56 protein-coding genes and 1 riboswitch (2 of these 57 cut by a window edge) are annotated in these 56,717 nt (G+C 70.1%); of the genes, 32 read left to right on the top strand and 24 right to left on the bottom strand.

The genetic code is table 11. The features are described from left to right. The 4 genes from HNP44_RS19870 to HNP44_RS19855 form a co-directional block, all read left to right on the top strand. A protein-coding gene (locus tag HNP44_RS19870; RefSeq protein WP_259144345.1) for a D-arabinono-1,4-lactone oxidase crosses the window boundary here: on the top strand, positions 1-1,245 show its 3' portion. 93 nt of this gene lie to the left of the window's left edge; only the last 1,245 of its 1,338 coding nucleotides appear in the window; its start codon lies beyond the left edge, outside the window; it ends in the stop codon at positions 1,243-1,245. Positions 1,246-1,265: 20 nt separating this feature from the next. After that, a complete protein-coding gene (locus tag HNP44_RS19865; protein ID WP_259144347.1) occupies positions 1,266-2,516 on the top strand; it encodes a uracil-xanthine permease family protein in 1,251 nt (416 codons plus the stop codon). 10 nt (positions 2,517-2,526) lie between these two features. After that, entirely contained in the window at positions 2,527-3,627 is a 1,101-nt protein-coding gene (gene gcvT / locus HNP44_RS19860) for a glycine cleavage system aminomethyltransferase GcvT (RefSeq protein WP_259144348.1), read from the top strand. 87 nt (positions 3,628-3,714) lie between these two features. Beyond that, entirely contained in the window at positions 3,715-4,818 is a 1,104-nt protein-coding gene (locus HNP44_RS19855; protein ID WP_259144351.1) for a branched-chain amino acid aminotransferase, read from the top strand. 53 nt (positions 4,819-4,871) lie between these two features. On the opposite strand, the gene HNP44_RS19850 is transcribed toward HNP44_RS19855, so the two are convergent. From HNP44_RS19850 to HNP44_RS19840, 3 genes are all read right to left on the bottom strand, one after another. After that, a complete protein-coding gene (locus HNP44_RS19850; protein WP_259144352.1) occupies positions 4,872-5,543 on the bottom strand; it encodes an SMI1/KNR4 family protein in 672 nt (223 codons plus the stop codon). 139 nt (positions 5,544-5,682) lie between these two features. Further along, the gene (locus HNP44_RS19845; protein ID WP_259144354.1) at positions 5,683-6,117 is read right to left on the bottom strand and encodes a DUF7832 domain-containing protein; all 435 of its coding nucleotides are present in this window, start codon (positions 6,115-6,117) and stop codon (positions 5,683-5,685) included. 49 nt (positions 6,118-6,166) lie between these two features. Continuing rightward, positions 6,167-7,303 (bottom strand): oxygenase MpaB family protein, encoded by a 1,137-nt coding sequence (locus HNP44_RS19840; protein WP_259144355.1) that lies wholly within the window; start codon positions 7,301-7,303, stop codon positions 6,167-6,169. A gap of 211 nt (positions 7,304-7,514) precedes the next feature. Here HNP44_RS19840 and HNP44_RS19835 point away from each other — a divergent pair, with 211 nt between their 5' ends. Beyond that, positions 7,515-8,372 carry an alpha/beta fold hydrolase gene (locus HNP44_RS19835; protein ID WP_259144356.1) on the top strand — a complete coding sequence of 286 codons (858 nt, stop codon included), beginning with the start codon at positions 7,515-7,517 and terminating at the stop codon, positions 8,370-8,372. A 22-nt stretch (positions 8,373-8,394) separates the two neighbouring features. Next, positions 8,395-8,970, top strand: coding sequence for a TetR/AcrR family transcriptional regulator (locus HNP44_RS19830; protein ID WP_259144357.1), 576 nt, complete (start codon positions 8,395-8,397; stop codon positions 8,968-8,970). A gap of 11 nt (positions 8,971-8,981) precedes the next feature. Here the strand turns inward: HNP44_RS19830 and HNP44_RS19825 are convergent, their stop codons facing one another. The 4 genes from HNP44_RS19825 to HNP44_RS19810 are packed head-to-tail and all read right to left on the bottom strand — an operon-like array spanning position 8,982 to position 12,585. Further along, positions 8,982-9,416: a DUF7832 domain-containing protein gene (locus tag HNP44_RS19825; RefSeq protein ID WP_259144358.1), complete on the bottom strand. Its 435-nt coding sequence runs from the start codon at positions 9,414-9,416 to the stop codon at positions 8,982-8,984. A gap of 48 nt (positions 9,417-9,464) precedes the next feature. Beyond that, on the bottom strand, positions 9,465-10,220 hold the full coding sequence (locus HNP44_RS19820) for an adenosylcobinamide-GDP ribazoletransferase (RefSeq protein ID WP_259144359.1): 756 nt from the start codon (positions 10,218-10,220) through the stop codon (positions 9,465-9,467). Between the two features lies 1 nt (position 10,221). Further along, positions 10,222-11,895: a nicotinate-nucleotide--dimethylbenzimidazole phosphoribosyltransferase gene (gene cobT, locus HNP44_RS19815; protein ID WP_259144360.1), complete on the bottom strand. Its 1,674-nt coding sequence runs from the start codon at positions 11,893-11,895 to the stop codon at positions 10,222-10,224. A 3-nt stretch (positions 11,896-11,898) separates the two neighbouring features. Further along, complete coding sequence (locus tag HNP44_RS19810) at positions 11,899-12,585, bottom strand: DUF3043 domain-containing protein (RefSeq protein WP_259144361.1); 687 nt, start codon at positions 12,583-12,585, stop codon at positions 11,899-11,901. Positions 12,586-12,706: 121 nt separating this feature from the next. On the opposite strand from HNP44_RS19810, the gene HNP44_RS19805 reads away from it, so the two are divergent. From HNP44_RS19805 to trhA, 3 genes are all read left to right on the top strand, one after another. Continuing rightward, entirely contained in the window at positions 12,707-13,057 is a 351-nt protein-coding gene (locus HNP44_RS19805; RefSeq protein ID WP_224648092.1) for a HesB/IscA family protein, read from the top strand. Positions 13,058-13,146: 89 nt separating this feature from the next. Next, positions 13,147-14,136 (top strand): carbohydrate kinase family protein, encoded by a 990-nt coding sequence (locus HNP44_RS19800; RefSeq protein ID WP_259144362.1) that lies wholly within the window; start codon positions 13,147-13,149, stop codon positions 14,134-14,136. A 46-nt stretch (positions 14,137-14,182) separates the two neighbouring features. Next, positions 14,183-14,839, top strand: coding sequence for a PAQR family membrane homeostasis protein TrhA (gene trhA / locus HNP44_RS19795; protein WP_259144363.1), 657 nt, complete (start codon positions 14,183-14,185; stop codon positions 14,837-14,839). A gap of 4 nt (positions 14,840-14,843) precedes the next feature. Here the strand turns inward: trhA and asnB are convergent, their stop codons facing one another. After that, complete coding sequence (asnB, locus tag HNP44_RS19790) at positions 14,844-16,808, bottom strand: asparagine synthase (glutamine-hydrolyzing) (RefSeq protein WP_259144366.1); 1,965 nt, start codon at positions 16,806-16,808, stop codon at positions 14,844-14,846. A 231-nt stretch (positions 16,809-17,039) separates the two neighbouring features. Here asnB and ctaC point away from each other — a divergent pair, with 231 nt between their 5' ends. The 3 genes from ctaC to HNP44_RS19775 all read left to right on the top strand — a co-directional run bounded on the left by ctaC (position 17,040) and on the right by HNP44_RS19775 (position 19,418). Then, on the top strand, positions 17,040-18,146 hold the full coding sequence (ctaC, locus tag HNP44_RS19785) for an aa3-type cytochrome oxidase subunit II (protein WP_259144368.1): 1,107 nt from the start codon (positions 17,040-17,042) through the stop codon (positions 18,144-18,146). 3 nt (positions 18,147-18,149) lie between these two features. Beyond that, positions 18,150-18,581 (top strand): cytochrome c oxidase subunit 4, encoded by a 432-nt coding sequence (locus HNP44_RS19780; RefSeq protein WP_068521058.1) that lies wholly within the window; start codon positions 18,150-18,152, stop codon positions 18,579-18,581. Between the two features lie 114 nt (positions 18,582-18,695). After that, complete coding sequence (locus HNP44_RS19775; protein ID WP_259144372.1) at positions 18,696-19,418, top strand: hypothetical protein; 723 nt, start codon at positions 18,696-18,698, stop codon at positions 19,416-19,418. 355 nt (positions 19,419-19,773) lie between these two features. On the opposite strand, the gene qcrB is transcribed toward HNP44_RS19775, so the two are convergent. The 4 genes from qcrB to ctaE are packed head-to-tail and all read right to left on the bottom strand — an operon-like array spanning position 19,774 to position 24,150. Further along, positions 19,774-21,399 carry a cytochrome bc1 complex cytochrome b subunit gene (gene qcrB / locus HNP44_RS19770; RefSeq protein ID WP_259144374.1) on the bottom strand — a complete coding sequence of 542 codons (1,626 nt, stop codon included), beginning with the start codon at positions 21,397-21,399 and terminating at the stop codon, positions 19,774-19,776. Continuing rightward, positions 21,399-22,580 (bottom strand): cytochrome bc1 complex Rieske iron-sulfur subunit, encoded by a 1,182-nt coding sequence (gene qcrA / locus HNP44_RS19765; RefSeq protein WP_259144376.1) that lies wholly within the window; start codon positions 22,578-22,580, stop codon positions 21,399-21,401. The genes qcrB and qcrA overlap by 1 nt, the downstream gene beginning before the upstream one ends. Beyond that, on the bottom strand, positions 22,577-23,497 hold the full coding sequence (gene qcrC, locus HNP44_RS19760; RefSeq protein ID WP_259144377.1) for a cytochrome bc1 complex diheme cytochrome c subunit: 921 nt from the start codon (positions 23,495-23,497) through the stop codon (positions 22,577-22,579). Before qcrC ends, qcrA begins: the two co-directional genes overlap by 4 nt. A gap of 38 nt (positions 23,498-23,535) precedes the next feature. Continuing rightward, positions 23,536-24,150 (bottom strand): aa3-type cytochrome oxidase subunit III, encoded by a 615-nt coding sequence (gene ctaE, locus HNP44_RS19755; protein ID WP_259144378.1) that lies wholly within the window; start codon positions 24,148-24,150, stop codon positions 23,536-23,538. A gap of 266 nt (positions 24,151-24,416) precedes the next feature. Between ctaE and HNP44_RS19750 the strand changes: the two genes are divergently transcribed. From HNP44_RS19750 to HNP44_RS19730, 5 genes are all read left to right on the top strand, one after another. Then, the gene (locus HNP44_RS19750; RefSeq protein WP_259144379.1) at positions 24,417-24,746 is read left to right on the top strand and encodes a hypothetical protein; all 330 of its coding nucleotides are present in this window, start codon (positions 24,417-24,419) and stop codon (positions 24,744-24,746) included. A gap of 23 nt (positions 24,747-24,769) precedes the next feature. Continuing rightward, positions 24,770-25,816, top strand: a complete 1,047-nt coding sequence (gene trpD / locus HNP44_RS19745) for an anthranilate phosphoribosyltransferase (protein ID WP_259144380.1) — start codon at positions 24,770-24,772, stop codon at positions 25,814-25,816. Beyond that, positions 25,813-26,280 carry an aminoacyl-tRNA deacylase gene (locus HNP44_RS19740; RefSeq protein ID WP_259144381.1) on the top strand — a complete coding sequence of 156 codons (468 nt, stop codon included), beginning with the start codon at positions 25,813-25,815 and terminating at the stop codon, positions 26,278-26,280. The genes trpD and HNP44_RS19740 overlap by 4 nt, the downstream gene beginning before the upstream one ends. Before the next feature lie 69 nt (positions 26,281-26,349). After that, positions 26,350-27,201, top strand: coding sequence for an HpcH/HpaI aldolase/citrate lyase family protein (locus HNP44_RS19735; RefSeq protein ID WP_259144382.1), 852 nt, complete (start codon positions 26,350-26,352; stop codon positions 27,199-27,201). Positions 27,202-27,223: 22 nt separating this feature from the next. Further along, on the top strand, positions 27,224-28,141 hold the full coding sequence (locus tag HNP44_RS19730; RefSeq protein WP_259144383.1) for a hypothetical protein: 918 nt from the start codon (positions 27,224-27,226) through the stop codon (positions 28,139-28,141). Between the two features lie 4 nt (positions 28,142-28,145). Here HNP44_RS19730 and HNP44_RS19725 read toward each other — a convergent pair whose 3' ends face one another. Then, entirely contained in the window at positions 28,146-28,421 is a 276-nt protein-coding gene (locus tag HNP44_RS19725) for an Lrp/AsnC family transcriptional regulator (RefSeq protein ID WP_068521033.1), read from the bottom strand. 27 nt (positions 28,422-28,448) lie between these two features. Further along, complete coding sequence (locus tag HNP44_RS19720; protein WP_259144384.1) at positions 28,449-30,275, bottom strand: DEDD exonuclease domain-containing protein; 1,827 nt, start codon at positions 30,273-30,275, stop codon at positions 28,449-28,451. 480 nt (positions 30,276-30,755) lie between these two features. Continuing rightward, positions 30,756-30,908, top strand: a riboswitch (cyclic di-AMP (ydaO/yuaA leader). A gap of 14 nt (positions 30,909-30,922) precedes the next feature. On the opposite strand from HNP44_RS19720, the gene HNP44_RS19715 reads away from it, so the two are divergent. From HNP44_RS19715 to HNP44_RS19705, 3 genes are all read left to right on the top strand, one after another. Further along, complete coding sequence (locus HNP44_RS19715) at positions 30,923-31,588, top strand: C40 family peptidase (protein ID WP_259144385.1); 666 nt, start codon at positions 30,923-30,925, stop codon at positions 31,586-31,588. 60 nt (positions 31,589-31,648) lie between these two features. Beyond that, a complete protein-coding gene (locus tag HNP44_RS19710) occupies positions 31,649-32,692 on the top strand; it encodes an NlpC/P60 family protein (RefSeq protein ID WP_259144386.1) in 1,044 nt (347 codons plus the stop codon). A gap of 63 nt (positions 32,693-32,755) precedes the next feature. Continuing rightward, positions 32,756-33,886, top strand: coding sequence for a glycosyltransferase family 4 protein (locus HNP44_RS19705; protein WP_259144387.1), 1,131 nt, complete (start codon positions 32,756-32,758; stop codon positions 33,884-33,886). Between the two features lie 75 nt (positions 33,887-33,961). Here the strand turns inward: HNP44_RS19705 and HNP44_RS19700 are convergent, their stop codons facing one another. After that, a complete protein-coding gene (locus tag HNP44_RS19700; RefSeq protein ID WP_259144388.1) occupies positions 33,962-35,764 on the bottom strand; it encodes an AMP-dependent synthetase/ligase in 1,803 nt (600 codons plus the stop codon). 122 nt (positions 35,765-35,886) lie between these two features. Here HNP44_RS19700 and HNP44_RS19695 point away from each other — a divergent pair, with 122 nt between their 5' ends. The 10 genes from HNP44_RS19695 (at position 35,887) to HNP44_RS19650 (ending at position 44,720) form a co-directional block, all read left to right on the top strand. Next, complete coding sequence (locus HNP44_RS19695; RefSeq protein ID WP_259144389.1) at positions 35,887-36,279, top strand: hypothetical protein; 393 nt, start codon at positions 35,887-35,889, stop codon at positions 36,277-36,279. Further along, on the top strand, positions 36,272-36,736 hold the full coding sequence (locus HNP44_RS19690) for an SRPBCC family protein (RefSeq protein ID WP_259144390.1): 465 nt from the start codon (positions 36,272-36,274) through the stop codon (positions 36,734-36,736). Before HNP44_RS19695 ends, HNP44_RS19690 begins: the two co-directional genes overlap by 8 nt. Continuing rightward, positions 36,736-37,962 carry an ArsA family ATPase gene (locus tag HNP44_RS19685; protein ID WP_259144391.1) on the top strand — a complete coding sequence of 409 codons (1,227 nt, stop codon included), beginning with the start codon at positions 36,736-36,738 and terminating at the stop codon, positions 37,960-37,962. The genes HNP44_RS19690 and HNP44_RS19685 overlap by 1 nt, the downstream gene beginning before the upstream one ends. Continuing rightward, positions 37,955-38,398, top strand: coding sequence for a hypothetical protein (locus HNP44_RS19680; RefSeq protein WP_259144392.1), 444 nt, complete (start codon positions 37,955-37,957; stop codon positions 38,396-38,398). Before HNP44_RS19685 ends, HNP44_RS19680 begins: the two co-directional genes overlap by 8 nt. Further along, positions 38,395-39,345, top strand: coding sequence for an ROK family protein (locus HNP44_RS19675; RefSeq protein ID WP_259144393.1), 951 nt, complete (start codon positions 38,395-38,397; stop codon positions 39,343-39,345). Before HNP44_RS19680 ends, HNP44_RS19675 begins: the two co-directional genes overlap by 4 nt. 72 nt (positions 39,346-39,417) lie before the next feature. Further along, complete coding sequence (locus tag HNP44_RS19670) at positions 39,418-41,214, top strand: ABC transporter substrate-binding protein/permease (RefSeq protein ID WP_374758813.1); 1,797 nt, start codon at positions 39,418-39,420, stop codon at positions 41,212-41,214. A 65-nt stretch (positions 41,215-41,279) separates the two neighbouring features. After that, on the top strand, positions 41,280-42,026 hold the full coding sequence (locus HNP44_RS19665; protein ID WP_310437700.1) for an amino acid ABC transporter ATP-binding protein: 747 nt from the start codon (positions 41,280-41,282) through the stop codon (positions 42,024-42,026). A gap of 71 nt (positions 42,027-42,097) precedes the next feature. After that, positions 42,098-42,808, top strand: a complete 711-nt coding sequence (locus HNP44_RS19660; RefSeq protein ID WP_259144394.1) for a lysophospholipid acyltransferase family protein — start codon at positions 42,098-42,100, stop codon at positions 42,806-42,808. Between the two features lie 11 nt (positions 42,809-42,819). Then, a complete protein-coding gene (locus HNP44_RS19655) occupies positions 42,820-43,296 on the top strand; it encodes a polyadenylate-specific 3'-exoribonuclease AS (protein WP_259144395.1) in 477 nt (158 codons plus the stop codon). 26 nt (positions 43,297-43,322) lie between these two features. Further along, positions 43,323-44,720, top strand: a complete 1,398-nt coding sequence (locus tag HNP44_RS19650; protein WP_259144591.1) for a class II 3-deoxy-7-phosphoheptulonate synthase — start codon at positions 43,323-43,325, stop codon at positions 44,718-44,720. Here the strand turns inward: HNP44_RS19650 and HNP44_RS19645 are convergent, their stop codons facing one another. Further along, complete coding sequence (locus HNP44_RS19645; RefSeq protein WP_259144397.1) at positions 44,721-45,629, bottom strand: hypothetical protein; 909 nt, start codon at positions 45,627-45,629, stop codon at positions 44,721-44,723. It lies immediately after the preceding gene. Between the two features lie 211 nt (positions 45,630-45,840). Between HNP44_RS19645 and HNP44_RS19640 the strand changes: the two genes are divergently transcribed. Next, positions 45,841-47,715, top strand: coding sequence for an acetate--CoA ligase (locus HNP44_RS19640; RefSeq protein WP_259144398.1), 1,875 nt, complete (start codon positions 45,841-45,843; stop codon positions 47,713-47,715). Here HNP44_RS19640 and HNP44_RS19635 read toward each other — a convergent pair whose 3' ends face one another. From HNP44_RS19635 to pknB, 3 genes are read right to left on the bottom strand one after another with little or no spacing between them, the layout of a single operon-like run. After that, a complete protein-coding gene (locus HNP44_RS19635; RefSeq protein ID WP_259144399.1) occupies positions 47,716-48,825 on the bottom strand; it encodes a YdcF family protein in 1,110 nt (369 codons plus the stop codon). Positions 48,826-48,865: 40 nt separating this feature from the next. Continuing rightward, positions 48,866-49,633 carry a GTP pyrophosphokinase gene (locus HNP44_RS19630; RefSeq protein ID WP_374758812.1) on the bottom strand — a complete coding sequence of 256 codons (768 nt, stop codon included), beginning with the start codon at positions 49,631-49,633 and terminating at the stop codon, positions 48,866-48,868. A gap of 16 nt (positions 49,634-49,649) precedes the next feature. Then, positions 49,650-51,776, bottom strand: coding sequence for a Stk1 family PASTA domain-containing Ser/Thr kinase (pknB, locus tag HNP44_RS19625; protein ID WP_445515059.1), 2,127 nt, complete (start codon positions 51,774-51,776; stop codon positions 49,650-49,652). A 178-nt stretch (positions 51,777-51,954) separates the two neighbouring features. Here pknB and HNP44_RS19620 point away from each other — a divergent pair, with 178 nt between their 5' ends. Next, positions 51,955-52,335 (top strand): Rv2175c family DNA-binding protein, encoded by a 381-nt coding sequence (locus HNP44_RS19620; protein ID WP_259144401.1) that lies wholly within the window; start codon positions 51,955-51,957, stop codon positions 52,333-52,335. Positions 52,336-52,503: 168 nt separating this feature from the next. Here HNP44_RS19620 and HNP44_RS19615 read toward each other — a convergent pair whose 3' ends face one another. The 5 genes from HNP44_RS19615 to HNP44_RS19595 form a co-directional block, all read right to left on the bottom strand. Then, positions 52,504-52,911 carry a hypothetical protein gene (locus HNP44_RS19615; RefSeq protein ID WP_259144402.1) on the bottom strand — a complete coding sequence of 136 codons (408 nt, stop codon included), beginning with the start codon at positions 52,909-52,911 and terminating at the stop codon, positions 52,504-52,506. 82 nt (positions 52,912-52,993) lie between these two features. Further along, positions 52,994-54,502 (bottom strand): alpha-(1->6)-mannopyranosyltransferase A, encoded by a 1,509-nt coding sequence (locus HNP44_RS19610; RefSeq protein ID WP_259144403.1) that lies wholly within the window; start codon positions 54,500-54,502, stop codon positions 52,994-52,996. Between the two features lie 27 nt (positions 54,503-54,529). Then, the gene (locus tag HNP44_RS19605; protein ID WP_259144404.1) at positions 54,530-55,318 is read right to left on the bottom strand and encodes an iron ABC transporter ATP-binding protein; all 789 of its coding nucleotides are present in this window, start codon (positions 55,316-55,318) and stop codon (positions 54,530-54,532) included. Then, entirely contained in the window at positions 55,315-56,343 is a 1,029-nt protein-coding gene (locus HNP44_RS19600; protein WP_259144405.1) for an iron chelate uptake ABC transporter family permease subunit, read from the bottom strand. Before HNP44_RS19600 ends, HNP44_RS19605 begins: the two co-directional genes overlap by 4 nt. Next, positions 56,330-56,717: the 3' portion of an ABC transporter permease gene (locus HNP44_RS19595; protein ID WP_259144593.1), read on the bottom strand. The gene runs 578 nt beyond the window's last position; 388 of the gene's 966 nt are visible here — the last part of the coding sequence; the start codon falls outside the window, past its right edge; its stop codon occupies positions 56,330-56,332. Before HNP44_RS19595 ends, HNP44_RS19600 begins: the two co-directional genes overlap by 14 nt.

Here is a 56,717-nt window from a genome sequence, read left to right as displayed (position 1 = left end):
GTCTCGCGGCCCGCGAAGATCGAGGACGTGGTGCGCACCGTCGAACGGGCCCGCGAACGCGGCGGCACCGTCAAGGCGCTGGGCGCGGGGCACTCCTTCACGGCGATCTCCGCCCCGCGCGACGTGGCGCTCGCGCCGGACCACCAGGGCGGGCTCGTCACCGTCGACGTCGACGCCAAGCGGGTGACGCTCCGCGCCGGTACCCGGTTGTACGACGTGCCCGCGCTGTTCGAGCCCTACGGCCTGGCCATGGCTAACCTGGGCGACATCGACCGGCAGACCGTCGCCGGTGCGATCTCGACCGGCACGCACGGCACCGGGCTTGGCTTCGGCGGTATCGCGACCCAGGTGGTCGGGGCCACCCTCGTCTCCGGGACCGGGGAGGTGGTTACCGTCGGCGAGAACGACCCGCGGCTGCAGGCCGTGGCGCTCGGGCTCGGCGCGCTGGGGATCCTGGTCGAGGTCACGCTGCAGTGCGTGGACCGGTTCGTGCTCGAGGCGACCGAGGCACCGCTGTCGCTGGGGGAGACCGTGGACGGCTTCGTCGAGCGGGTGCGCGACGTCGACCACTTCGAGTTCTTCTGGTTCCCGGGGACGGACGGCACGCTCACCAAATCGCAGATCCGCCGGCCCGGGGATCACAAGCGCAAGCCGATCGGCGGGGTGCGGCGGTTCGTCGACGACAAGGTCGTCGGGACCGGCGCGCTGATGGCCGTGTGCGAAATGGGGCGCGCGGTACCGTCGCTGACGCCCCGGCTGGTCTCGCTCGCCACGTCGATGCTCTCCGAGCACACCGAGATCGACTACTCCACCAACGTGCTCACGACCGATCGATCCGTGCGCTTCCGCGAGACGGAATGGGCCGTGCCGCTGGAGAACACGATGCCGGCGTTCGCCGCGCTCAAGGCGGCGACCGAGAAGCACGACTGGAACCTCACCTTCCCGATCGAGGTCCGTGTCGCCGCCGCCGACGACCTGATGCTGTCGACTGCTTCGGGCCGGCAGTCCGGGTACATCGCCGCGCACCGTTACGTCCGGGACAAGCCCAGCGACTACTTCGCCGAGGTCGAGCGGATCATGATCGAGCACGGCGGCCGCCCGCACTGGGGCAAGATGCACACGCGCACCGCCGAGTTCTTCCGCGGCGCTTACCCCCGGTTCGAGGAGTTCCTGGCCGTGCGCGACGAGCTCGACCCGGACCGCGTGTTCGCCAACGACCACCTGGACGCTGTGCTCGGCCGCTGACTCGTGCATGATTTCCCGCCATGAAGATATTCGGCTGGACGCCGACCACTGACGGTGCGGGCGTGGTGGGGCCCGGTGAGCGGCTGAGTTGGCCCAAGACGTTGGGCATCGGCGTGCAGCACGTGGTGGCGATGTTCGGCTCCACGTTCCTGGTGCCGGTGCTCACCGGCTTCCCGCCCGCCACCACCCTGCTCTTCTCGGGCGTGGGCACCCTGCTGTTCCTGCTCATCACCGGCAACCGGCTGCCCAGCTACCTGGGGTCGAGCTTCGCGGTGATCTCGCCGATCACCGCGGCGACCGCCTCACAGGGGATGGGGAGCGCGCTGGGCGGCATCGTCGCCGTGGGCGTGCTGTTGATCCTGGTGGGCGGCGTGGTGCATCTCGTGGGCACGGCGTGGATCGAGAAGCTGATGCCGCCCGTCGTGACGGGCGCGATCGTCGCGCTGATCGGCCTCAACCTGGCGCCCGCGGCGAAGGCGAACTACGAGAAGGCCGCCGTGACGGCCACGATCACGCTGGTCTGCCTCATCCTGTCCCTCGCCCTGTTCAAGGGCATGCTGGGGCGGCTCGCGATCTTCACCTCGGTGTTGATCGGCTACGCGGTCGCGTGGTTCCGCGGCGAGGTCGACTTCTCCAAGGTCTCCGCGGCATCCTGGGTCGGCTTCCCGGAGTTCCACGCCCCGTCGTTCTCCTGGGCCGTGCTGCCCATGTTCCTGCCCGTGGTCCTCGTACTCGTGGCCGAGAACGTCGGGCACGTGCGGTCCGTCGCGCAGATGACGGGGGAGGACTACGACCCGGTGATGGGCCGGGCGCTGGCCTCCGACGGCCTTGCGACGGTGCTCGCCGGCGCGGGCGGCGGCTCCGCCACCACGACCTACGCGGAGAACATCGGCGTCATGGCCGCGACCCGCGTCTACTCGACGGCCGCGTACTGGGTGGCCGGCGTCGCCGCGATCTTGCTGGGCATGTCGCCGAAGGTCGGCGCGGTGATCGCGTCGATCCCGCCGGGCGTGCTGGGTGGCATCACGACGGCGCTGTACGGCCTCGTCGGCATCCTCGGCGTGCGCATCTGGGTGGAGGCGCGCGTCGACTTCAGCAAGCCCATCAACCAGCTCACCGCCGCGGTGCCGCTCATCATCGGCATTGCCGACTTCACCTGGTCCGTCGGCGAGGTCACCTTCACCGGCATCGCACTCGGCTCCGTCGCCGCGATCGTCATCTATCAGGGCATGCGCCTGTTGGGCCGGTCCGGCAGCGCGGCCCTGGACTAGAGTGCCGGACATGAGTGAGACGCTGATCGAGGGACCCCTGAACGCCGTGCACGTCGAGCTGGGAGCGGCGTTCGCGCCCTTCGGCGGCTGGTCGATGCCCGTCAAGTACGCGGGCACCGTCGGCGAGCACACCGCCGTCCGTGAGGCCGTGGGGATCTTCGACGTCAGCCACCTCGGCAAGGCCACCGTCGCCGGGCCCGGCGCCAAGGACTTCGTCAACCGCGTGCTCACCGCCGATCTCGGCAAGATCCACCCGGGCAAGGCGCAGTACACCCTGTGCACCAACGAGTCCGGCGGCGTGATCGACGACCTCATCGTCTACTACGTCTCCGACGACGAGCTCTTTCTCGTGCCCAACGCCGCCAACACGGCCGCGGTCGTCGCGCACCTCGTCGCGCGGGCGCCCGAGGGGATCACCGTCACCGACCAGCACCGCGACTACGCCGTGCTCGCCGTGCAGGGCCCGAAGTCGGCGGAGGTACTGCAGGCCGTCGGGCTGCCCACCGAGATGGAGTACATGGCCTACGAGGACGCCTCACTGAACGGCACCCCGGTGCGCGTCTGCCGCACCGGCTACACCGGCGAGCACGGCTACGAGCTGATCCCCGCCTGGGGTGACGCCGAGACCGTCTTCCGCGCGCTGCTGCCCGAGATCACCTCGCGCGGCGGCCAGCCCGCAGGCCTGGGCGCCCGCGACACCCTCCGTACCGAGATGGGCTACCCGCTGCACGGCCACGAGCTCACCGTCGACATCACCCCGGTCCAGGCCCGCGCCGGCTGGGCCGTCGGCTGGAAGAAGCCCGAGTTCGTCGGCCGCGACGCCCTGCTGGCGGAGAAGGAGGCCGGTCCGGCGCGCAAGCTCTGGGGCCTGCGCGCGACCGGCAAGGGCGTGCTGCGCGCCGACCTCACGGTGCTCTCCGCCGACGGTGTGCCGATCGGCACCACTACGTCGGGCACCTTCAGCCCGAGCCTCAAGACCGGAATCGCCCTGGCGCTCATCGATTCCGCGGCGGGGGTCGAGAAGGGGACGCCGGTGAGCGTGGACGTGCGCGGCCGCGCGATCGAGTGCGAGGTGGTCCTCCCGCCGTTCGTCGAGGCGAACACGAAGTAGTCCCGAGGCGGCCCCGGAAAAATACTCGGGGTTCCTACTGATTGGTACGGCCCGCGCCCGCGCGCGCGGGTCGTAGAATCTTGTCCCATGACAACTGGCACGGCCTTCGCCCTCACCCGCAACGACCACCCCCGCTCTGCGGCTGAGCGCTCTGAGATCCTGGCGAACCCGGGATTCGGCAGGTACTTCACCGACCACATGATCTCGCTCCGCTGGAACGAGGCCGAGGGCTGGCACGCGCCCGAGGTGCTGCCCTACGGCCCCATCCCGATGGAGCCCTCGGCGTCGGTGCTGCACTACGCGCAGGAGATCTTCGAGGGCCTCAAGGCCTACCGCCAGCCCGACGGTTCCGTCGCCACCTTCCGGCCCGAGGCCAACGCCACGCGCTTCCAGCGCTCCGCCGAGCGGCTCGCGATCCCGCCGCTGCCCGAGGACGTCTTCGTGGAGTCGCTCAAGCAGCTCGTCGCCATCGACGGCGAGTGGGTGCCCGCGGCCGGCGGCGAGGAGGCCCTGTACTTCCGGCCGTTCATCTTCGCCGACGAGGAGACCCTCGGCGTCAAGCCGTCGAACAGCTACCGCTTCCTGGTGATCGCCTCGCCCGCCGGCGCCTATTTCGCCGGTGGCGTGAAGCCCGTCTCGGTGTGGCTCTCGCGCGAGTACGTGCGCGCCGCACCCGGTGGCACCGGCTTCGCCAAGTGCGGCGGCAACTACGCCGCGTCGCTCGTTGCGCAGGCCCAGGCCGCGCAGCAGGGCTGTGACCAGGTCGTGTGGCTCGACGCCATCGAGCACGAGGCGATCGAGGAGATGGGTGGCATGAACCTGTTCTTCGTCCTCGGCTCCGGCTCTTCGGCCCGGATCGTCACGCCGGAGCTGTCCGGATCGCTGCTCCCCGGCGTGACCCGCAGCTCGCTGCTCCAGCTCGCCCGCGACGCCGGCTTCGAGACCGAGGAGCGTCGCATCACCGTCGACGAGCTCAAGGAGGGCGTCGCCTCCGGCGCCATCACCGAGGTCTTCGCCTGCGGCACCGCGGCCGTGATCACGCCCGTCGGACGGGTCAAGGGTGCGTCCGAGGACTTCACCATCGGCGACGGCGAGCCCGGCGAGATCACCATGGCGCTGCGCGAGACCCTCACGGGCATCCAGCGCGGCACGGTCCCGGACGCCCACGGCTGGATGACCACCCTGAGCTGACGCTCATCCCGACGTAGGCGGCCCACACCGGATTCCGGTGTGGGCCGCCTGCGTCAGTAGTAGTCGTCAGGCATCGTCAGCATGACGGCGTCGGCGGGGAAGCCCGGTGCGAGTTCTCCGAGGACGGAATCGAAGCGGTCTCCCTCGTCGGTGAGGTAGAGGACGGGCCCCTTCCCGTAGTCGTTGATCTCGACGCCGAATACCTGCCGTTCGCATGAGATGGCGACCGCTTCGATCCACGCTTCGAGACTCGGCGCGTGCACGGGGCGCAGTTCATCGGCGTGGTGGAACTCCAGGACTTGTCCGGCAATGCTGGGATATGGGCTGGTGCCGTCACCTTCAAGCCGGGCCTCTCCTTTCATATCGATGACCAGCTCGGGGCCGCCGTGTTCCATGAGAGGCAGGTAATGCTCGCCCCACCATGCAGACGCGATCCAGCCGATTTCGTCGGCACGGAGTTCACGAAGCATCGTCAGAGTCGCAGTCGCGTTACGCGCAGACGTCAGCTCGTAGTACTTGATCATGTAGGCAGAGCGCGGGTACTGGTTGCGCGGATCGGGGCCGTGCCAGGCGACGAAGTCGCGATACAGCTGGGGGAGCGGTATACCGAAGGTTCGCTCAAGCTCGTCGAGATCCTCCTGCGGCGAGCCTGGGCCGAGCGCGGCGTGGAACTCGGGGTAGTTCGTCGCGAGTGCCGCGTCCAGTCTTGCGATCAGTGGATGCATGGTGGCACCATACCGAGGAGTTCTATGGTCGGCTGGCCACGGCTGCAACATCTTTCGAAGCGTTGTGCGATGGTTTAGGCCTGATTCGTCGCAGAACAGTGTGGAAGGTGCCAGAGCCCAGGACTATTCGATCCAGGCGCTACTGACGTGACCTCCAGCGTGCGTAGAGCGCGTCGATGGTCGGCGCTACGGCGTCGTACAGCTGCCAGGTGTCGGCGACGGCGTACGTGGAGGGGTGCTCGGAGATCTCCGGCACCTTCGCGTACGCGTCCAGGTAGGCGGAGTACGAAGCGTTGGTGAAGGCGTTCCCCTCGTCAGTGAACGCACCGGAGTCGAATTGGCCGACCATGTGTTGTACCAGGTAGGCGCCGGGTGTCAGCTTGCGGTCGTCGAGCAGGTCGAGGTGCGGATCAGGGACCGGCTCGGGTACTCCGTGCCACAGCGTGGTGCCGCTCGCGAGACCGTGCGCCCGCATCCAGGCGTAGAAGATCCCGATGTGCGTTGCGGCGTTGTCCTCGGGAAGGCCGAGCTCGTCGACGGTCTCCTGGTGCCATTCGGCATCGTCGTAGGTCATGACGTGAGGTTCCCGCGCGACGGTTGGCGGTGGCTTGCCGCCCGGTTGATCAGGTGGTGACGTGCTGGGCGGAGTGGCCGATGGCGGCTTCCTCGTTCAGCATGCGCATGAACTTCGCTTGGCTCGCGTCGCCGCGGCGGGCGGCGCGCTCGCGACCGCCGGGGAGCTGGTTGAACACCGATTCGATGAGGTGGTACGGGATCCGGAGGGCCGGGTACCAGGGGAGGGTCGGCGGGACGCCGAGCTCCTTCATGGCGCTCCGCCCCAGGTAGGCGGTCGCGATCGACAGGTGCTGTGAGCGGGCGATCCTGCGGCGCAGGCCGGTGAGCTGCCCGTACTTCCAGAGCATCGGGTCGTCGGCCATCGGCTGCGCGAGTGCCTTGCTGGTCTCGTCCGGGGTCGAGAGCGCCCGCGAGGTCTGGAACAGGATCCGGAGGCTGTCGCGGAAGCCGTGCGGAAGGAAGTCGTCGTGCACGCCCATCAGTCGGCCGACGTACCGCGTCAGGTGCGCGGCCGCGTCGTACTCGCGGGGGCTGGCTACCATGCCGATCCCGGTCCCGGTGGCGACGGGCGCGATGAGCGCGCCGACCAGTGTGGCCGCCATGTCCGTCTGATTGATCGGTAGGCCGTAGGCCTCGTAGTCCCAGTCCGGTAGGGCCATGAGGTGCCGACGCACCATCGAGTGGATGAACCGCACGTGCAACGTGGACCGGTAGCCTGCGCCACCGGGCCGCAGGCCTTCCGGGACGATCACGTCGAGCGCCCACTGCGAGGTCTCGGCGAAGCGCTTGTTCGAGCCCTTCTCCAGCGCGCCCGTGCGCAGCAAGGTCTGGTTGAAGCCGGAGAAGAGGTAGCCGCCCATCAGCGCGACGTCGCGCGCGATGGAGAAGCCGTCCGCGCCGCCGCTGCGCATGAGCTGGCCGCCGAGGAGGATCTTGTCCCAGTCGACCCAGTCCGGGGCGGTCTCCATGTCCTCGAAGAAGGTGCGCAGTTCCGACGGTGCATCGGGAACCGAAGCGATGCCCGCGTTCAGCGCCCGGTCGAACATCGGCTTGCGTGTATCGCGGTCCTGGTAGATCCACTCGACCAGCTCGTCCATCACGGCATCGCCGGCGGTGAGCAGCTCGCCGAACCGCCGGAACTCCGCGTCCGTCGGCTCGGGGAGGCGCAGAGCGCGGCTCACCATCCGGATCCCGGGAGGCACGCGCCGGGGGCGCGCGGGATGTCGCGCCGGAATCGATCGTGCTCCGTTGAGTGTGGTCACATACCTGTGTCTACTCCTGACAACGACTGTTGTCTAGGGCGTGCCCAGGCGCCTCTGGTGCGGTATTGACCTCACAAGTTATGATACATAACCTAAAGGGTATCAACATTCGCTGATTTCTCTGGAGGCATTGATGACAGATGGCAGTGGCGCGACGGTGTTCGCCTCGGTCGGTGACGGCCGGATCGCTTACGACGTGGTCGGAGAAGGGCCTCTGATCGTCCTCTCTCCGGGGCTCGCCGATACCCGGGCGACCTATCGCTTTCTCGCTCCGCGCCTGGTCGATGCCGGATACCGAGTGGCCACCGTCGATCTGCGCGGCCACGGTGACTCGAGTGCCCGATGGTCCTCGTTCACCCGCGCCGACACCGCATCGGATCTGGCGGAGGTGATCACGGATCTCGGAGGTGGTCCGGCGATCGTGGTGGGACAGTCGTTCTCGGGCGGTGCCGCCACGATTCTCGCGGCCGAACGCCCGGATCTCGTCGCGGCCGTCATCGAGATCGCCCCGTTCACGAGGCCGCCGTCGTTGAGCCTCGCCGCATTCCTGCGCGACGGTGCGTACCGCCGAGGCACGTTCCTGCTCGGCGGATTCGGCATCACCGGAAGCCCACGACGGTGGTCGCAGTACCTCGACATGGCGTATCCCACGCGGAAACCGAGCGATTGGGATTCGTGGAAGGCCAGCGTGCTCGCCGGTCTGGAGAAGCCCGATCGGCGCCGTGCGGCTACGAAGATGGTTCTGGCGAACGCGAAGGACGCAGCAGAGGCGCTTCCGCACGTGACCCGACCCACGCTGATCATCATGGGCTCGCAGGACAGTGACTTCGCCGACCCGGTTGCGGAGGCGAAGGGCATCGTGGCCGCCCTGCCCGACTCGATCGGCAGCTACGTGACGATCGACGGGGCAGGGCACTATCCGCACGCGGAATTCCCGGACGAGGTCGCCACGCACATCCTGCGATTCCTCACCGGGCTTCGCCTTGCCTAGGGCGGGACTCAGTTCCGCGCACGTGGTCACCGCTGGTGCCGCCCTCGCCGACGAGGTCGGCATCGACGCGGTGACCTTCGCGCTTCTCGCCGAGCGACTGGGAGTGAAGCCGCCGGCGCTCTACAAACATGTCGACAGCGTCGGCGATCTGCGGCGTCGGATCGCGACACTGGCGATGACCGAACTCGGTGACGAGGTGGGCGTCGCGATCCAAGGACGTTCACGTGCCGCGGCGATGGCGGCCCTCGTGGAGGCGACGCAGTCGTACATCGGCCGGCACCCGGGACGCTACGCGTCGACGACCGGAATCGCGATGGGTGCCGATCCCGACGACCCGTTTCTGCGCGCGGCCACCCGGGTCATGCAATCACTGCGTGCGGTGGTCTCCGGGTACGGGGTGGCGGCAGAGGAACTCGATCACGCGATCCGGACTCTCCGGTGCACCATGCACGGGTTCGCCGTGCTGCAGGCTGTCGATGCCTTCCAGTGGGAGAACGACTCCCGGGAGACCGCGACGTGGATGGTGCGATTCCTGGACGCTGGACTGTCCGGGCTGGGCGGCGCCCAGCGGGGAGATCCGCGGATCGACGCGTTCTGAGCCGCCATCGGCTAACGGGAGCCTCTCCAGAGTGCGTACAGCTCGTCGAGCACAGGCTCGATCGCGTTGTAGAGCCGCCAGCTGTCCTCGACGGCGTACATGTTCTCCGCGTCGACAACCACCGGGATGCGGTCGTAGGCACCGAGGTAGTCGCTGTACTTCGCCTCGACGAACCTCCGACCTTCCGCAGTGAAGGAGCCGGGATCCAATTGGCCGGCAAGATGCCGTTCCAGATAGGCGCCCGGGGTGAGCGCGCGGTCGTCGAGGAGATGGAGCTCAGGATCGGGCACCGGACCGTCGACGCCGTGTTCGAGGTGGGTGCCGCTCGTGAGGCCCCGGGCGCGGGCCCATGCGTAGAACATGCCGATGTGCGTGTTCGCCGCCTCCTCGGGCAGGCCGAGTTCGGCGGTCGTGTCGGAGTGCCATCCCGCGTCGTCGTAGGTCATGTCGGGAGCCTGGCCCGCTGAGCTTGCCGGGCGCTTGGGGACCACTTGTCAGGCGATGCAGAGACCGATCAGTGCGACCACCGCGGCGAGCTCGATGCCGAAACCCAGGACGTCGCCGCTCATTCCGGCGAACCGGCGCACGCAGTGCCGCATCGCGAGGGCCGCGACGAGCAGCGCCATCGCGATGGCGAGCGGCCCCTGCCACGGGCGCCCGGGCACCGCCGGGGCGGCCGCAGCCAGCGCGACCACGGCCCAGAGGCCCTGCGTCGCAAGGCCTTGGGTGCCGGCCGTGAGCGCACCGAAACCGTCGGGGTTCGACGGTGCCCAGCCGCGCCGGCAGCCGAGGACCGCGGCCACCCGGGAGGCGCCCACGGCCACGCCGATCGCGAGCCACGCCCCGCGGTCCGCGAGCCCACCGACGGCGGCAGAGCCGGCGATCAGGAGCAGCGCCAGCGCGGCGGCGCCGAACGGGCCGACGGTGCCCTGCCGCATGATCTCTCGCGCCCGCTCCGGCGAGCCGTAGCTGCCCAGGCCGTCGACGCAGTCCGCGAAGCCATCGAGGTGCATTCCGCGCGTCAGGAGCGCCCCGGCGCCGACGGCCAGGGCGCCGACGAGCACCGTCGGCAGGCCCGCGGCGTGGCAGGCCCAGGCGACCGCGGCGACGGCGGCGCCCACGATCGCGCCGGCGAGGGGCACGCGGGCGATGATGCGGGCGCCGTCGGCCCGGGTGACGGGGCTCGGCTGCAACGCGCCGGGCACGGGCAGCACCGTCATCCAGGCGACGGTGGCGGCGAGGTGCCGCACGTCAGTCGGCGGCCTTCCCGGACACGCCGGCCGCGTCGAAGGTCGCCATCTCGCCGAGGACGGCCACGGCCGAGCGCACCAGGGGGAGCGCGAGCGCCGCGCCGCTGCCCTCGCCGAGCCGCAGGCCGAGGTCGAGCAGGGGCTCAATGTCCAGGCGGTGCAGCGCGAGGGCGTGCGCTGGCTCGGGGCTCTTGTGCCCGGCGACCCACCAGCTCACCGCGCCGGGGGCGAGGTCATTCGCGACCAAGGCCGCAGCCGTGACCACGACACCGTCGAGGATCACCGGCGTGCGCCGCACCGCGGCCTGCGCCAGGAAGCCGGCCATGGCGGCCAGGTCCGCCCCGGCGACGGTGCGCAGCAGCGCCTTCGGGTTGCCGACGTGTGGGCGTGCGCGGTACATGCCGTCGCGGACCGCGGCGGCCTTGCGCATCCAGGCGTTGTCGTCGATGCCGGTGCCGCGGCCCACGACGAGGACGGGCTCGGTATCGGTGAGCGCGCCGACCAGCACCGCGGCGGGCGTGGTGTTGCCGATGCCCATGTCGCCGGCGATGAGCAGGTCGGCGCCGGAGTCGATCTCCTCGTCGGCGATCCGGCGGCCCGCCGCGATCGCCGCGATAGTCTCCTCGTCGGTGAGCGCGTCGGTCACGGCGATGTCGCCCGACGAGCGGCGGATCTTGTTGCGGCTCAGGTCCTCGCGGGTGTCGCCGGCGACGGCGATGTCCTCGATGCGGACCGTCGCGCCGGCCTGCGCGGCCAGCACGTTGATTGCGGCGCCGTCGGCGGCGAAATTCGCCACCATCTGCGCGGTGACCTCCGGCGGGTAGGCCGAGACGCCGCCCGCGGCCACGCCGTGGTCCCCGGCGAAGACCACGATGCGCGCGCGCTCGAACTGCTTCGGTGGGCACACGCCCTGGCACGCGGCGATCCACTCGCCGAGCTGTTCCAGGCGGCCCAGCGAGCCCGCTGGCTTGGTCAGTTCCAGCTGGCGATCACGGGCCTCGCGGCCGACGAACGGATCCGGCGGGGAGAGCTGCGGGAAGGCCAGCGGGTCGGCGCCCGGTTCGAACGGTGGGAGCACGATCGGCGGCGCCGGCGGCACGTCCGGCACGGGCTTGATCAGGCTCGCGGCGGGCGTGGAGGCAGTCGAGGGGGAGGGCGCACCGTCGAGCAGCACGGGGATCCCGGCGACGACGAGCTCGGCTTGGTCAGCGATCGCCGCGAGCCGGCCGTTGAGCGTGCCCAGCAGGTCTTGGAAGACGCGGCCCGCGTGGGTCTCGGGGACGAGCGACAGGCCCACCTCGGGGCTGACGATGACCAGCTCACCCGTGTACGCCGCCGCGGCGGCCACGAGGCCGTCGAGATCGGGCTGCGCGTTCTCGGGGGTCTCCCACCCGGCCGCGTCGAGGCGCGCGGCGAGCCAGCCGCCCAAGTCGTCGATCAGCGTGGGCGCGGAACCCTCGGAGAGGACCGCGCGGAGGTCCTGCGTCTCGACGGTGGACCACGACGACGGGCGACGCTCGCGGTGCGCGGCCACCCGCGCGGCGAGGTCGGGGTCACCGTCGGGCCGCGGCGCCGTGGCGACGTACCGGACGAGGGCGCCGGCTCCGGCGATCAGCTGCTCGGCGCGCGCGGACTTGCCCGAGCGGACCCCGCCGAGAACGAGGGTGAGCGCCACGGGCTAGACCGCGTCGCCCGGCTTGACCTGCGGCCGCGGGATGCGCATGCGCCGCAGTTGCGTGGAGCGCATGAAGGCGTACCAGCCGAGGCGGAAACCCGTCTCGGTGGTGTCCGGCCAGCGCTCGCGGACGCGGTTGTTGACGCGACGGCCGGTGAGGATGCCCTCGATCGCCATCACCGCGACCATCACCAGCAGGATGAGCATCGGGATGCCCGCGAGCTCCGGCCGGTTGACCGTGACGAACATGAAGACCATCACGGCCACCGCGAACGGGATGAACATGGTGGAGATGTGGCGCTTGGCGTCGACCAGGTCGCGCACGTAGCCCTTGACGGCGCCTTTGTCGCGGACCGGCAGGTACCGCTCGTCGCCCTGCATCATGAGCTCGCGGCGCTCGTTGGCCTGCGTGCGACGATCCGCGGCGGCCGCCTTGCGCTCCTCCTTGCTCATGGAGTTGCGCAGCTCCTTCTTTCGCGCGCGGGCCTCGGCCCGTGTCATCGGCGCGGGGGCGACGGGGCCGCGCTTGCGGCCCTGCGCTTCGCGACGGCTGGGCGTGGGGCGGCCCTTGCCCGCCGTCGGCGCGGGCTTGGCGAGCGGATCCGCGGCGGTCTCGTCGACGGTGTCGGCTGCCGCGGACTCCGCCGCCTCGGAGGTCGAATCGTCGGCCTTCTGCCAGGGGAGTTTCACGCCGTCCAGCCTATTCGATCCCGCCGGGTGCGCCACGACGCGGGTGATGGTGACTCCCGGGAATGCAGGGCGGGGGAGTACCGTTGAACCAGACACCGACGTGCGTCTGTGAGGAGAACCTATGACTACTGCTGCTGAGAGCGAAACCACCGGTGTGGTGCTGACCGAGGCCGCTGCCTCGAAGGCGAAGGCGCTGCTGGACCAGGAGGGTCGTGACGACCTGGCGCTGCGCATCGAGGTGCAGCCGGGCGGATGCGCGGGCCTGCGGTACCAGCTGTACTTCGACGACCGGTCGCTCGACGGCGACGTGCTGTCCGAGTTCGGCGGCGTGAAGCTGTCGGTCGACCGGATGAGCGTGCCGTTCCTGATCGGCGCGAAGATCGACTTCGTCGACTCGATCGAGAAGCAGGGTTTCACCATCGATAACCCGAACGCCACCGGCTCGTGCGCCTGCGGCGACTCGTTCAACTGACGCACGACTGACGCCCGCGAGGCGTGCGGAACCCTCTCGCGGTTAGGCTGACTGGATTCGTCCGTCGCCGACCACGGGAGGGTTTCGTCGTGTCGATCGCCGTTTCCGGTTCCATCGCCACCGATCATCTGATGCGTTTCGAGGGGAAGTTCTCCGAGCAGCTGCTCGCCGAGCACCTCGCCCACGTCTCGCTGAGCTTCCTCGTGGAGGAGCTCGTGCTGCAGCGCGGCGGGGTCGGCGCGAACATCAGCTTCGGCATGGCCCGGCTTGGCCGGCGACCCGTGCTCGTCGGCGCGGTGGGCGCCGATTTCGACGAGGGCTACCGCGCCTGGCTCGAGGACGCGGGTGTCGATACTCGCGCGGTCCGGGTCTCGCAGACCGCGCACACCGCGCGCTTCCAGTGCACCACCGACTCGGAGATGGCGCAGATCGCCTCCTTCTACTCGGGCGCGATGGCCGAGTCGCGGGAGATTGCGATCGCCGACGTCGCCGCCACCGTCGGCGAGCTCGACCTGGTGGTGATCGGCGCGAACGATCCCGCCGCCATGACTCTGCACAGCGCGCAGTGCCGTGAGGCGGGCATTCCCTTCGCCGCCGACCCGTCGCAGCAGCTCGCGCGCCTGAACGGTGAGGAGGCCCGCGACCTGGTCGAGGGCGCCAAGTTCCTGTTCACGAACGAGTACGAATGGGGCCTGCTCCAGCAGAAGACCGGCGTGAGCGCCGAGCGGCTCACCGCGATGGTCGAGGTCCGCGTGACCACCCTCGCCGAGAAGGGCGCAGAGATCGTCGTCAACGGCACGGACGGCACCGTTGCGCAGCGCATCCACGTCGACGTGGTGCCCGACCGCGGCCGCGTCGACCCCACCGGCGTCGGCGACGCCTTCCGCGCCGGCTTCCTCGTGGGCCTGGATGCGGGCCTGTCGTACGAGCGCTCCGGCCAGCTCGGTTCGTACGTCGCCGTGAAGGTGCTCGAGACGGTCGGGCCGCAGGCCTGGGACTACGACGTCGAGGACGCGCGCGAGCGGCTGACCGAGGCGTACGGCGCCGCGGTGGCCGCCGAGATTCTCGCTGCGCTGTAGGTCACAATCGCGATTACTCGCGAGTAACCTACGGTATCGTAGGTTCATGACGATCGCCGGTGTGCCCGAGATCAGGCCGCGCCTGCGGGGAGTGATCCACCAGTTCGGCGCGCTCGGTGCCGCCGTCCTGGGGATCCCGCTGGTGATCGCCGGATTCCGGGAATCCACCTCCGCCGGGTTCGCCCTGATCGTCTACGCGATCACCGTGTTCGGGGTGTTCGGCGTGAGCGCCGCGTACCACCGCGGGAAGTGGACCGACGCGCAACGCATCTGGATGAAGCGCGCCGACCACTGCATGATCTTCGTCTTCATCGCCGGCAGCTACACGCCGATCGCCGTGCTCGCCCTGCCGTCCGGCGTCGCCCGGTGGGTGCTTGCTGTGGTCTGGGGCGGCGCCCTCGCGGGCGTCGCGCTCAAGCTGCTGTGGCCGCACGCCCCGCGCTGGGTGGGCGTGCCGCTGTACATCGCGCTCGGCTGGGTGGTCGTCGCCGTCGCCGGCGACCTCGTGCGCGGCGCCGGCTGGACCGCGTCGATCCTGCTCGCCGTCGGCGGCGTGCTCTACAGCGGGGGAGCGGTCCTCTACGCGACCCGCTGGCCGAACCCCTGGCCCGGCGTCTTCGGGCACCACGAGTTCTTCCACGCCGCGACCGTCGTCGCAGCGCTCTGTCACTACGCCGCGATGTGGATCGCGTTGCTGCGCTGATGCCCTAGAGGCGGACCGGGTAGGTCGGCTCTTCGATGGCCGGGTGGATGCGGTCCTCGACGAAGATGCCGTGCCAGACCATGAACACCAGGACGGTCCAGATCCGTCGGGAATGGTCCGTGCCGCCCGGCCAGCCCTCGGGTGCCTTCGCCTTGTGCTCGTCGAGCATGGCGAGCACGGCGCGCCGGTCGATCCACTCGTCGGTCTGCGACTCCTCGATGACGGTCCGGGCCCAGTCGTAGAGCTCCGGGCCGGCCAGCCAGTGCCGCAGCGGCACGGGGAAGCCCAGCTTCTTCCGGTGCAGCACGTGCGGCGGGATGATCTCCTCCAGTGCGCGGCGCAGCGCGTACTTCGACGTGCCGCCGGCCAGCTTGAGGTCGGCGGGCAGGGTCTCCGCGACGCGGAAGACCTCCTTGTCCAGGAAGGGCACGCGCAGCTCGAGCGAGTTGGCCATCGTCATCTTGTCGGCCTTGACCAGGATGTCGCCGCGGAGCCAGGTGAACTGGTCCAGGTGCTGCATCCGCTCGACGGGGCCCCAGCCTCGGGTCTTGGCGTAGATCGGGGCGGTCACGTCGGTGTGCGTCCACTCCGGGCGGAAGTCGCGCAGCACGTAGTCCAGCTGGGCGTCGTTGAACGAGCGCGCGTTGCCGTAGTACCGCTCCTCAAGTGGCAGTGAGCCGCGCTGCAGCAGCGACTTGCCGCGCTTGCCCTCGGGCATACGGTCGCCGATCTTGCCGGCGGTGCGCCGCGCCCAGGCGGGCAGCTTGTCGAAGGGCGCGAGGGACAGCGGCTCCTTGTAGATGGTGTAGCCACCGAACAGCTCGTCGGCGCCCTCGCCCGACAGCACCACCTTGACGTGCTTACGCGTCTCGCGCGCGAGGTAGTAGAGGGGGACGAGCGACGGGTCGGCCACCGGATCGTCGAGGTACCAGACGATGGCGGGGATCGCGTCGCGGAACTCCTCAGGCGAGACGGTCTTGACCACGTGGCGCGCGCCGATGGCCTCGGCGGACTCGGCGGCCACGTCGACCTCGCTATAGCCCTCGCGCTGGAAACCGGTGGTGATGGTGATCAGGTCGGGGTTGTGCTGGATCGCCAGTGCCGCGACGGCCGTCGAGTCGATGCCGCCGGAGAGGAAGGAGCCGACGGTCACGTCGGCACGCATGTGCATCTTCACCGAGTCGCGCAGCGCGTCGGCGATGTCGCGGTAGATCGCCTTCGCCTCGACGGACTCCAGGCCGCCAGTCACCTGCTTCACGGGGAAGCGGGGCTCGAAGTAGCGCTGCGCGTCGACGGTGCCGCCGGGGGAGAGGGTGGCGTAGCAGCCTGACTCGAGGCGGCGGATGCCCAGATGCAACGACTCGGGCTCGGGCACGTACTGAAGCACGGTGTAGTGCTGCACGGCGCGGGCGTCGAGGCCCGGCTTCAGGCCCGCCTCGTCGGCCAGCGCGAGCACGGACTTCTTCTCCGACGAGAAGACGGTGCCCTTCGATCCGGTGGCGACGTACAGGGGTTTGATACCGAACTGGTCGCGGGCGAGCGTCAGCTCCCGCTTCTCGGTGTCCCAGATCGCGAAGGCGAACATGCCCCGGAGCTCGGCGAGCACGCCGTCGATGCCCCAGTGGTGGAAGCCGGCGACGATCGACTCGCCGTCGCCCTCGGTGCGGAACTCGGCGCCGAACTCGTCGGTCAGGCGCTGCCGCAGCTCGAGGTAGTTGTAGATCTCGCCGTTGAAGGTCAGCGCGTACCGGTCGGGGCTCTCGGGCGGTCCCCAGCGCAGCGGCTGATGGGCGTGCTCGATGTCGATGAAGGCGAGGCGGTTGAAGCTCAGCGCCAGGTCGTCGTCGTGCCACGACCCGCCGAACTCGTCGGGGCCGCGGTGCCGCATGCACCGGCCGGCGGCGGTCACCGCGTCGACGACGTCGCCCGCGTGCTGATCGGCGGACAGGAATCCCAGGAGGCCACACACGGTTGACCAGTATGCCGGAACGGGGCCCTGCACCCGGAACGGCGCAGGCCCGTGCGCCGGGCACGCGAAACGACGCGCCATTTGCCGACCCCGCAACGTGTACCCCGTCCCGTTGGTCTACGCTGCGTAGTACAAGGGGAACGTGCAGCCCCGGCCGTGAGTTCCCGGACGGGGAGACGGTCCGGAACGGGCCCCGTAGCACTGACCGTGTTTCAGCAGGAAGGCGCGACATTGGCACCCGGAAGTAACGCCCACGGTGGGGCCGCGTCCTGGCGTAAGCGCCTGGTTCTGGCCGCCGGGCTCGTCGCTGGCATGTTCGCTCTGGCGGGCTGCTCGGCCGACGAGGTGATGCGTTTCGGTTGGCCCGAGGGTGTTACCCCCGAGGCCCGTGACATGACTGAGCTGTGGAGCTGGTCCGTCGTGGCCGCCCTGATCATGGGTGTCCTCGTCTGGGCCCTCACGTTCTGGACCATCACGTTCCACCGGCGCAAGGCGGACTCGCCCGATTTCCCCCGGCAGACCGCGTACAACGTGCCGCTGGAGCTGCTGTACACCGCGATCCCGTTCCTCATCATCGCCGTCCTCTTCTACTTCACCGTGGTCGTGCAGACCAAGGTCGAGAAGATCGAGGACAACCCGGGCGTGACCGTCGACGTCACCGCCTTCCAGTGGAACTGGCGTTTCGCGTACCGCGAGGTCACCCTGAACGGCACCAAGATCAAGCTCGAGCGGGAGAACCCGTACGGCAAGCAGCCCGACATCGCGAAGCTCAACGAAGAAGCCGAGAAGATGAAGGAGCACGGGCACGTCGAGGCGCAGCCCGAGCGCGGCCCCAACCACGGCCGCTTCCAGGAGATTCGCGACTACCTGAAGTTCAGCACCGTCGAGGTGCAGGGCTCGTCCGCCGAGATCCCCGTCCTGGTGCTGCCGACCGACACCCGCATCCAGTTCGACCTGGCCTCGGCCGACGTCGTCCACTCGTTCTACGTCCCGCAGTTCGCCTTCAAGCGCGACGTGATGCCGAACCCGGTGCAGAACCACACCCAGAACAAGTTCCAGGTGTCCAGCATCGACCGGCCCGGTGCCTTCGTCGGCCGCTGCGCCGAAATGTGCGGCGACTACCACTCCATGATGAACTTCGAGATCCGCGCCGTGACGCCGGAGAACTTCAAGAAGTACATCGAGGCGCGTCAGGGCGGCAAGGACAACGTCGCCGCGCTGGAGTCGATCGGTGAGGTGGGCGTCTCCACGAGCACGTTCCCGTTCGACACCCGCCGCACCGGCCGCACCCCGTCGGGCAACAGCACCGCGCCCGTCAACGCAGAAGGAGCGAACTGACCCATGAAGGTCGAAGCGAAACTCTTCGAGTTCCTCACCGCGTTCTTCTTCCTCGCGGGCATCCTGTACACCGTCGCGACCGCGATCTGGGGCCCGGGCTACGGCTACGGCGCCGTGGAGTGGGTCGGCGTCACCGGCATGTTCCTCACCGGCGGCCTGACGCTGATCATCGGCACGTACTTCCGGTTCGTGTCCAACCGCGTCGACACCCGTCCTGAGGACTACGAGGACGCCGAGGTGTCCGACGGTGCCGGCGAGCTCGGCTTCTTCAGCCCGCACTCGTGGTGGCCCATCCTGCTCTCGGCCTCGGTCGCCGTGGTCGGCATTTCCGTCGCCCTGCAGCTGTACTGGCTGTGGTTCTTCGGCGGCCTGCTCGTCGTCGGCGCCGCGTGGGGTCTCGTCTTCGAGTACCACAAGGGTCCCGAGAAGCACTAGGACACGTTCTTTCAGCGACGCCCGCACCGGAGTTCACCGGGGCGGGCGTCGTTCTTTCGTCCACGTTCACCGCCGCGCCGCCCGCGGGTCGTCTCGGCCTGATTCCATGCACGCATGACGCAGGCCAGAGCCGGGCTGTCCGTACGCAAGCTCACCGCCGACGAGGTGCGCGGCCGGGGCGGCACCGTCGCTCCGCCGAAGACCAAGCTCGACTTCGCGGAGGTGGAGCCGGAGGCGTACGGCGCCGGGGCGTACGGCACCGTCGGGCACACTGGCGTCGTTCACGCCCCCGAGCGCGCCTACCTGGCCGTGGACACTGTCGGCAGCCCCCGTACCTCCGAGGACTTCCGCGTGGCCGCGGAGGCCCTCTACGCGGCCGCGTACGGCGTCAAGGTGCGGAACAAGGCGCTGTACCGCCGCGGCACTCCTGGCGCCGACGACGCGCTCCGCAGCGATTTCCGGATGCCCCCGCTCGAGCGGCTCCGTGGCGACGTGGCGCCGCAGGACACCGGAGCAGCCCGCTGGACGCTGCTGCTGCGCCGGCCCGCGTGGATCGACGAGGCCGAGGTGGGCGACGTGCTCGAACAGCTCGAGGTCAGCAAGGGGCTGAGCCTGGCCCGTGTGCACTGCCTGGACCTGCCGGCATCGTCATACCTCCAGACCCGCGTCGATGGCCGGTGGTCGGCCGCCCTGACGCCCACGGCGAAGGCCTTCGCCGTGCAACTGCGCGAACAGGAACTGACCGCCGTCGACGGTGCCTGGCACGAGGTCTGTCTCGGGGAGCCCGGCGCCCCGGTGGGGGAGAACAGCTACCTGCTGCGCCTGCGCCTGGCCTGAATCAGCCGCGTACGTCGCCACGGACCCGCGCTCACGTCACGTCGTCCCGGCTGCGTCGTTCGCGCGTGACCCCGGCGACGGTGCCGGACGCCGCACCCCCGAAGGCCGTCATCGACGTCACCTCGCACTCCGTCGTGTGCGCAGTTCCGCGCACACCACGCGCCTGCGCGGACGTGCCGCGTGCGCACAGGCGTGCCCGGTGCGCGGATCCTCGCGCAGCGTGCGCAGGCTCGCGTGGAGTGCGGAGCAGTGGCGCAGGCGGACGGGATGGCGCGCGCGGGCGGCGGACCGTCGGCCCCCGGAAACGACTGCGGCCCCTCCCCGGGGGGGAGGGGCCGCAGTGGCGTTGTCAGAACTACTCGACGTCGAGCTTGCCGCCGTTGTCCTGGACCTTCTTCAGAGCCTCGAGCGCCTTGACCTCGTTCGCGTGATCGCGAGCGGCGTTGTCGCGCTGCTCCTCGGCCGAGTCGGCCCGCAGGAACGAACCCGTGCCGGGCTGGCCGGCCGCGCCGAGCTGGTTGGCCTTGGTCGGGACGACCGCGCCCTCGTAGGGGAGCGGCACGGCGTGGCCGTGGTCGTCGACGGGGCCCAGCGGCTGGTGGAGCTCGATGAACTCACCGTTCGGGCGGCGCACGATGACGCCGGTCTCGATGCCGTGCTCCAGCACCGCGCGGTCGGCGCGCTGCAGGCCGATGCAGAACCGGTAGGTCAGCCAGTAGGCGACCGGCGGGGCCACAACGAGGCCGATGCGGCCGATCCACGTCATCGCGTTGAGCGAGATGTGGAACTTCAGCGCGATGACGTCGTTCACGCAGGAGAGCGTGAGCACGATGTAGAACGCGAGCGCCATGGCGCCGATCGCGGTACGCACCGGCACGTCGCGAGGACGCTGCAGGATGTTGTGGTGCGCATCGTCGCCGGTGAGCTTCTTCTCGATCCACGGGTAACCGAACATCAGGCCCACGATCACGCCGATGATGATCGCCACGAACGCGGCGCCCGGAACCGTGTGGCCCCAGAAGTAGAGCTCCCACGCGGGCCACAGGCGGGCCAGGCCGTCCGTCCACATCATGTAGACGTCGGGCTGCACGCCCGCAGAGACCTTCGCCGGGTCGTACGGGCCGATCGTCCACACCGGGTTGATCGTGAAGATGCCCGCCATGAGGGCGATGATGCCGAAAGTGGCGGCGAAGTAGGCGCCGGTCTTGACCGCGAAGACGGGCAGGATGCGAACACCCACGACGTTCTCCTCAGTGCGGCCGGGGCCCGCGAACTGGGTGTGCTTCTGGTACCAGACGAGGGCAAGGTGGCCCGCGATCAGCGCCAGGATGATGCCCGGGAAGAGCAGGATGTGCAGCACGTACAGGCGAGGGATCAGCAGCTCGCCGGGGAAGTCCCCGCCGAACAGAGCCCAGTGGACCCAGGTGCCGACCACGGGGAGGCCGACGACGATGCCGGACATCGCGGCGCGGACGCCGGTGCCCGAGAGCAGGTCGTCCGGGATCGAGTAGCCGAAGAAGCCCTCGAACATGGCGAGCAGCAGTAGCGCGCAGCCGATGACCCAGTTGGCCTCACGCGGGCGACGGAACGCGCCGGTGAAGAAGATGCGGGCCATGTGGATGATGATCGACGCGGCGAACATCAGGGCGGCCCAGTGGTGGATCTGGCGGACGAACAGGCCGCCGCGCACCTCGAACGAGATGTCCAGGGTGGTGGCGTAGGCGCGCGACATCGCGACGCCGTGCAGCGGCTCGTAGGCGCCCTCGTAGTGGACCTCCGACAGCGACGGGTCGAAGAACAGGGTGAGGTACACGCCCGACAGCAGCAGGATCACGAAGCTGTACAGCGCGATCTCGCCCAGCATGAAGGACCAGTGCGTGGGGAAGACCTTGTTGATCTGGCGACGGATCCCGGGCGCGAAGTGGTACCGCGAATCCAGATCGTTGGCCTGGTGGCCGATCCGATCTCCGAGTGTGGTCATCAGTGCGTCGCCTCCCAGAAGGCCGGTCCGACCTGTTCGATGAAGTCGCCGTTGGCGACCAGGTAACCCTGCTCGTTGACCGAGATCGGCAGCTGCGCGAGGGCACGGGCGGCGGGACCGAAGACCGGCTTGCCGTACTCGAGCGCGTTGAACTGCGACTGGTGGCAGGGGCAGAGGATGCGGTTGGTCTGCTGCTCGTACAGCGACGTGGGGCAGCCGAAGTGGCTGCAGACCTTGGTGTAGGCCCAGTAGTCGCCGTAGTTGAAGCTCTCCTGGCCCTCACGCTTGATCGCGCGCACGGCGTCCTCGGGACGCAGGCGGATCAGCATCACCGGGTTGCGGATGCCCTTGAGGCCGTGGAGCAGCTTGAGCCGCGACTCCTCGGTCTCGCCGAAGCCGTCCGAGACGCGCCACGGGAAGACCGTCATCATGCCGCCGGCGTCGAGGTCCTCGGCGCGCACCAGCTTGACCTTGTAGGGATCGCCCACGTCGTTGCGGAGGAAGACCGGCTCGTGGTTGAGGTCGCTCGAGAAGTCGTTCTCCAGCGAGTTCCAGTACGGCGACCAGCCGGTGTGCCACAGCGGCGAGGCCTCGCGCTTGGCCCACGGGTTCTTGATGAGGCCGCCGATGAAGCCAGCCGCAGCACCGAGTCCGAGCACGCCCACGCCGAAGCCGGCGGAGGCCATGATCATCTTGCGGCGGGGGAGCGTCGAGGTCTCCAGCGCGTCCTTGAACAGCGCGGCCGTGGTGGCCTTGTCGACCTTGGACGAGCCGCCGGCGTCGTGCCGCTGCTGGACTGCGATCTCCTCGGGGATGAACTTCTTCGTGAACTGCACGGTGCCCGCGAAGACGCAGAGCAGCGAGAGGCCGAAGGTGATGCCCAGCATCGGGGTGTAGAGCGTGTACCACCAGTAGTGGGCGTCATCGATGCCCTGGTACTTCCACGGCCAGAACAGGAAGACTCCGAGCAGCGCGGCGCCGAAGACGCCGGCCAGGGCGAACCACAGCGCGACGGTACGCTCGGCGCGCTTCTCGGCGCGGGTGCCGGGGACCGGCCAACGGGGCTCGCGGTAGACCAACTCGACGCCGTCGAGGTTGGTGCCGAGCTTCACCAGCTCATCGTGGGACAGGTTGTCCAGTTCGTCGTCCGACGGGACGTTGTTCAACGGCTTGGCGGTCAATTCCTGCTCCCAACCCACATCGCGGCGCCGACGACGGCGATCATCCCGGTCACCCACATCACCATGCCCTCGGACGCGGTACCGAAACCGCCGAGGCCGTGGCCGCCGGGGGACTGGGTCTCGCCGACGTTCTTGATGAAGCCGATGATGTTCTTCTTCTCTTCAGGCGACAGTGCACGGTCCGAGAACTTGGGCATGTTCTGCGGGCCGGTCAGCATCGCGGCGTAGATCTCCTGCTCGTTCGCGGGATCCAGCGGCGGCGCGAACTTGCCACCGGACAGGGCGCCGCCCCGGCCGGTGAAGTTGTGGCACGAGGCGCAGTTGAGGCGGAAGAGCTCGGCGCCGGCGCCGAGGTTCTTGCCGCGCAGGGACTCCTGCGCGATGACGCGGTTGCCGTTCTCGTCGCGCTTGATCGAGCCGTCCGGGTTGTAGTCCCACACGATCGACGGTCCGCCGCCGATCGACTGGATGTACGCGCCCATGGCGTCGATCTGCTTCGCATCGAACTTGGCCGGCTTGCGCACGATCTGCGAGGAGTTGACCGTCGCGGGCATGCGGCCCGAGTGCACCTGGAAGTACACGGCCGAATCGCCGACGCCGACGAGGCTCGGGCCGCGGTCCTTCACGCCCTCGAGGCTGGCGCCGTGGCAACTGATGCACGAGGTCTCGTACAGGCGCTTGCCGTTCTCGACCTGGGCGGCGTCGAAGTCGTCGGCGATCGCGACCTGCGGGGTCGGGCTGGCGATCGTGGCGACACCGCCCGCGGCGAGGAGGCCGCCGACCAGCAGCGCCGCGCTCGCGAACTTGCGGCGGAGCTTGCGCTGCTTCCGGGCCTTCTGTGCCGAGGCGACGGACGCGCGCCCGGCACCGTCGGGCTCGCCTCCCTCGCCGGCGGGCTCAAAGTTGGCTGAACTCATCTGCTATCCCTCTGTGATGGCGACTGAGATAAACGTCTTTAGCGAATGATGTAAATGACGGCGAAGAGGCCGATCCACACCACGTCGACGAAGTGCCAGTAGTAGCTGACGACGATCGCCGAGGTCGCCTGGGCGGGCGTGAACTTCGAGGCGCGGCTGCGGGCCAGGATGAAGATGAAGGCCACGAGGCCGCCCATCACGTGCAGGCCGTGGAAGCCCGTGGCCATGTAGAACACCGAACCGTAGACCGAGGAGCTGAGCGTAAGGCCCTCGCCGATCAGGGTCTTGTACTCGTGGAGCTGGCCCGCGACGAACAGCGCGCCCATGATCAGCGAGATCAGGTACCAGATGCGGAACTTGAAGACGTCGCCCTTCTCCGCGGCGAAGACGCCCAGCTGGCAGGTGACCGACGAGGCGATCAGCACGATGGTCGGCGGCAGCGCCGCCATCAGGCTGACGTTCGTGTCGACGGGGGGCCATCCGTTCTCCCCAGCTCCGGCCCGCGCCACGAAGTACATGGCGAAGAGCCCGGCGAAGAACATGAGCTCGCTCGACAGCCAGACGATGGTCCCGACGCTGACCATGTTGGGCCGGTTGAGTGAGTGCACGCGCTGGGTGATGGCTGTAGCTGAGGTCGGTGCGGCGCTAGTCACTCCGCAAGTATGACCGGTCGTAGTATCGAATGCCTACCCGGGTCGCAGATTGGGCGCGTCGAATATCGCGGGCAGGTTCAAGACCTCCCGCTCGATGACTCGAAACGCCACGTCAACGGCCTGATCGGAACCGGCAGATAAGGCATACCTTGCCCTACGACCTCAATGGCAGACCCGAACAGCGGACCCGTCTGGGGCGCCTTCTCGGACGCCTGTCCACGCGCACCGTCGAGGAGTTAACGCCCGGGGACCCCGGATTGGTTCCCGTGGCCGAATCAGACGACGACGCGGCCGCCTCGTCGTCGGTCCTCGACGCCTCCCCGGGCTTCGATCCGGAGGCGCAGAGCGTGCTGCGGCACGTGCTCGAGATCCCGCGCGGCGAGGTCGACGAAGTGCTCCGGCTCGTCGGGCAGGACCGGTACGAGCGCGTGCCCGACGGTGCGCCGCCCCGCGACGGCCTGGAGACGGTCGCGGTGGCGCGCGTGCAGAAGGTCGACGCGTTGCACGTCTCGCAGGAGCGCTCGCGGATGGCGGGCGTCACCGCGCGGCACGGCGGACGGGCCGTCCTGTGGCAGGTGCTCCAGATACCGGGTTGACCGCCCCGATTACAGTTGCGGCCATGGATTGGCCGACGGTTCTCACCGAGCTCACCTCCCAGCGCGACCTCAGCGCGGAGCAGGCGCGGTGGGCGATGTCCGAGATCATGAGCGACGGGGCGACGCCGTCGCAGATCTCCGCGTTCGGCGTGGCCATGAAGATGAAGGGGCCGTCGCCCGTCGAGGTGCGGGCGCTGGCCGACGTGATGCTCTCGCTCACCACTCCCGTGCCCTTCGATGCTCGCGCCGTCGACATCGTCGGCACCGGCGGCGATCGCTCGCACTCGGTGAACATCTCCACCATGAGCTCGATCGTCGTCGCCGCCGCGGGCGTGCCCGTGCTCAAGCACGGCAACCGGGCGGCGTCGTCGAAGTCGGGCGGCGCGGACTGCCTCGAGGCGCTGGGCGTGGCCATCGGGCTGAACGCCGACGGGGTCGCGCGCACCACGGCCGAGCTGGGTATCGGCTTCTGCCTCGCCTCCGTCTTCCACTCCGGCCTGCGCTTCGTCGGCGCGACTCGCAAGGAGATCGGCATCCCGACCGTTTTCAACGTGCTCGGCCCGCTGACCAACCCCGGCCGCCCGTCCGCCGGCCTCATCGGCTGTGCCTTCGCCGATCTGGCGCCCGTCGTGGCGCAGGCCTTCGCCGATCGCGGCGGCCAGGACCACGTCATCGTCGTCCGCGGTGACGACGGGCTCGACGAGCTGACCACCACGTCGACCTCCACTGTGTGGCGGGTGCAGGAGGACGGCGTCGGGGTCGAGTCGGTCGACCCGCGCGAGCTGGGCCTCGGCCGCGTCGCGATGGAGGATCTGCGGGGCGGCGACGCGACCGTCAACGCCGCGATCGCCCGGGCCTTCCTCGCCGGCGAGGAAGGCCCGGTCCGTGATGCGGTGCTGCTCAACTCGGCCGGTGCGGTCGCCGCGTACGAGGGGCTGACCGCCGGCGAGTCGGTGCAGGACTCGATCGCGGCGCACCTGCCGCGGGTCGCGGAGGCCGTCGACTCGGGTGCGGCGGCGGCGCTGCTCGACCGTTGGATCGCGCTGTCGCAGGAGATCGCGGGCGCGTGAGCGAGTCGGGACTGGATCGGATGCGTGCGGACGCCGCAGCCCGCGGCCTGACGGTGACCGTCCGCGAGCGCCCGTCCGCGCGCAGTCTGGAGGAGGCGGCGGCCCTCATGGACCTGCCGCCGTCGCAGCTGGTGAAGTCGCTGGTCGTTCGCCGCGGCGAGGGCGCCTATCTGTTCGCGCTGGTCCCCGGCGATCGGTCGATCGCCTGGCCCAAGCTTCGCGCCGTGGTCGGCGTGAACCGGCTCGCGATGCCGCCGGCCGACGAGGCGCTCGAGGCCACGGGGTACGAGCGCGGCACGATCACGCCCATCGGGGCGCGGGGAGACTGGCCGGTGTACGTCGACGAGCGGATCGCCGGCGCGACGGTGGCCCTCGGTGCGGGCGCGCACGGACACAGCGCGATCGTCGACGCGGACGCGCTGATCGTGGCGTGCGGCGCGACCGTCGCGGACATCTCCGACTAGGCGCACGAACGAAACGCACAAAATTCCATTCCGCGGAATCCAGCGTTCCACGCGCCTAATGTTGGCTGCGTGAGTAAGCGCACCGTCTCCCCGCAGATCGCCCGTTCCTGGCTGCTCGTCCCGGCCTCCCACCCCGAGTCCTTCGCCGTCGCGCAGGCCAGCGAGGCCGACGCCGTGATCATCGACCTCGAGGACGCCGTCGCCGCGAAGGATAAGGAACAGGCGCGGGCGGACACCGTCGAATGGCTGTCGACCGGCCACCGCGCGTGGGTGCGCATCAACGACGCGGCGAGCGAGTACTGGAGTGCCGACTGCGCCGCGCTCAAGCAGTGTGCGGGACTCGAGGGCGTCATGCTCGCGAAGTCCGAGGGATCGAGCCATCTCGACGACACTGCGGACCGTCTCCCCGACGGCACGCCGATTCTCGCGCTCGTCGAGACGGCCCGCGGGATGCAGAACGTTGCGCGGATCGCCTCCGCGCCGTCGACCTTCCGGATCGCTTTCGGCACGGGCGATTTCAAGCGCGACACCGCCGTCGGCGAGGACCCGATCGCCCTGGCCTATGCGCGCTCCCAGCTGGTCATCGCGTCGCGGGCGGCGCGCCTACCTGCGCCGATCGACGGGCCGACCCTGAACATCACGCACCTGCCCACCGGGACGGCGCTGGCAAAGGAGATGGGCATGTCCGGGAAGCTGTGTCTCACGCCGGAGCACGCCGGCGTCATCAACCGCGGCCTGAGCCCGAGCGAGTCGGAAGTGGCCTGGGCGCACGGCTTCATCGACGCCTTCGAGAAGTCCGGCGGCAAGATCACCGACGGCTCCGACCTCCCGCGCCTCGCGCGGGCACAGAAGATCGTGCAGCAGGCCGTCGACTTCGGCATCGAGGTCGAGGCCGCGGAGGTCAGCCACAGCGGCTACTGACTGCGAGGCCTACTCTCGGGGCATGGGCTTGTTCGGGAGGAAGAAGTCGGTCGACGATCAGCCGGACCCGTACCTGGATCTGCTGACGATCCGCGACGCGGACCGGTTGCGCGCACTCACGCGGGCCGTCTTGGCGGAGAACGGATTCGAGGCGCAGGTGTTCGGTGACCACCTCGCTCTCGTCGACGGGCGAACGCTGGGGCTCGACAACCTCGCGCGCAAGGTCCACGTCGCCGAGGGGGAGGAGTGGGACCGGATCGTCCGCGCGCACCTGGCGGCGCTGCTCAGGCCCAGTGAGGACCCCACCGGTGATGACCTGCTGACCCGGATCGTGGCGCGGCTGCTCGATGTCTCCGTGGGCTCCGGCGACCCGAGGCTGACCTTCGACTACGCGTTGCCCTGGCAGCCGGGCGTCGCGGAGATCCTGGTGGTGGATCACCCCGACCACGTGAGCATGCTCGGCGACGGCTCGGTCCGAGAGATGGCGCCGCTCGGGCCCTGGTACGACCGGGCGCGGCGGAACCTGTTCCGCGAGCTGACCGAGACGGCCGAGGTCCGCGTCGAGACCGTGGAGCACGACGGTCACCGATTCCAGTGCGCTCTCAGCGAATCCGTATTCACCGCCAGCGGCGCATTGCTGCTGCCCGAACTGCTCCCGCGGTGGGTGCCGGGCATCGACGTCAGCGGCGGCGTGCTGTTCGCCGCGCCCTTCCGCAACCAGCTGGCGTTCGCTGCCTGCTCGAGTGCGGAGGCCGCACTCGGTGGCCTCATGCTGTTGCCCGTGTTCGCCGCCAACGGCTACTCCGACGGGGTGGGGCCGGTATCGCCGAACGTCTATTACTGGCGTGACGGCACGGTGACGCAGATCAGCACCATCGCCGACGACGCCTTGAACGTGACACCGCCGCCGGAGCTGCTGGAGATCATCAACGGCGGGTGAGCCGTCAGTTCCCGATGTCGAAGCCCGCGTCGACGTCCGCGGAGGCGTACTCGCGGAAGGCGATGTGGGTGGACGTGCTCGCGACGCCGTCGATGCGGTTGATCTTCTCCGTGACCACCTCGGCGATCTGGTCGTGCTCGCGCACGCGGACCTTCGCGATGAGGTCGATGTCGCCGGCGCACGAGTACACCTCGGTGACGCCCTCGATGTTCGCGACGGCCTGCGCGGTCTCGGGGATGCGGTGCACGTCGGCGTTGATGAGGACGATCGCGGTGATCACTGCGGGGCCTTCCGATCGATCTGGCGTTCACGCGGCGTGCGTGACCTCCTCACTGTATTGCCTGGCGGTCCCGCGCGGATGCGCCGCGGCCGCACGGGCGTCGCGGCCCGCCTCGGTGGCCCGCCCGGACCACTCGAGCCAGCGACCCGCCCCCGCCAGCGGCTCGCACCACATGCCCTGCACGTCGACGATGCGCGTCCCCGGCCGCAGTGCCCAGCGGCGCAGGAGTGCCGCCTCCTCCGGGCTGGCGCCGTGCAGGGTGTCGGAGGGGAAGAGGGTGTCGGGCACGTCCGGTGCGGCGAGGTCGCCGAACGCCTCATAGACCGACTCGGCGCTCGCGCGAAGCCGGTCGAAGACGGGCATCGGCGGCACCCCGCGTGGGGCGACGCCGGCCGCGGCGAGCCGGCCGTGGCGCACGATCGACAGCTCCCAGCCGCCGGCCCCGTCGGGATGGGCGATCGAGAGCTCGGGTACGTCCGCGAAGGCGACGAGCGCGTGTGAGCGGGCGACCGCGTCCACCAGGCGCGCCGCGCGGTCGCGCAGCCGCGCGGCGGACTCGAAGAACTCCCGGTCCGCGAGGGCCGCCAGACGCGCCTCCAGCACCTCGAAGACCTCCGACGAGCGCCCGATGAGCGCGGCGGCCGCCCGGTCGGCCCGCGGCCGATACAGGGCCGCGGGCTCCGGTGCCGCGACCGATGCCTGGCACCCGCCGAGCGGGCGCGCGCCATCGGGTCCGAGGGCGCACGTGTGGACCGCGCCGGCGCGCAGGCGAGTGGTGCAGGTGCGGAGCCCGCATGCCTCGGCGAGCAGTTCGGCCAGGTCCGCCGCGTCGGTCCGCGAGCGCACCGGTCCGATGCACGGGGCGCCCGCCGGCGCGGAGCGCTTCACGGCGAGCCGGGGGAAGGGCTCGGACGTGAGGCAGATCCACCAGCCGCGCTTGGGGTACTTCGACCGGCGGTTGTACGGGGGAGTGTGCGCGGCGATGAGCCGTAGTTCCCGCGCGGCCGCTTCCAGCGCATGCGCGCACTCCACGTGATCCACCCGTTCCGCGAGGCCCACCATCTCCTTGATTCGGCCCCGCGTCTCGCCGGCGGTGAAGTAGCTGCGCACTCGGCGGTGCAGGTTCCCCGACGTACCGACGTAGAGCACCTCGTTCCCCGGACCGCGGAACAAGTAGACGCCCGGCCGCTCCGGCAGCGGATCGGCGAGGTGGCGCTTGGCGCGCTGCTGCGGCGTGACAGACGGTAGATGCCCGCGCAGCTCCCCGAGGGTGTGGATGCCGAGGTTGCCGACGCGCCCGATCAGCCCGTGCAGCACCTCGACGGTGGCCCGCGCGTCGTCGAGCGCGCGGTGGTTGGGTGTGGTCTCGGTGCGGAACAGGCGCGCGAGTTCGCTGAGCTTGACCGACGGCGCCTCGTCCCGCGTGAGCACCCGGCGCGCGAGCTGGACCGTGCACAGCGACGCGGGCTTCGGCCATGGGGTGCCGGTGGCGGCCGCGGCCGCCTTGAGGAAGCCGAGGTCGAAGCGGGCGTTGTGCGCGACGAGGACGGCGCCGTGGGCGAACTCGAGGAAGGAGGGGAGCACCGACTCGATCCGCGGGGCGCCGGTGACCATCGCCGTGGTGATGCCGGTGAGGTGCGTGATGTGCGGGGAGATGCCGCAACCGGGGTCGACCAGCGTCGCGAACTCGCCCAGGACCTCGCCGCCGCGCACCTTGACGGCGCCGATCTCGGTGATCGCGTCGCCCCCTTTGGGGGAGCCACCCGTGGTCTCCAGGTCGACCACGACGAAGGTCACCTCTCGCAGAGGCGGGTCGACGGTGCCCGTCTCACAGTCGTCCAGGCTGAGCTGCATGCCAGGACGGTAGAACACCCCACCGACAGGTTTTCGCCGACCGAACGCGCTCTCGAAACTTGTCAGTCGCCGCGCCTAGCGTCGCCGGCATCGAAACCCCGCCAACGAAGGGATGCACCATGACGCTGCACGTCGACTGCTCCACCTGCCCCGCCAAGCCGCGAGCCTGCGGCGACTGCTCCGTGGGCTTCCTGCTCGGCCCGGTCGTCGTGGCCGCACCGCCCGTGCCGGGGCCCGGCGGCAGCGGGGGCGCTTCGGTCACGGAACCGGGGCTGAGTGACGCAATCGCGGCATTCGCGAACGAGGGAATGTTGCCACGCCTCAGGGTAGTCCCTGACCAGGCGAAACAGGCCGGATAGGGTGTGCTTCGGGGGCGCCTCGGGGTGGTTCCCCGGCGCGTCCGGCTAGACAGGCGCGTTTCCGTTTCGTAATCTTTCTGAGACCTTGCGGAGGAGCCCGGAGCGAAACACGCCCCGTCTCCCGAGGTCACCGCCTAAGAGGCCGCGAGGCCTCGCCGGGGACCCACACGCGTTATCCGGGGTGAATCGCCGGAGGTTCTTCGAGCCTCCGGGGTAGGGCATCTTCCTCGCCCGAACCCGTCAGCTAACTCGGTCGGCGGTCGGGAAGAAACTTAGGAGAATCGCTTCGTGGCGAAACACCGACTTCAGCCGCAGCCCAGCCGCGGTGCCACCGTCGCACGCGGTGCCCTCGCAGCGGGCGCCGTAACCATCGGCACGCTTGCGGTACCTACGGCCGCGTTCGCGACGCCCGCTCCGGCGGCGCCTGCGCCGGTCGCGCCCAACGCGAAGCCCGCACCCGCGCCCGGCGTGAAGCCCGCCGTCGCCGCAGGGAAGGCCAAGCCCGCGCAGAGCGTCGCCAGCCGCAACACCGCCGCGCGGCCCAACGTCGTCACCGGTGTCGCGATCGCCCCGAAGCCGGGCGTCACCACTGTCGCCGGCGTGCAGCCGGGCGGCGCGAAGGCCAAGGTCGTCCAGGCCGCGCTGTCGCGCACGGGCCTGCCCTACTCCTACGGTTCCGCCGGCCCCAACTCGTTCGACTGCTCGGGCCTCGTCTACTGGTCCATGAAGCAGGCCGGGATCACGGTCCCGCGCGACAGCTACGGCCAGCTCGGCGGCGGTCGCGCGATTCCGATCTCCGACCTGCAGGCCGGCGATATCGTGATCTACAACGGCGGCAGCCACGCCGCGCTCTACATCGGCAACGGCAAGGTCGTGCACTCGGTGAACTACGGCATCCCGGTCAAGGTAAGCCCGCTCAACGAGATGTCGGTCTACTCCGCCCGTCGTTACTGACGTAACCTGGCAGTGATTGCGTTCGCAATCGTGCTCCAGCTTGGAAGGACCCGCTCGGCCGTGTCATCGACCTCCCCCTCTCGCTCGCTCGTGCTGCGCGGTTCCGCGGCGTCCGCCGTGGTCGCCCTGGTGGCCGGGCTGACCGTCACCGGAAGCGCGACCGCGGATCCCGACACCGCCGATGCGGCCCTGAAGCAGTACGAGGCCCTCTCGGAGCAGGCCTCCGGGACCAACGAGGCGGCGAAGGCCGCGCAGGAGGACGCCGAGAAGGCGACCGCCGCGAAGCGCGTCGCCGACGCCACGCTCGTGGCCGCGAAGCGTGAGGTCGCCGCAGTGCAGGCCCGTAAGGCCGCCCTGCAGCCCCAGATCGACGCGGTCGTCGTCGCCAATTACAAGGGCTCGCGCACCAACCGCACGTATGCGCTCCTCGTCAGCGACTCTCCGCAACAGATGCTCGACCAGATGTCGACGCTCGACTTCGTCAACCGCGACGTCGTCGCCACCGTCGACGCCTACAAGAAGTCGAAGGCCGCCGCCGATTCCGCGGCGACCCGTGCTGCCGAAGCCGCGAAGTCGGCCGAGGACACCCGCACGGAGGCCGAGCGCAAGGCCGCCGACCTCAGGCAGAAGAAGTCGCGCTTGGCGCAGGAGATCGCTCGGATCAAGGCGATCTACGACCGGCTCACGGGTGCCCAACGCCAGACGCTCATCGGCCCGCCCACCCCGTTCGACCCCAGCAAGGTGCCGCCGGGAAGCACCGCGGAGCTCGCCGCCGTCCGGGCAGCGCTCACCCGCGTCGGCAGCCCCTACGCGTGGGGCGGCACCGGCCCGGGCCAGTTCGACTGCTCGGGGCTCATGGTCTGGGCGTACCAGCAGTCCGGCAAGTCCCTGCCGCGCACCTCGCAGGCCCAGCTCAACGGCGGGCGCCCCGTCTCGCGCGGCGAGCTGCAGCCGGGCGACATCATCGTCTACTACTCCGCAGCCACCCACGTCGGCATGTACGTCGGCGACGGAAAGGTCGTGCACGCCTCCACCTTCGGCGTGCCCGTGCAGGTCGTGCCGATCGATGCCGCCGGCCCGTACAACTCGGCGGTCCGCTACTAGTCAACGGCGCGTATGAGAAGCGCCCCTGAGCGGTCCGGGGAGGGCGCCCAGTACGGTTGACGCATGCCGCGCACGCTGCTGGTCACCAACGACTTCCCGCCCCGCCCCGGAGGCATCCAGACCTACCTCCAGGCCTTCGTCCGGCAACTGCCCGCCGACGAGCTCGTGGTCTACGCCTCGCGCTGGCGCGGTGGCGAGGAGTACGACGCCGCGCAGCCCTTCGAGGTGGTCCGCCACCCGACGACCCTGCTGATCCCCACCCCCGACGCGTTCTCCCGCGCCCGGGATCTGGTGCGCTCGCGCGACATCGAGACCGTCTGGTTCGGCGCCGCGGCCCCGCTCGCACTGCTGGGCGCCCCGCTCAAGGAGGCGGGCGCGCTGCGCACCGTCGCCTCCACCCACGGCCACGAGGTGGGCTGGTCGATGCTGCCGCCGTCGCGCGCCTGCCTGCGCCGGATCGGCGACACCACGGACGTGACGACGTACGTCAGCAAGTACACGCGCGGGCGGTTCGCCGCAGCCTTCGGCCCGCGCGCCGCGCTGGAGCACCTCCCGCCCGGCGTCGACACCGACGTCTTCCGGCCCGATGATGCCGCCCGCTCCGCGCTGCGCGCCCGCTACGGCCTCGCGGAGGACGAGCCCGTCGTGCTGTGCCTCTCGCGGCTCGTGCCGCGCAAGGGGCAGGATGTGCTGATCCGCGCCCTGCCGCGCATCCGTCGGCAGGTGCCGGGGGCCAAGCTGCTGATCGTGGGCGGCGGGCCCTACGCCGACACGCTGCACGAGCTGGCGCGGAAGACCGGCGTCGAGGAGCAGGTGATCTTCACCGGGACGGTGCCCTTCGACGAGCTCGCGGCGCACCACAACGTGGGCGACGTCTTCGCCATGCCGTGCCGCACGCGCGGCGCCGGCCTCGACGTGGAGGGGCTCGGCATCGTCTTCCTCGAGGCCTCCGCGTCCGGGAAGCCCGTGGTGGCGGGCGATTCCGGCGGTGCGCCCGAGACCGTGTGGGAGGGGGAATCGGGCCACGTCGTGCCCGGCCGCGACGTCGAGGCGGTCGCCGATGCTGTCGCGGGCCTCCTCGCCGACCCCGAGCGGGCCGCGAAGATGGGTGCCCGCGGGCGCGAGCTGGTGGCTGAGCACTTCGACTGGCGCCGCCTGGGCCACCGTCTGCAGACCCTGCTCAATCCGTACTGATCCGCGGACCATCGGACAGAAGAACAGAACCGCCGCACCGGGATCCGGTGCGGCGGTTCTGTGTTCGAGTGGGCGTTACTTCGCGTACAGCTCGGCGATGTCGTCGGCGTACTTCTGCGAGACGACGTTGCGCTTGACCTTCATGGTCGGGGTCATCTCGCCGGTCTCCTCCGAGAAGTCCTCGGGCAGGATGCGCACCTTCTTGATCGCCTCGGCCTTGGAGACGGTCTCGTTGGCGGCCGCCACGGCCTTGTTGATCTCGGCCAGCAGGTCGGGATCGTTGCGCAGGTCCGTGACGGTGGCCGACTCCGGCTTGCCGTTCGCGGCCTTCCACTGCGGGAAGGCCTCCGGGTCGATGGTGACCAGGGCCGCGATGAACGGCTGCGCGTCGCCGACGACCATGGCCTGCGAGATCAGCGGGTTGCTGCGCAGCGCGTCCTCGAGACCGGCGGGGGAGACGTTCTTGCCGCCCGCGGTCACGATCAGCTCCTTCTTGCGGCCGGTGATCGACAGGTAGCCGTCCTCGTCGATCGAACCCAGGTCGCCGGTGTGGAACCAGCCGTCCTCGATCGCGGCCTTGGTGGCCTCCTCGTTGTGCCAGTAACCGCGGAAGACGACGGAGCCCTTGAGCAGGATCTCGCCGTCCTCGGCGATCTTCGCGGCCTGACCTGCCAGCGGCCGCCCGACGGTGCCGATCTTCTGCGCGCCCGCGACGTTCACGGTGATCGCCGCGGTGGTCTCGGTGAGGCCGTAGCCCTCCATGACGGTGACGCCCACGCCGCGGAAGAAGTGACCGAGCCGCGCGCCCAGGGGAGCGCCGCCCGAGATCGCGACCTTGCAGTTCCCGCCCAGCGCGGCCTTGAGCTTGCCGTAGACCAGCTTGTCGAAGAGGGTGTGCTTCGCCTTGAGGATCAGGCCCGCGCCGCCGGTGTCCTGCGCCTGGCTGTACTCGATCGCGGTCTGCACGGCTGCGTCGAAGATCTTGCCCTTGCCGCCGTCCACGGCACTCTGCTGCGCCGAGGCGTAGACCTTCTCGAAGACGCGCGGGACCGAGAGGATCAGCGTCGGCTGGAAGATGGAGAACTGCGGCACCAGGTTCTTGGTGTCGTTGAAGTGGCCGACCAGCGCGCCGCCCTTGAAACAGGCGATGTTGACGGCGCGGGCGAGCACGTGGGCGAGCGGCAGGAACATCACGTTGGAGCCGCCGCGGATCGCATCGCCGAACGGAGAGCTGAGGATCGCCTCGGCCTCACTCATGAGGTTGGAGTGGGTCAGCTCGCAGCCCTTGGGGCGGCCGGTCGTGCCGGAGGTGTAGATCAGCGTCGCGAGGTCCTCGGCCTTGACGTCGGCGCGGCCCGCGTGGACCTGGTCCTCGGTGATCTCCGCGCCCTCGGCGGTCAGCGTCGCGACGGCGCCCGGGTCACCGTCGGCGGGGTCGATCTGCAGGACGCGCTGGACGTTGTGCAGGCCCTTCAGCTCCGCGACCTCGGCGGCCTGCTTGGCGCCCTCGATGACCATGAGGACCGCGTCGGAATCCTCGAGGATCCAGTCGATCTGGCCCGACGAGCTCGTCTCGTACACCGGCACGGTCACGGCGCCGACGGCCCAGATCGCGAAGTCGATGAGCGGCCACTCGTACCGGGTGGACGAGACCAGCGCGACGCGGTCGCCCGGCTTCACGCCCTGCGCCACGAGGCCCTTGGCGACGCCGAGGATCTCCTGCTCGTACTGCTTCGAGGTCACCGGCTCCCAGGTACCTGCGATCAGGCGCTTGATCCGGACGCTGTCCGGGTCCGTGCGGGCCACATCGAAGACGACATCGACCGTGGAGGCCGAGGGGTCGATGGTGTAGTTGGCGGGAACGCTGATCTCGCGCACGAATCCTCCGGGTCGCAAACGGTGGTGTTGTGGTGAACCTTACACCGCTGCTCGGGGCGCGTTCCGGGCCCGAACCGACCCGGCACCGTCCGTCCCGCAGCCGGATGTGTGAAGCTTAGGAGGTGAGCACCATCCAAGTGGCCGACGTCGCGTTCGTCGCCGCCCACCCGAGTGCCGTGGCCGCCGCGATGGCGGGCGCGCAGCGGTGGCGCGGCTGGTTCCCCGACCTGCGGATGACCGTCACGGAGGACCGGGGCGATCTCGGGATCCGCTGGAAGGTCGACGGTCCCGTCACCGGGACCTCGGAGTTCTGGATCGAGCCGCATCTCGACGGGAGCCTGCTGCACTACTTCCTGCACGCCGAGCCGAAGGCGCCCATGACCCCCGAGCAGATCGTCGCCGACGTGCGCGAGCGCCGGGTCCGTGGGCACGACGTCATGTTCGACGTGAAGTTCACCGCCGAGAACGGCCGCATCCTGGGCGGCCCCGCCGTCGGGGAGGTGGAGCGTGTCTGACGCGGAGCGCACCCGCGAATCGATCGTCATCGCGGCGCCGCCGGAGCGGATCATGGCCGCGATCTCCGCCTTCGACCGCTATCCCGAGTGGGTCTCGGCGGCGCGTGAAGTCACCGTTCTCGAGACCACGGAGGACGGGCTGCCGCGGCGCGTGCGGTTCGTGCTGGAGGAGGGCTTCCTCCGCGATACCTATGAGCTCGAGTACCGCTGGGCGCCCGGCGGCCGGTCTGTCGAGTGGGACCTCGCGGCGAGCACGCTGCAGAGCACCCAGCACGGCCGGTACGACCTGACTCCGACCGCCGACGGTGCCGGCACCACCGTGACGTACACCCTCGAGGTGACCCTGCAGATCCCGATGCTCGGGATGCTCCGCCGTAAGGCGGAGAAGGCGATCACCGATACCGCCCTGAAGGAGCTCAGGCGCCACGTCGAGGGCGAGTCGGCGGCACAATCCTGATGTCCGGGGAGGGCACCGCGACCCGCCTGCTGCTGGTGTCCGGGGCCGGGGGAGCGGGCCGGACGGTCCTGGCGACGGCACTGGCCGCCCGTGCCGCGGGCCGCAGCCGCACCTTGCTCGTCACCGTCGGGCGGGTCGTCGATCCGCTCCTGGCCGACGGAACGGGGCCGTTCGACCAGGTCCATCTCAATCCCGTCGAGTTGCTTGCGCAGTGGTGGGCAAGCCTGTCCGCCACCGTCCGCGCCGGTCGGGGGCTCGCCGCCGGCGCCGATGCCGGGGCGTCCGGGTTCGACCCGTTCGCGCTCGAGCCGCCCGAGCTGACGGGCCTCGCCGACGCCGAGCACGTCCTGGTGCTCCGCGCGATCCGGGGGCACGTGGAGTCGGGCGCGTACGGCACCGTCGTCGTCGACGGACCGGCCTTCGACGGCCTCGTCTCCCTGCTCACGGCCCCGTCGTCGCTGGCCGCCTACCTGGAGCGCGTGTGGCCGCGGCACGTCCGGCTCTCCGGACCGGCGGCCGGCCCCGCCGCGGGCGCGCTCGCCGCGCTGCTGCTCGCCGAGCCGCTCGCGGGACTCGCCGATCAGCTGGCGGCGTTCGTCGCCGACCGATCAGCGTTCGAGCTGGTGCACGTCGTGACCGGCGATCCCGGCCGCCCGGCCCGCGCCCGGGAGGAGCTGGCCGCGCTCGAGGTACTCGGACTGCGCCCCGTCGCGCTCGTGCTCAACCGGCTCATCACGGTCGATGACCGGTTCGCGCTGGACCTGCCGCACCCTGCGGTGCGACTCGTCCGGTCGCGGGTTGCTGCGCAGGACGACGCGCGGGAGGCCCTCGCCGAGGTGGCGACGGTGCTCGACCGCGCCGTCGTCGAGGCGGCTGAGGCGTTCGAGCCCGTCCTGACGCTGGCCGCCGCCGCCGCGGTGGACTGGGACGCGGACGCGATCCTCGATGCCGCGTCCGCGGTCGTGCCCGTGCCGGAGGTGCGCGCAATCGGCGGCACGGGCCTCGACGCACGCTACGGGTGGTCGGTCGCGCTACCGCTGGTCGACCCCGCGACGATCGGCCTGGGTCGCGTCGAGGAGGACGTCGTCGTCGAAGCCCAGGGTGTGCGGAGACGGATCCGGCTACCGTCTGTGTTGCGCCGCTGCATCGTTGCGGGCGCCACATACGAGGAAGGGGAGTTGCGCGTGACCTTCGTCCCCGATCCGGAGGTGTGGCCCCGTGGCTGATCCGAGCCCTGATCCCTCCGACGAGTTCCTCGCCTCCGCGGCGCGCCTGTTCGAGACCGCCCGGCCGTGGATCGCAGCGGCCCTCGCCGAGCACGCCGCACACCCCGAGGGCGCACCCGGCGCGTGCCGGCTGTGCGCGCTTCGCGGCGCCGTGGGCCGCCATATCGAGCCCTTCGCCGCCGAGGCCTCGAAGTCTTTCGGCCAGTTCGCCGACGAGGTGCTGGCCGACCTGCTGCGGCTCGCCGAGGAACTGCTGGACAGCGCGCGGATCGCCGCGGCAGCCGTGGCTGCTGACTACTTCGCCTCCGTCGGCGGCGAGAGCCGCGTCGCACCCGAGGCCCCCGCCGCCGAGCCCCCCGCTCCCTCGTCGCAGGCGAGCGGGTACGAGCGCATCGACGTCCGGCTCAACTCCTCCGAGGAGGACTCCACCACATGACGTTGACGATCGGCATCGACATCGGCGGCACCTCGGTCCGCGCGGGGGTCGTGACGGACGACGGCACCGTCGTCGACACGGCACGGGCGGAGACCCCACGCAGCGCCCGCGCCCTGGAACGTTGCCTGGACCGCGTGGTCCAGGAGCTGTGCGTGGAGCACGACGTGAAGGCCGTGGGCCTGGCCGTCGCCGGCTTCCTGGACCCGACGCGCCGGACGGTGGCGTTCGCGCCGCACCTGCCGTGGCGCGACGCCGCGGTGCCCGCCGAGATGGCCGAGCGGATCGGCCTGCCTGTGGTCATGGAGCATGACGCGAACTCGGCGGCATGGGCCGAGTTCGTCCACGGTCCGGCGCGGCAGTCGCGCGTCACGTGCGTCGTCGCGCTCGGCACAGGCATCGGCGCGGGCCTGCTCATCGACGGCGAGATCTACCGCGGGGCCTACGGGGTCGCGCCGGAACTCGGCCACCTGCAGGTGGTGCCCGACGGTCGGCCGTGCGAATGCGGGAAACGGGGCTGCTGGGAGCGCTACTGCAGCGGAACCGCCTTGGTGGAGACCGCGATCGACCTGATGGGCGGTTCTGGATCGCGTGGCGTGGTGCTCGCCCGGGAACTGTCCGACGACCCGGGCTCGCTGACGGGGCGCAAGGTCGCCGCCGCCGCGGAGGCCGGCGACCCCGTCGCGCAGGAGGCGGTGGGCGAGCTCGCCCGCTGGCTCGGTGTGGGCCTGGCGATGGTCAGCGACGTCTTCGACCCGGACCTCATCGTGCTCTCCGGCGGCGTGGGCGCCTCGTCGCGGCTGTTCCTCGACGACGCCCGGGATCATTACGCGCGGCAGCTCACCGGTGGCAAGTACCGCCGCAAGGCCCGTATCCGCGCCACGGAGCTGGGCGAACGCGCAGGTATGCTCGGCGCCGCGGCGCTCGCGCGGGACGCCGTCACCTGCTGACGGCACCCTGGATTGCGATCAGGAATGATCCAGACCCTCGTCTCCGGAACGATCACCCCGTAGGGTTCCCGCGTGACTGCACTCAGAACGTCCCGCGGGTTCCGGTGGCTCGCGGTGATTCCGCTGCTCGGACTGCTCCTCGCGTTGGTCTCCCCGGCGGGTGTCGCCTCCGCCGCGCCCGACCCCGGGAAGTGTGCTCCGCCGGGTGAGGCGTCCGCATCGGCGGCGCCGCTCAACCTCGCGGCAGCGGGAACGCAGGACGTCGACCGGTACACCACGCCGGGTGTCGTGCCGCTGGAGTCGATCGACCGGAACGCGCTGGGGCTGATCAAGCCCGACACGATCACCGTCGGGACGCTGGGCGACGCGCCGCCGAGTATCTGCCTGAATCAGGCCACGGGCCAGTACACGGGCTTCGACAATGAGCTCCTCAAGGCCATCGCGCAGAAGCTCGGCCTGAAGATCGAGTTCTCGGGCACGGAGTTCTCCGGCCTGCTCTCGGCCGTCGCCACCAAGCGCTACGACGTGGGCTCCTCGTCGATCACGACCACCGACGCCCGCCGGCAGACGGTCGCGTTCACCAACGGCTACGACTTCGGCTACTTCTCTCTGGTGGTCAAGACGGGCTCGCCGATCACGAGCTTCAGCGACCTCGCGGCCGGGAACCGCATCGGCGTCGTGCAGGGAACGGTGCAGGACGAGTACGTCACGAACGTCCTGAAGCTCGAGCCGGTGAAGTATCCCGATTACGCGACCGCCTACGCGAACCTGCGATCAGGACAGATCGACGCGTGGATCGCACCGTCGGCGCAGGCAGACGGCCAGGTCAAGCCGAGCGACGGCACGGCCATCGTGGAGAACACCTTCTCGGTGAACAACTTCGTGGGCTGGGCCGTGGCGAAGGGCAACCAGCCGCTGCTCGACGCCCTGAACTCGGGGCTGGACGCGATCATCGCCGACGGCACCTACGCCACGCTGTACACGGATTGGGCGCCGCGGGAGATGCCGAAGGGGTGGAAGCCCGGTTCGAAGGCGGCGCCCGCGCCGCAGCTGCCCGATTTCGCGGCGATCGCCGCGGCGAACGCCAAGGACAAGCCCGCGGCGTCCTCGGTCGAGCAGAAGGGGACCTTCGCGCAGCTGGGCGAGACCTTCTTCAACTGGAGCCTCTACCGCGAGGCCTTCCCGTACCTGCTCAAGACGGGCCTGCCGAACACACTGATCCTGGCGATCGTTTCCGGCCTGATCGGCACCGTGATCGGCCTGCTCCTGGCAGTGGCCGGCATCTCCCGCACGCGCTGGCTGCGGTGGCCCGCCCGGGTGTACACCGACGTCTTCCGCGGCCTCCCCGCCGTGGTCGTGATCCTGCTCTTCGGTCTCGGCATCGGGCCGATCGTCAAAGACGTGACGGGCAACAACCCGTACTGGCTCGGCGCGATCGCCCTTGGTCTCCTGGCCGCGGCGTACATCGGCGAGATCTTCCGCTCCGGCATCCAGTCGGTCGAGGCGGGCCAGATGGAGGCTTCGCGAGCCATCGGCTTCAGCTACCGGCAGTCGATGTCGCTCGTGATCATCCCCCAGGGCGTCCGACGGGTGCTCCCGGCGCTGATGAACCAGTTCATCTCGCTGATCAAGGACAGCTCGCTGATCTACTTCCTCGGCTTGCTGGCCTCGCAGCGCGAGCTGTTCGCCGTCGGCCGTGACCTCAACGCCAACACCGGCAACCTGTCGCCGCTGGTTGCCGCGGGCCTGTTCTACCTCGTCCTGACGGTGCCGCTGACGCACCTGGTGAACTACATCGACACGCGGCTCCGATCGGGCAAGCGGGAACAGGCTCCCGCCGAACTCGACCTCGCCGCCGAGAAGGGCTGACCGCCGTGACCGAGAATCCGACTCCCTCCGCTGCCGAGCCCTCCACGACGGCCACCGCGCCCGCCGTGCCGGGCAAGACGCCGATCGTCCCCGTCTCCCTCGCAGGCAAGGACCTGCACCTCGCATTCGGTGCCAACCACGTGCTCCGGGGCGTGGACATCGACGTGCCCGCCGGAACCACGACGACGGTGATCGGGCCGTCGGGTTCCGGCAAGTCCACCCTTCTGCGAGTCCTGAACCGGCTGCACGAGCCGCAGTCGGGCGACATCCTGCTCGACGGGCGCTCGGTGCTCAAGGACGACCCGGACGAATTGCGCCGCCGCATCGGTATGGTCTTCCAGCAGTTCAACCTGTTCCCGCACAAGTCGGTGGTGGACAACGTCGCGCTCGGCCCGCGCAAGCTCCGGGGCCTGAGCGCCGACGAGGCGCGTGACCTCGCGCTCGCCGAGCTCGAGGTCGTGGGGCTGCGGGCGAAGGCGGACGCGCGGCCGTCGAGCCTCTCGGGCGGCCAGCAGCAGCGCGTCGCCATCGCCCGGGCCTTGGCCATGCGCCCGCAGGTGATGTTCTTCGACGAGGCCACCTCGGCCCTGGACCCCGAGCTGGTCAAGGGCATCCTCGCCCTCATGACTGAGTGCTCGGCCGAGGGGATGACGATGGTGGTCGTGACCCACGAGATGGGCTACGCCCGCACCGTCTCCGATAACGTCGTTTTCATGGACGCCGGCAGGGTCGTAGAGGCCGGCACGCCTGAGAAGCTGTTCGAGGACGCCGAGAGCGAGCGGCTGCGTGCCTTCCTTTCGCAGGTGCTCTGACCCGCAGCCGGTGGGCATCGTCGGTAGAGTGAGCCGCAGCACGACGGGCTGCGGAGTGAGAGCTGGGCGACATGTGGTGGATTGTCTTCAAATGGGTCCTTATCGGACCGGTACTGCGCCTGCTGGGGCGCCCGCGCGTGGTCGGCGTCGAGAACCTGCCCAAGGACGGAGCCGCGATCCTTGCGAGCAATCACCTCGCGGTGATGGACTCGTTCTTCCTGCCGCTCATGGTGCCCCGGCCCATCAAGTTCCTCGCGAAGAGCGAGTACTTCACCGGTAAGGGACTCAAAGGCGTCTTCAAGAGGTGGTTCTTCTCCTCCGTCGGTTGCATCCCGATCAAGCGCGGCAGCGCGAGCGCGGCGCAGGACGCGCTCAACGCCGGCGTCGGCGCGCTCCAGGACGGCCAGCTCCTCGGCCTGTACCCGGAGGGAACGCGCAGCCCCGACGGCCGGCTGTACAAGGGCAAGACGGGCATGGCCCGCATGGCGCTGGACACCGGCGCCCCGATCATCCCCGTCGCGATGGTCGACACCGAGAAGTTCAACCCGCCCGGCTCCACGTTGCCGCACCCGACGAAAGTGCAGATCCGCATCGGGAAGCCGCTGGACTTCTCCCGGTTCGAGGGCATGTCCGGCAACCGGTTCATCGAGCGGGCCATCACCGACGAGGTCATGTACGAGCTGATGAAGCTCTCCGGCCAGGCCTACGTCGACGTCTACGCGCAGGACGTGAAGGACGGCGTCGTCGTCCCGGGCGAGGAGCGCGAGGCCGGCGCCGCGTAGCCTGACTGCCCATGCGCTACTTCTATGACCTGGAATTCATTGAGGACGGCAGGGTCATAGACCTGGTCTCGATCGGCATCGTCGGCGAGGACGGGCGGGAGTTCTACGCGGTCTCCACCGAGTTCGACCCGGAGCGCGCCGGGCCGTGGGTGCGCGCCAATGTGCTGCCCAAGCTGCCGCCTCCCGCGAGCAAGTCGTGGCAGTCCCGGGCCGCGATCCGCGACGGCGTGCTCGACTTCCTCACCGCGGGCCCCGGCGACATCGAGCTGTGGGCATGGGTCGCCGCCTACGACCACGTAGCGCTGTGCCAGCTCTGGGGGCCGATGACGGCGCTGCCGCGGTCCATGCCGCGATTCACCCGCGAACTCAAGCAGTTGTGGGACGAGCAGGGGCGACCGCACCTGCCCGCAGCACCGTCGGACGCGCACGACGCGCTCGCGGACGCCCGGCACAACCTCGCCAAGTACCGGGCGATCACCGGCGGATAGCCCGGCGTAATCTTGCTCACGTGGCAGTGAACTGGACCGTCGACGTCCCCATCGATACCCTCCCCAAGCTCCCGGCGCTCCCGGGTGACCTGCGCGAGCGCCTCGACGCCGCGCTGGCCAAGCCGGCGCTGCAGCAGCCGAGCTGGCCGCGGGAGCAGGCGGACGCGATGCGCACGGTGCTCGAGTCGGTGCCGCCGATCACCGTGCCGCCGGAGATCCAGTCGTTGCAGGACCAGCTGGCGGAGGTCGCCCTGGGCCGCGCCTTCCTGCTGCAGGGCGGCGACTGCGCCGAGACCTTCGTCGACAACACCGAGCCGCACATCGCCGCGAACATCCGCACGCTGCTGCAGATGGCGGTCGCGCTGACCTACGGTGCCTCGATGCCGGTGGTCAAGGTCGCGCGCATCGCCGGTCAGTACGCCAAGCCGCGCTCCTCGGACACCGACTCGCTGGGCCTGACCAGCTACCGCGGCGACATGGTCAACGGCTTCCCGCCCGAGGAGGCCGTCCGCAAGCACGACCCGTCGCGCCTGATCCGCGCCTACGCCAACGCGAGCGCGGCGATGAACCTGGTGCGCGCCGTGACCGGATCGGGCATGGCCGACCTGCACAAGGTGCACGAGTGGAACCGCGAGTTCGTCGCGAACTCGCCTGCCGGCGCCCGGTACGAGGCGCTCGCCGCCGAGATCGACGGCGGCCTGCGGTTCATGGCCGCGTGCGGCGTGGAGGACCGGAACCTCAAGTCCGCCACCATCTTCTCCAGCCACGAGGCGCTGGTTCTCGACTACGAGCGCGGCCTGCTGCGCCTGGCCGACAACCCGGAGGACCCCGAGGCCCAGCAGGTGCTCTACAACCTGTCGGCGCACTTCCTCTGGGTCGGGGAGCGCACCCGCCAGCTCGACGGTGCTCACATCGCCCTGATGGAGCTGATCCAGAACCCGATCGGCGTGAAGATCGGCCCGACGACCACGCCCGAGCTGGCGGTCGAGTACGTCAAGAAGCTGGACCCGCACAACAAGCCGGGCCGGCTCACCCTGATCTCCCGCATGGGCAACGGCAACGTGCGCACCGCGCTGCCGCCCATCGTCGAGGCCGTCGAGGCGACGGGCCACAAGGTGATCTGGCAGTGCGACCCGATGCACGGCAACACCCACGAGTCGTCGACGGGCTACAAGACCCGCCACTTCGACCGCATCGTCGACGAGGTGCAGGGCTTCTTCGAGGTGCACCGCGCGATCGGCTCGCACCCGGGTGGCGTGCACGTGGAGCTCACGGGCGAGAACGTCACCGAGTGCCTCGGCGGCGCGCAGGACATCTCCGACGCCGACCTCGCGGGCCGCTACGAGACCGCCTGCGATCCGCGCCTGAACACCCAGCAGTCGCTGGAGTTGGCGTTCCTGGTCGCTGAGATGCTCCGCGGCTGATCACACGGTGTAGCGGAGCTCCCGGACGGCGGATTCGCCCGCCGGGAGCCCGTCGCCGACGCCGGGCGTCACGGTGAGGGACTCGCCGCGCGCGACGGCTATCCGGATGTCGGACATCTCCCGCCGCGACCACGGCTCGCGGCGGAAGAACATGTCGTCGAGGCCCTTGACGAACCACGACGCCGAGAACGCGAAGATGCCGACGACCTCGGCCACCCACAGCGGACCGAAGTGCAGGGGCAGCGTCGTGTGCGTCCTCGACGCGAGCAGGCACAGGCCGCCGATCACGACGATGGTCAGCGCGCACCCGAGGTGGAACCGCCAACCGAGGCAGTTCGACACCTGCGCGAGGAAGCGCGTGAGCCGCCCGCTCCCGGCCGGGGCGACCGCCGGCCGCAGGAATGGGTTGCGGCGGTCGTGCACCGCCGTCAGCACGCACATGAGGACGAACATGCCGAACACGACGGCCGCGGCGCTCAGGTGCACGACCGAGGTGTCGAAGGGCAGCCGCTGCTGGAGGGGAGTGGGCAGGGGGAGCGCCGATCCCGCGCCGCATTCACCGGTGGGGATCGGGTCGGGCAGTTTCGTAGGGAAGACCGCTACGAGCACGGCGGAGGCGCCAGCCACAGTGCTCGCCGCGTTCGCCACCGATCGCCGGTTGAGCTTGTACGAGAACAGCAGGAAGCCGACGATGCCGAGCCCGATGACGAAGACGTCACGCGCGCCGGAGTGGTAGTACGCGCTCAGCGAGTCGCGCACGCGGAGGCAGCCCTCACCGAGGGCGAGGAAGTCGACTGCGATCAGCGCCACCGGCAGGAGGACGCCCACCAGGCCGCCGTGGAACCGGATCGTCAGGAGCGACCGGACTGAGTCGGACCGCTCGATGGCGCGGAGGTCCTCGGCGGGCATGACGTCCGCCGCGCACCTCCGGGACGAAGGGGAATCAGTGTGTGTCATAGCATCATCCATTCCCAGGTGCACCCGGAACCACTGCTGGGTCGAGGCTAGCAAGGGCGGCGTGCCGGCGCTTGCCGTTCCGGCGACGCGGAACCGGGAGGACGCGGGCCACAATCGGGGGAATCTCCTGACCGTGCCGCCAGAGTCCTGGGACCATGCGGGTATGGGTGCCTACGCCGACGAGTACCGCCGCAGCATGTCCGATCCCGAGGGGTTCTGGGCCGAGCAGGCCGCCGCGATCGACTGGATCGTCCCACCGTCGCGGGTCCTCGACGACGCGGACGCGCCGCTGTACCGGTGGTTCCCGGACGCGGAGCTGAACACCTGCGTGAACGCGGTGGACCGGCACGTCGCCGCCGGGCGCGGCGATCAGCCCGCGGTGATCCACGACTCCGCGATCACGGGCGAGGTGCAGACGCTCACCTACGCGCAGCTGCTGGAGCGGGTCGCGAGGTTCGCGGGCGTGCTGACCGGCCTCGGCGTGCGCAAGGGCGACCGCGTCGTGGTCTACCTGCCGATGATCACCGAGGCCGTGGTCGCGATGCTGGCGTGCGCGCGGATCGGGGCGGTGCACTCGGTGGTCTTCGGCGGCTTCGCGGCGCCGGAGCTGGCTGCACGGCTCGACGACGCGCAGCCGAAGGCCATCGTCACCGCGTCGTGCGGACTCGAGGGCTCCAAGGTGCTGCCGTACCTGCCGATCGTGCACGCGGCCATCGACGCGGCGACGGCGAAGCCCGACACGGTCGTGGTGTGGCAGCGCCCGCAACTGACGGCGGAACTGGGCCCGCGCGATCATGATTGGGCCGCGGCGGAGTCGGCGGCGCAGCCCGCCGAACCGGTCGCGGTGCGGGCGACGGACCCGCTGTACATCCTCTACACGTCCGGCACCACGGGGAAGCCGAAGGGCGTGGTGCGCGACAACGGCGGCCACGCGGTGGCGCTGGCGTACTCGATGCGGGCGATCTACGACGCGCACCCGGGGGAGGTGTGGTGGACGGCGTCCGACGTGGGCTGGGTCGTCGGCCACAGCTACATCGTCTACGCGCCGCTGCTGATCGGCGCCACGACGGTCGTGTACGAGGGCAAGCCCGTCGGCACCCCCGACGCGGGCGCCTTCTGGCGCGTGATCGAGCGGCACGGCGTGAGCAACCTGTTCACCGCCCCGACCGCGCTCCGCGCCATCCGCAAGGAGGATCCGGACGCCGAGTTCCTCACGCGCTCCGACGTCTCCAGCCTGCGCACCCTGTTCATGGCGGGGGAGCGGCTGGATCCGGACACGTACGAATGGGCGGCGGAGAAGCTCGGGGTGCCGGTGATCGACCACTGGTGGCAGACCGAGACCGGATGGCCGATCGCGGCGAACCTGCGCGGCGTGGAGCCGATGCCGGTCAAGCCGGGCAGCGCCACCGTCCCGGTGCCCGGGTTCGGGGTGCGGATCGTCGACGACGCCGGGCAAGACGTTCCGGCAGGAGGCGAAGGCGCTGTGGTGATCTCGCTGCCGCTGCCGCCCGGCACACTGCCGACGCTGTGGGGCGCCGACGAGCGCTACATCGACTCCTACCTGAGCACCTTTCCCGGCAACTACCTCACCGGTGACGGTGGCTACTTCGACGAGGACGGCTACCTCTTCGTCATGGGCCGCACGGACGACGTGATCAACGTGGCGGGACACCGGCTCTCGACCGGCGCGCTGGAGGCGGCGATCGCCGGGCACCCGGCGGTCGCGGAGTGCGCGGTGATCGGCGTGGCGGACCAGCTCAAGGGCCAGGTGCCGCGGGCGCTGGTGGCGCTCAAGGCCGGCGGCGACTGGCACCACGACGCGGTACGCGCCGAGATCGTTCAGCGGGTGCGGGAGACCATCGGCGCCGTCGCCGCGCTCAAGGAGGTCGCGATCGTCGCGGCGCTGCCGAAGACGCGCTCCGGCAAGATCCTTCGGCGCAGCATGCGCGCCATCGCCGAGGGGCGCGACGAGGCCGTCCCGTCGACCATCGAGAACCCGGCCGTCCTCGACGACCTGCGGGGCGTGCTCCGCGGCTAGCTAGCGCTGCAGCAGCGGCGCGCTGCGGTAGCTCCACAGGCCGATCGTGCTCAGCGCGTCGCGGTAGATGCTGCGCAGCTCGTCCGTGGACGGCGTCGCCAGGTCGGCGAGCGGCTTGTCCACGGCCGCCACGGAACTCACGGTGAAGGTGGCGGGCAGGTTCTCCCGCGCCGCCAGCTTCAGGTCGACGGTGCCGCGCCGCACGTGGCTCGCCGAGCTCACCAGAATCGCGTGGTCGACGCGCTTCGTCGCGAGCACGTACGAGCTGTACAACGCGTTCTCGACGGTGGTGCGGGCGAAGTTCTCGTCGGTGATCCGCGCGGCGTCGACGCCGCGCTCCACGAGCCAGTTCTTCATCAGCGCGCCCTCCGTCTTCCCGGCCTGTTCCACGCCGCCGGTCACCACGATCGGCGCCGCTGGCAGGGCGCGCGCCACCTCCAGGGTCTTCTCCAGGCGCTGCAGGAGGGGAGCGTCCATCGTGCCGTCTTTCTTCAGCGCGTAGCCGAGCACGACGATCCCCGTGTTCGGCGGGGCGATCCGCGGCGACGAGTCGGTCAGGGTGGACGCGACCGCCTGATCGATCGCGGCGAACAGCGCCTCGATCTCGGGGACCCGGTCGGGCGCGACCCGGCGCAGCTGCTCGACCTCCGCGGCCGAGCCCGCGGCGTCGCCGAGGAAGCGGTTCCACACAGCGAGGTAGGTGTGCGCATCGTCGTCGTCCGGCGCGAACGCGAGGACCCGGCGGTACAGCTCCAGGGCGCCGGGGACGTTCTTCTGGGCGATCCGCGCCGATGCCGCGCTGAACAGCAGGTCCGCGCGGTACGGCGCCAGCGCGGAGGCCTCCAGCAGCTTCTGCTCGACGATCGTCATGTTGTCGACGGTCTTGTCGGTGTTGCCCGCGGTCGACGTGCGGGTGGGGTTGTCGAAGGCGTCCTTCGCCTCCGCGAGCAGCGCCGACACCTGGCTCGCGACCCCGCGGGCGGCGCTGGACGAGGACGCCGCCGAGGACGTCGGCGCACCGTCGGAGGAGTTCGAGGTGCAACCCACGAGGGTGACCGCGGCGACTGCGGCGAGGGCGATCGCGCGGCTGAGGACGGAGGTCCGGTTCATGGCGCCCACGCTAGCGGGCTGCCCGCGACGGCGCCGGGGTTCAGTCCGCGCGCTGGGCGAGCTTGAGCAGTCGGCCGAGCAGCTCGTCGCCCGCGAGCTCCGTCTCCGCGGCGTCGCGGTCGGCCGCGACGGCGGCGTCGTGCTCCCCGTGCACCTGCGTGTGCAGCTGCTCCATGCGCCGGTCCAGCTGCTCGGCGACGGCTGCGGCCGCGGACAGCTCGTCCTGCAGGTGGGCGGGGACGGCACCGTCGTACTTGTAGAAGATCTTGTGCTCCAGGCTGGCCCAGAAGTCCATCGCGATGGTGCGGATCTGCAGTTCGACGGGCACGTGCACGGGTCCGGTGGAGAGGAAGACGGGGATCTCGACGATCGCGTGGAGGCTCTTGTAGCCGTTGGGCTTCGGCGCCGCGATGTAGTCCTTGACCACGACGACGCGCACGTCGTTCTGCGCGGTGATGGTGTCCAGGATCCGGTAGGTGTCGGCGATGAAACTGCACGTGATCCGGATGCCGGCGATGTCGGTGATCGCCTCGCGGATCAGCGGCAGCTCGGGTGCGATGCCACGGCGCGCGACCTTCTTGACAATGCTCTCGGGCTTCTTGATCCGCGAGGTGACGTGCTCGATGGGGTTGTACCGGTGCAGCTGCAGGAACTCCTCGCGGAGGATCGTGACCTTGGTCAGCACCTCTTTCACGGCGAACTGGTACTCCATGAGGAAGCGCGTCAGCTCGTCGCGCATGCGGCGCGCCTGCGCCAGCGTCGCGGCGTCGGGGATGAAGCCGGGCTCGAACGGTGCGGGTGTGCTCATCGATGGTCCCCGCGCGTCACGGCAGGGCCGTGATGGTCACCGTCGACCCGGCCTGCACGCGCGTGCCTCCGCCCGGGTCCTGCCAGATGACCTGCGACTTGTCGGAGGCGAAGATGCCGTTGACCTTGACCTGCAGGCCGGCGTCCTGCAGGACGGAACGGGCCTGGCCCACGTTCATTCCGGTCACCGACGGGACGGTCACCCGGGAGGCCATGGTGACGGTGACGCGCTTGTTCGACGGGTCCACGCGGCCGCCCGCGGGCGGGCTGGTGGAGGTGACTACCGAGCCCGAGCCGGTCTCGCCCGTGAACTCGGCGACCAGGCCCGCGCGCTGCAGCAGCTGCTGCGCCTCGGTGGAGGTCTTGCCGATCACGTCGGGCACTGTCAGCGCGTTCGAGACGAGGAGTGTCACGCTGCCGCCCTTGTTGACCTGACCCGACGGGTCCGTGCCGAAGACCTTCCCGGCCTCGGTGCTGGAGTCGAACTGCTGCTGGGTCTCCTTGACCGTAAGGCCCGCCGAGCGCAGCAGCGCCGTGGCCTCCTCAGGGGTTTTACCGCGCACGTCGGGGATGTCGACGGGTTGGTTGCCGGCGGAGGCGACCACGGTCACCGTCGCGCCGACGGAGACGCGGGTGCCGGGCGTGGGGGAGAGGCCGATGACGCCGCCCTGGGCGATGTCCCGGCTGAACTGCGCGGGGCCGCGTTTGGGCACCAGGCCGCTGTCGCGCAGCTGCTTCTCGACGTTCTCCGGGCTGTCGCCGGGGCGGAACTGGGGGACGGTGGGCCGGCCTCGCGAGTACTCGATGGTGACGGTGCCGAAGCGGCTGATGCGGCTGCCCGCGGACGGGTCGAGTCCAGTGATGGTGTCCTCGGTGATGTCGTTGCTGTACGTGCCGGCCAGCTCGACGTCGAGGCCCGCGTCCTTGATCGATTTCTCCGCCGCGGCGCGGTCCATGCCCGTCACGTTGGGCACCGTCGTGTACTGGCCGGACGCCAGCCACCAGCCGCCGACGGCGAGCAACAGCGAGACGACGGCGATGAGCGCGACGATGACCCACGACTTCGCGCGGCTCTTCCGCGGCGGCGACCAGGGCTGCGCCGCGGTCTCGGACGGCAGCGGTTCGTGCATGGTCTCGGCGCGGGTGTGCTGCACCGGGGTCGGCGGCACCGCCGGCTGCGCGAGGGTGGGCGCCGGCACCGCGGGCGCACCCGGCACCGCCTGGCCGGGCTGCGGGGAACCGGGCAGGGGTTGTCCCGCGATGAGCGCGCCGGTGGGCTCGGCCGCGGCGGGGATCAGGGGCTCGCCGCGCTGCGCATACATCGCGGCGGCGGCGCGCTGCTCGGCGCTGGACTGCGGCGCGGGCACGGTGAACGGCGGCAGGTCGAGGTCCTCCGCGATCGCGCTGAGCGCCTCGGCCATGGCGAAGCCGTCGACGTAGCGACGCGCCGGATCGCGGTCGGTCGCGCGGGCGACGAACTCGTCGAACTCCGGCGGCACCCCGGCGATCGCGGCGCCGGGCCGCGGCACGTCGTTGTGTAGACGCTGGTAGGCCAGCGAGATCGCGGTGTCGCCGGTGAAGGGCACCTGGCCGGTGAGCAGTTCGTAGACGAGGATGCCGCTGGAGTAGACATCGGAGCGGGCGTCGGCGTTGCCGGACTCGACCTGCTCCGGCGAGAGGTAAGCGGCGGTGCCGAGGATCACGGACGAGCTGGTCACGGACGCGGCCGCGATGGCCCGGACGAGACCGAAATCGGCGACCTTGACCTCGCCACCGTCGGAGATGAGAACGTTCTCCGGCTTCACGTCGCGGTGCACCAGGCCAGCGCGGTGCGCGGTGCCCAGCGCGGTGAGGACGGGGCCCATCACCGCCGCCACCGCGTGCGGCGGCATGGGTCCGCGCTCGCCGAGCAGCTCGCGCAGCGTGCCGCCGGTCACCAGTTCCATCACGAGGAAGGCCAGCTCACCGTCAACGCCCTGGTCGTAGACGGCGACGAGGCCGGGGTCCTTGAGCTTGGCGACGGCCCGCGCCTCGAACTCGAAGCGGGAGACGAACTGGGCGTCCGCCGCGTACTTCGGGTCCATCACCTTGATCGCGATGGGCCGGTCGAGCCGCAGGTCGAGGCCCATGTAGACGGTGGACATGCCGCCACGCGCGATTACCGCATCGATGCGGTAGCGGCCCTCGATGCGGGCACCGATCAGCGGGTCGCGCGGGGTGTTCACCTTCTCGGGGTCCTCTCGGTGCGTGCGGTATCGACAGTTCAGCCTAGCGACCCCGGGGGTGGATCGGCCGAATCCGTGGGCTGGGTACAGTGTGAGCGTGAGCTCCGTCCCCTATCTCAGCGACGATCTGCTGCCCGAGGGCACCGCCACCTACAACCTGGCCACGGTTGCGAAGGGCCTCGGCGTGTCGCAGTCGAAGGTTCTGCAGCTGCTGCGCGATGGTGAGCTGATCGCCGTCCGGCGCGGCGGCGACTTCCACATTCCTCGGCTGTTCTTCGGCGAGGTCGACGGGCGTTTCTCCATCGCCAAGCATTTCACCGGCTTGCTCAGCGTGTTGCGCGACGGCGGCTTCGAGGAGGAGGAGATCCTGCGCTGGTTGTTCGCGCCGCAGGACGACCTGAACGACTGCCCCGCCGAGCTGCTGCACACCGACTCCGCGCGCGAGATGATCCGCCGCGCGCAGTCGATGGCCTTCTAGCGACGCCGGATCCGACCGGCGCGGGCGCGGCGGGTCTCTGCGTTCCCGAGGAACGAAGTCGAGTGTGCTCGCCCCTGCAGGGTATGCGGATGTTGCATATCCGGATATGTGCAGTTCAGGGTGTATTTCTGCTACGTGGGGTATGTCGATTTCGCATACCGCGCGTGTCTACGACAGGTGGTCGACCACCGCGCGGGCCTGCGACCGCAGGTCCGGCCGGTTCAGGAGTTCGACCCGCCGACCCCGGGACCACACCCGCACAGGAACGGCCTCGAACCCCTCGAGTCGCGGCCCTGTCACCAGGGCGACGGCGAGATCGGACTCGCCGGAGCGCAGCGCCGCGACCGGGTCGTCGACGATGACCTGGTGGATCTGCAGCTCGTGTTCCCGGTTCCATCGCGTGACCTTGCCCTCCAGATGGTCGGGTAGGCCGACCCCGGCGGTACGGCTGATGGTGACGGACTGCTGCGCGGTCCCGCTCAGCGCGCTCAGCTCGTCGATGTCCGCGACGATCCGTTCGATGATCGCGAGCGCCGGGAGACCGGCCGGCGCCGGTGTGGTATGCCGAAACTGCATGGCTCGTTCCACGTCACCACTTCCGGCCGGGTAGGTCCGTTCCTGCGCCTGCCGCCCGCTCGCGTGGAGCTCGAGCGCGCGTCTACACCGCGGGTGCGAGGCCGAGCTTCGGTCGCACCTTGAGCGGGTCCGGGCCCAACAGCGACCATCCGGCCAGCGCGCCCAGCGCCGCCGCGAGCGCGACGTTCCACAGCGAGTACAAGCCGATGGATCCCGTGGGCATGAACACGACCATCAGCCACACGGACAGGCCCGCGATGATCGCCAGCGTGCGTCGCGACCAGGTGAACGCGCCCGCGACGGCCAGCGGCCACGTGTAGTACCAGGGCAGCGATGCGGGGGAGAGCACGCACACGGCCAACAGGCCCAGCAGGATGCCCATGACGTTGCGCTGCTCGTTCTGCCGGAACCGCCACCACAGCACCACCAGGGTGATGGCCAGGAGCGCGATGCCCACCGCGCGGGTCACCACCAGGATCGGTGCCAGGTGCAGGTCGGTGAACGGCGCGGCGAGGAATGCGGTGATCTGCGCGAGCGCCGTCGGCAGGGTGATGTAGTTGATGATCTTGATCGAGCCGGCGAGCGCCGTCATCCAGCCCAGCCCGACGCCCGCTATCACGGTGAACGCCGCGAACAGCGCGACGAAGGCCCCTACTGACGCAGCTAGCACCGTGCCGAAGGCCTTGACAACCGATTCCTGCGGGCTCGACTCGCGCCGGTGGTGGAACCAGATCCACACCACGAAGGGGAGCGCGATCGCCGCGGTGCCCTTCACCGCGACTGCGGTCACGATCACCGCCACCCCGATCAGGTGCCGCCGGTCGAGCACCAGCGCGATCCCGGCGACCATCAGGCCCACCATGAGCGCCTCGTTGTGCACCCCGCCCACGAGGTGCACGACCACCAGCGGGTTGAGCACCGCGAACCACAGCGAGACGGCGGGCTTCGCGCCGAAGTGCCGGGCCAGCTTCGTCACGCCCCACACCGAGAGGGCGATCCCCGGCAGCATCGCCAGCCGCAGTGCGATGACGCCGGCCAGCACGTTGTCGCCGCACAGCTGCGTAACCCACTTCGCGATGAGGATGAACAGCGGCCCGTAGGGCGCGGTGGTCGTGGTCCAGATGCCGCTCACGTCGTCGAGCAGGCCGTTGGGATTCACGACGGGGCCGTCCACGTACGGGTCGAAGCCGTCGCGTAGCAGCGCGCCCTGCGCGAGGTATGAGTAGGCGTCGCGCGAGTACAGGGGCACGGCAACCAGCAGCGGCGCGATCCACAGGGCGACGGTGCCCGCGACCTGCGGGACCTCCAGTCGGCCGCCGAGCGCGGCGCGGCCCAGCCGGATCCACGCGATCACGAGGAGTGCGATGCCCGTCCAGAACAGGATCGAGCTCAGCACCAGGCCGTGGCCGAAGCGCAGCCACGACAGGTGCGCCGCCTCGAGGGTGGTGTCGTGCACGCGGATCGCGCCCGCGCCGAAGCTGCCCACGGTCGTCAGGACGGCGCCGACGAGCCCGAGCAGGGCGGGGCGACCGTCCTTGGACCGCAGGAAGGTGCTGTAGCCGCGCAGCGCGGACTGAACTGATCCGGACATCCCCGCCAGTCTAGGCGGAGCGCACTCTCAATCCAGCCCCGCGTACACGGCCACCGGCCCGCCCTCGAGGACGTGCACGGCGACGGGGGTCTCGAAGATCTCGGTGAGCAGCTCGCCGGTCATGATCTCCGACGGTGCGCCCGACGCCGCGATGGTGCCGTTCTTCAGCGCCACGATGCGGTCCGAGTAGGCGGCCGCGAAGTTCAGGTCGTGCACCACCAGGATGATCGTCTTGCCCAGCTCGTCGGCCGCGCGGCGCAGGCGTCGCATCATGCCCACCTGGTGCCGCATGTCGAGGTTGTTGAGCGGCTCGTCCAGCAGGATCACGTCGGTGTCCTGCGCCAGGGTCATCGCCACGTAGGCGCGCTGGCGTTGGCCGCCCGAGAGCTCGTCGAGGAAGCGGTCGGAGAGCTCCGTCAGGCCCAGGAAGCCCAGGGCCTCGTCGACGTGCCGTACGTCCTCCGCCGTCATCCGGCCGCGGCTGTGCGGGAACCTGCCGAAGGCGACGAGGTCTCGCACCGTCAGGCGGGCGTTGACGCCGTTCTCTTGGCGGAGGATGGCGAGCTTGCGCGCCACCTCCGTCGGCTTCATCGTGCGGATGTCGGTGCCCTCGAGCAGCGCCGTGCCGGAGTCCGGCGTCAGCAGTCGGCCCAGGATGGTGAGCAGCGTCGATTTGCCGGCGCCGTTGGGCCCGACGAGCGCCGTGACGCCGCCGCGGGTGAACTCCCCGGAGACCGGGCCCAGCACGACGGTCTCGGCGTACGTCTTGGTGAGGTCCGTGAACGCGATGGCGGGTGCGGTGGTCGTGGACGTCACAGGGTCCCCCTTCGGCGGAACAGCATGGCGAGGAACAAGATGCCGCCGACGAACTCGATGATCACCGTGAGCATCCCGTTGGCGTAGAAGATGTTGTGCAGGATGAACTGCCCGCCGGCGAGCAGGATCACGCCGAGCAGGAAGGCCATCGGCAGCGTCGCGCGGTGCCGCCAGTCGCCGGCCAGCTGATACGCGAGCGTGGCGATGATGAAGCCGAAGAACATCATCGGGCCGACGAGCGCGGTGCTGATCGAGACGAGGACGGCGATGAGGACGAGCGCCAGCGTGAGCTCGCGCTGGTGGTTGACCCCCAGCCCCATCGCGGGATCGCGGCCGAGCAGCAGCACGTCGAGCACCCGGCGCCGCCGCCAGACGATGACGCCCACCACGATGCACGTCACAGCGGCGATCGGCAGCAGATCGGCGTTCACCGCGGTGAGCCGGCCGTAGAGCTTGATCGACAGGGCGTCGAACTCGGTGGGGGAGAGCAGGCGCTGCAGGAACTCGGCGAAGGCGCGGAAGGCGAGGCCGAGCACGACGCCTGCGAGGAGCAGCAGGAACAGGCTCGCGAAGCGGCCCGAGAACAGCCAGCCGTAGAGCACGGCGGCGAACATCACCATGGCTGCGGTCTGGGCGACGAATTGCGGCACGGAATCCCCGTTGTCCACGAACCGGCCGCCCACCAGGAAGACGCCCACCGTCTGGATCAGCACGTACAGCGAATCCAGGCCGATGATCGACGGCGTCAGGATCCGGTTGTGCGTCACGGTGTGGAAGAGAACCGTCGAGAGGGCGCCGCAGAAGGCGGCGACGAGGATCGCGGTGGCGGTGCGGACACGCCGCTCGAAGGACAGCCCGAACTGGAAGTCCCAGCGCAGCACGTCGTCCGCGCCGGTGCGCATCAGCAAGTAGACGGCCAGGCACGCCGTCGCGAGTGCGGCAGCGATCGCCAAGCGGGCGCGCCAGCCCACGCGGCCCCTGCTGCCGGCCACTGCGGGCGCCGAGACGGCCTCAGAGAGCGACACGGTTTCTCCTTGACAGGACGATCACCAGGAAGGTGATGGCGCCGACCACCCCCATGATCACGGACACGGGGATCTCCATGGGGCGCACCACGACCCGCCCGATCAGGTCGCAGCCCACGATGAGGACCGTGGCGAGCACGGCGACCCACGGGAGTCCGCTGCGCACGTCGTCGCCGCGTAGCGCACTGATGATGTTGGGGACGACGAGGCCCAGGAACGGGATGAACCCGACGACCACGCTGGTGACGCCCGAGGCGAGCGCCACCATGGTGACGCCGAGGCCCATGGTGAGCCCGTAGCGCATGCCGAGGGAGGTCGCGACGTCCTTGCCGAGCCCCGCGATGGTGAAGTAGTTCGCCAGCAGGAAGGTCGCC

This window comes from Tsukamurella ocularis (assembly GCF_024807615.1).
In the GTDB taxonomy this organism is placed as follows: domain Bacteria; phylum Actinomycetota; class Actinomycetes; order Mycobacteriales; family Mycobacteriaceae; genus Tsukamurella; species Tsukamurella ocularis.
This window is presented reverse-complemented; position numbering and strand designations above follow the sequence as displayed.

Coding starts and splice junctions, on each gene's coding strand:
- HNP44_RS19865 (WP_259144347.1), top strand. CDS start 1,266: ATGAAGATATTCGGCTGGACGCCGACCACTGACGGTGCGGGCGTGGTG.
- gcvT (WP_259144348.1), top strand. CDS start 2,527: ATGAGTGAGACGCTGATCGAGGGACCCCTGAACGCCGTGCACGTCGAG.
- HNP44_RS19855 (WP_259144351.1), top strand. CDS start 3,715: ATGACAACTGGCACGGCCTTCGCCCTCACCCGCAACGACCACCCCCGC.
- HNP44_RS19850 (WP_259144352.1), bottom strand. CDS start 5,543: ATGCATCCACTGATCGCAAGACTGGACGCGGCACTCGCGACGAACTAC.
- HNP44_RS19845 (WP_259144354.1), bottom strand. CDS start 6,117: ATGACCTACGACGATGCCGAATGGCACCAGGAGACCGTCGACGAGCTC.
- HNP44_RS19840 (WP_259144355.1), bottom strand. CDS start 7,303: ATGGTGAGCCGCGCTCTGCGCCTCCCCGAGCCGACGGACGCGGAGTTC.
- HNP44_RS19835 (WP_259144356.1), top strand. CDS start 7,515: ATGACAGATGGCAGTGGCGCGACGGTGTTCGCCTCGGTCGGTGACGGC.
- HNP44_RS19825 (WP_259144358.1), bottom strand. CDS start 9,416: ATGACCTACGACGACGCGGGATGGCACTCCGACACGACCGCCGAACTC.
- HNP44_RS19805 (WP_224648092.1), top strand. CDS start 12,707: ATGACTACTGCTGCTGAGAGCGAAACCACCGGTGTGGTGCTGACCGAG.
- trhA (WP_259144363.1), top strand. CDS start 14,183: ATGACGATCGCCGGTGTGCCCGAGATCAGGCCGCGCCTGCGGGGAGTG.
- HNP44_RS19780 (WP_068521058.1), top strand. CDS start 18,150: ATGAAGGTCGAAGCGAAACTCTTCGAGTTCCTCACCGCGTTCTTCTTC.
- HNP44_RS19775 (WP_259144372.1), top strand. CDS start 18,696: ATGACGCAGGCCAGAGCCGGGCTGTCCGTACGCAAGCTCACCGCCGAC.
- qcrB (WP_259144374.1), bottom strand. CDS start 21,399: ATGACCACACTCGGAGATCGGATCGGCCACCAGGCCAACGATCTGGAT.
- qcrC (WP_259144377.1), bottom strand. CDS start 23,497: ATGAGTTCAGCCAACTTTGAGCCCGCCGGCGAGGGAGGCGAGCCCGAC.
- trpD (WP_259144380.1), top strand. CDS start 24,770: ATGGATTGGCCGACGGTTCTCACCGAGCTCACCTCCCAGCGCGACCTC.
- HNP44_RS19730 (WP_259144383.1), top strand. CDS start 27,224: ATGGGCTTGTTCGGGAGGAAGAAGTCGGTCGACGATCAGCCGGACCCG.
- HNP44_RS19720 (WP_259144384.1), bottom strand. CDS start 30,275: ATGCAGCTCAGCCTGGACGACTGTGAGACGGGCACCGTCGACCCGCCT.
- HNP44_RS19705 (WP_259144387.1), top strand. CDS start 32,756: ATGCCGCGCACGCTGCTGGTCACCAACGACTTCCCGCCCCGCCCCGGA.
- HNP44_RS19685 (WP_259144391.1), top strand. CDS start 36,736: ATGTCCGGGGAGGGCACCGCGACCCGCCTGCTGCTGGTGTCCGGGGCC.
- HNP44_RS19675 (WP_259144393.1), top strand. CDS start 38,395: ATGACGTTGACGATCGGCATCGACATCGGCGGCACCTCGGTCCGCGCG.
- HNP44_RS19660 (WP_259144394.1), top strand. CDS start 42,098: ATGTGGTGGATTGTCTTCAAATGGGTCCTTATCGGACCGGTACTGCGC.
- HNP44_RS19655 (WP_259144395.1), top strand. CDS start 42,820: ATGCGCTACTTCTATGACCTGGAATTCATTGAGGACGGCAGGGTCATA.
- HNP44_RS19645 (WP_259144397.1), bottom strand. CDS start 45,629: ATGCCCGCCGAGGACCTCCGCGCCATCGAGCGGTCCGACTCAGTCCGG.
- HNP44_RS19640 (WP_259144398.1), top strand. CDS start 45,841: ATGGGTGCCTACGCCGACGAGTACCGCCGCAGCATGTCCGATCCCGAG.
- HNP44_RS19635 (WP_259144399.1), bottom strand. CDS start 48,825: ATGAACCGGACCTCCGTCCTCAGCCGCGCGATCGCCCTCGCCGCAGTC.
- HNP44_RS19630 (WP_374758812.1), bottom strand. CDS start 49,633: ATGAGCACACCCGCACCGTTCGAGCCCGGCTTCATCCCCGACGCCGCG.
- pknB (WP_445515059.1), bottom strand. CDS start 51,776: ATGTCCACCGTCTACATGGGCCTCGACCTGCGGCTCGACCGGCCCATC.
- HNP44_RS19615 (WP_259144402.1), bottom strand. CDS start 52,911: ATGCAGTTTCGGCATACCACACCGGCGCCGGCCGGTCTCCCGGCGCTC.
- HNP44_RS19610 (WP_259144403.1), bottom strand. CDS start 54,502: ATGTCCGGATCAGTTCAGTCCGCGCTGCGCGGCTACAGCACCTTCCTG.